General features: G+C 36.5%; 64 protein-coding genes, 1 tRNA gene and 2 pseudogenes (1 of these 67 running past the window's edge). 41 read left to right on the top strand and 26 right to left on the bottom strand.

The window, feature by feature from the left end; translation table 11 throughout:
• Window positions 1-12, bottom strand: partial view of a (Fe-S)-binding protein gene (locus SPD48_RS14715; protein ID WP_336258893.1) — the start only. The gene continues 1,332 nt to the left of window position 1, outside the view; only the first 12 of its 1,344 coding nucleotides appear in the window; the start codon lies at window positions 10-12; the stop codon falls past the left edge of the window.
• Window positions 9-1,412 carry a glycolate oxidase subunit GlcD gene (glcD, locus tag SPD48_RS14710; RefSeq protein WP_336258892.1) on the bottom strand — a complete coding sequence of 468 codons (1,404 nt, stop codon included), beginning with the start codon at window positions 1,410-1,412 and terminating at the stop codon, window positions 9-11. The genes SPD48_RS14715 and glcD overlap by 4 nt, the downstream gene beginning before the upstream one ends.
• A gap of 138 nt (window positions 1,413-1,550) precedes the next feature.
• Here glcD and SPD48_RS14705 point away from each other — a divergent pair, with 138 nt between their 5' ends.
• The 4 genes from SPD48_RS14705 (at window position 1,551) to htpX (ending at window position 4,077) form a co-directional block, all read left to right on the top strand.
• Window positions 1,551-1,721 carry a hypothetical protein gene (locus SPD48_RS14705; protein ID WP_336258891.1) on the top strand — a complete coding sequence of 57 codons (171 nt, stop codon included), beginning with the start codon at window positions 1,551-1,553 and terminating at the stop codon, window positions 1,719-1,721.
• A 202-nt stretch (window positions 1,722-1,923) separates the two neighbouring features.
• Window positions 1,924-2,538 (top strand): TetR/AcrR family transcriptional regulator, encoded by a 615-nt coding sequence (locus SPD48_RS14700; protein ID WP_336258890.1) that lies wholly within the window; start codon window positions 1,924-1,926, stop codon window positions 2,536-2,538.
• A 52-nt stretch (window positions 2,539-2,590) separates the two neighbouring features.
• Complete coding sequence (spx, locus tag SPD48_RS14695) at window positions 2,591-3,010, top strand: transcriptional regulator Spx (RefSeq protein ID WP_336258889.1); 420 nt, start codon at window positions 2,591-2,593, stop codon at window positions 3,008-3,010.
• A 185-nt stretch (window positions 3,011-3,195) separates the two neighbouring features.
• On the top strand, window positions 3,196-4,077 hold the full coding sequence (gene htpX, locus SPD48_RS14690; RefSeq protein WP_336258888.1) for a protease HtpX: 882 nt from the start codon (window positions 3,196-3,198) through the stop codon (window positions 4,075-4,077).
• 759 nt (window positions 4,078-4,836) lie between these two features.
• On the opposite strand, the gene SPD48_RS14685 is transcribed toward htpX, so the two are convergent.
• The 8 genes from SPD48_RS14685 to SPD48_RS14650 form a co-directional block, all read right to left on the bottom strand.
• Complete coding sequence (locus tag SPD48_RS14685; protein ID WP_336258887.1) at window positions 4,837-6,534, bottom strand: DUF6044 family protein; 1,698 nt, start codon at window positions 6,532-6,534, stop codon at window positions 4,837-4,839.
• Window positions 6,500-7,627, bottom strand: coding sequence for a dTDP-4-amino-4,6-dideoxygalactose transaminase (rffA, locus tag SPD48_RS14680; RefSeq protein ID WP_336258886.1), 1,128 nt, complete (start codon window positions 7,625-7,627; stop codon window positions 6,500-6,502). The genes SPD48_RS14685 and rffA overlap by 35 nt, the downstream gene beginning before the upstream one ends.
• A gap of 9 nt (window positions 7,628-7,636) precedes the next feature.
• Complete coding sequence (locus tag SPD48_RS14675) at window positions 7,637-7,993, bottom strand: EamA family transporter (protein ID WP_336259035.1); 357 nt, start codon at window positions 7,991-7,993, stop codon at window positions 7,637-7,639.
• Between the two features lie 11 nt (window positions 7,994-8,004).
• On the bottom strand, window positions 8,005-8,688 hold the full coding sequence (locus tag SPD48_RS14670) for an N-acetyltransferase (protein ID WP_336258885.1): 684 nt from the start codon (window positions 8,686-8,688) through the stop codon (window positions 8,005-8,007).
• Window positions 8,657-9,643, bottom strand: coding sequence for a glycosyltransferase family 2 protein (locus tag SPD48_RS14665; RefSeq protein WP_336258884.1), 987 nt, complete (start codon window positions 9,641-9,643; stop codon window positions 8,657-8,659). Before SPD48_RS14665 ends, SPD48_RS14670 begins: the two co-directional genes overlap by 32 nt.
• Window positions 9,622-10,644: a dTDP-glucose 4,6-dehydratase gene (rfbB, locus tag SPD48_RS14660; protein WP_336258883.1), complete on the bottom strand. Its 1,023-nt coding sequence runs from the start codon at window positions 10,642-10,644 to the stop codon at window positions 9,622-9,624. The genes SPD48_RS14665 and rfbB overlap by 22 nt, the downstream gene beginning before the upstream one ends.
• Window positions 10,637-11,569, bottom strand: a complete 933-nt coding sequence (gene rfbA, locus SPD48_RS14655) for a glucose-1-phosphate thymidylyltransferase RfbA (RefSeq protein WP_336258882.1) — start codon at window positions 11,567-11,569, stop codon at window positions 10,637-10,639. Before rfbA ends, rfbB begins: the two co-directional genes overlap by 8 nt.
• A gap of 277 nt (window positions 11,570-11,846) precedes the next feature.
• On the bottom strand, window positions 11,847-12,089 hold the full coding sequence (locus tag SPD48_RS14650; RefSeq protein WP_336258881.1) for a YkuS family protein: 243 nt from the start codon (window positions 12,087-12,089) through the stop codon (window positions 11,847-11,849).
• Window positions 12,090-12,482: 393 nt separating this feature from the next.
• Here SPD48_RS14650 and SPD48_RS14645 point away from each other — a divergent pair, with 393 nt between their 5' ends.
• The 6 genes from SPD48_RS14645 to SPD48_RS14620 all read left to right on the top strand — a co-directional run bounded on the left by SPD48_RS14645 (window position 12,483) and on the right by SPD48_RS14620 (window position 18,326).
• Entirely contained in the window at window positions 12,483-13,781 is a 1,299-nt protein-coding gene (locus tag SPD48_RS14645; protein WP_336258880.1) for an ABC transporter substrate-binding protein, read from the top strand.
• A gap of 390 nt (window positions 13,782-14,171) precedes the next feature.
• Complete coding sequence (locus tag SPD48_RS14640; protein WP_336258879.1) at window positions 14,172-15,068, top strand: carbohydrate ABC transporter permease; 897 nt, start codon at window positions 14,172-14,174, stop codon at window positions 15,066-15,068.
• 17 nt (window positions 15,069-15,085) lie between these two features.
• Entirely contained in the window at window positions 15,086-15,898 is an 813-nt protein-coding gene (locus SPD48_RS14635) for a carbohydrate ABC transporter permease (RefSeq protein WP_336258878.1), read from the top strand.
• Window positions 15,899-15,911: 13 nt separating this feature from the next.
• Window positions 15,912-16,667, top strand: a complete 756-nt coding sequence (locus SPD48_RS14630) for an MBL fold metallo-hydrolase (protein WP_336258877.1) — start codon at window positions 15,912-15,914, stop codon at window positions 16,665-16,667.
• Between the two features lie 131 nt (window positions 16,668-16,798).
• Window positions 16,799-17,572, top strand: a complete 774-nt coding sequence (locus tag SPD48_RS14625) for an HAD-IIA family hydrolase (RefSeq protein WP_336258876.1) — start codon at window positions 16,799-16,801, stop codon at window positions 17,570-17,572.
• A gap of 76 nt (window positions 17,573-17,648) precedes the next feature.
• Window positions 17,649-18,326: an MgtC/SapB family protein gene (locus tag SPD48_RS14620; protein WP_336258875.1), complete on the top strand. Its 678-nt coding sequence runs from the start codon at window positions 17,649-17,651 to the stop codon at window positions 18,324-18,326.
• Window positions 18,327-18,347: 21 nt separating this feature from the next.
• Here SPD48_RS14620 and SPD48_RS14615 read toward each other — a convergent pair whose 3' ends face one another.
• The 5 genes and pseudogenes from SPD48_RS14615 to SPD48_RS14595 all read right to left on the bottom strand — a co-directional run bounded on the left by SPD48_RS14615 (window position 18,348) and on the right by SPD48_RS14595 (window position 22,563).
• Window positions 18,348-18,917, bottom strand: coding sequence for a glycerol-3-phosphate responsive antiterminator (locus SPD48_RS14615; protein ID WP_336258874.1), 570 nt, complete (start codon window positions 18,915-18,917; stop codon window positions 18,348-18,350).
• Between the two features lie 86 nt (window positions 18,918-19,003).
• Complete coding sequence (locus SPD48_RS14610; RefSeq protein ID WP_336258873.1) at window positions 19,004-20,644, bottom strand: glycerol-3-phosphate dehydrogenase/oxidase; 1,641 nt, start codon at window positions 20,642-20,644, stop codon at window positions 19,004-19,006.
• Window positions 20,645-20,896: 252 nt separating this feature from the next.
• On the bottom strand, window positions 20,897-21,085 hold the full coding sequence (locus SPD48_RS14605) for a CsbD family protein (RefSeq protein WP_336258872.1): 189 nt from the start codon (window positions 21,083-21,085) through the stop codon (window positions 20,897-20,899).
• 107 nt (window positions 21,086-21,192) lie between these two features.
• The gene (locus SPD48_RS14600) at window positions 21,193-21,936 is read right to left on the bottom strand and encodes an SDR family NAD(P)-dependent oxidoreductase (RefSeq protein WP_336258871.1); all 744 of its coding nucleotides are present in this window, start codon (window positions 21,934-21,936) and stop codon (window positions 21,193-21,195) included.
• Window positions 21,937-22,019: 83 nt separating this feature from the next.
• Window positions 22,020-22,563: pseudogene (locus tag SPD48_RS14595) on the bottom strand (nitroreductase family protein).
• A gap of 910 nt (window positions 22,564-23,473) precedes the next feature.
• Here SPD48_RS14595 and SPD48_RS14590 point away from each other — a divergent pair.
• From SPD48_RS14590 to SPD48_RS14535, 12 genes and pseudogenes are all read left to right on the top strand, one after another.
• Window positions 23,474-29,773: pseudogene (locus SPD48_RS14590) on the top strand (isopeptide-forming domain-containing fimbrial protein); the annotation flags it as partial.
• Between the two features lie 444 nt (window positions 29,774-30,217).
• A complete protein-coding gene (locus tag SPD48_RS14585) occupies window positions 30,218-30,535 on the top strand; it encodes a PadR family transcriptional regulator (RefSeq protein WP_336258869.1) in 318 nt (105 codons plus the stop codon).
• Window positions 30,532-31,260, top strand: a complete 729-nt coding sequence (locus SPD48_RS14580; protein WP_336258868.1) for a DUF2812 domain-containing protein — start codon at window positions 30,532-30,534, stop codon at window positions 31,258-31,260. The genes SPD48_RS14585 and SPD48_RS14580 overlap by 4 nt, the downstream gene beginning before the upstream one ends.
• Before the next feature lie 143 nt (window positions 31,261-31,403).
• On the top strand, window positions 31,404-31,757 hold the full coding sequence (locus tag SPD48_RS14575) for a VOC family protein (protein WP_336258867.1): 354 nt from the start codon (window positions 31,404-31,406) through the stop codon (window positions 31,755-31,757).
• 558 nt (window positions 31,758-32,315) lie between these two features.
• Window positions 32,316-32,933 carry a hypothetical protein gene (locus SPD48_RS14570; protein ID WP_336258866.1) on the top strand — a complete coding sequence of 206 codons (618 nt, stop codon included), beginning with the start codon at window positions 32,316-32,318 and terminating at the stop codon, window positions 32,931-32,933.
• Between the two features lie 190 nt (window positions 32,934-33,123).
• Window positions 33,124-33,333, top strand: coding sequence for a helix-turn-helix transcriptional regulator (locus tag SPD48_RS14565; protein ID WP_336259034.1), 210 nt, complete (start codon window positions 33,124-33,126; stop codon window positions 33,331-33,333).
• A gap of 265 nt (window positions 33,334-33,598) precedes the next feature.
• Complete coding sequence (locus tag SPD48_RS14560) at window positions 33,599-33,778, top strand: hypothetical protein (RefSeq protein ID WP_336258865.1); 180 nt, start codon at window positions 33,599-33,601, stop codon at window positions 33,776-33,778.
• Window positions 33,760-34,878 (top strand): FtsK/SpoIIIE domain-containing protein, encoded by a 1,119-nt coding sequence (locus SPD48_RS14555; protein ID WP_336258864.1) that lies wholly within the window; start codon window positions 33,760-33,762, stop codon window positions 34,876-34,878. The genes SPD48_RS14560 and SPD48_RS14555 overlap by 19 nt, the downstream gene beginning before the upstream one ends.
• Window positions 34,871-35,503: a replication-relaxation family protein gene (locus SPD48_RS14550; RefSeq protein ID WP_336258863.1), complete on the top strand. Its 633-nt coding sequence runs from the start codon at window positions 34,871-34,873 to the stop codon at window positions 35,501-35,503. Before SPD48_RS14555 ends, SPD48_RS14550 begins: the two co-directional genes overlap by 8 nt.
• Window positions 35,504-36,276: 773 nt before the next feature.
• Entirely contained in the window at window positions 36,277-36,915 is a 639-nt protein-coding gene (locus SPD48_RS14545; RefSeq protein ID WP_336258862.1) for a recombinase family protein, read from the top strand.
• A gap of 267 nt (window positions 36,916-37,182) precedes the next feature.
• Window positions 37,183-37,590, top strand: a complete 408-nt coding sequence (locus tag SPD48_RS14540; RefSeq protein ID WP_336258861.1) for a hypothetical protein — start codon at window positions 37,183-37,185, stop codon at window positions 37,588-37,590.
• 263 nt (window positions 37,591-37,853) lie between these two features.
• Window positions 37,854-38,354, top strand: a complete 501-nt coding sequence (locus SPD48_RS14535) for a DUF3102 domain-containing protein (protein ID WP_336258860.1) — start codon at window positions 37,854-37,856, stop codon at window positions 38,352-38,354.
• A 119-nt stretch (window positions 38,355-38,473) separates the two neighbouring features.
• Here the strand turns inward: SPD48_RS14535 and SPD48_RS14530 are convergent, their stop codons facing one another.
• Complete coding sequence (locus tag SPD48_RS14530; RefSeq protein ID WP_336258859.1) at window positions 38,474-38,605, bottom strand: hypothetical protein; 132 nt, start codon at window positions 38,603-38,605, stop codon at window positions 38,474-38,476.
• A gap of 214 nt (window positions 38,606-38,819) precedes the next feature.
• On the opposite strand from SPD48_RS14530, the gene SPD48_RS14525 reads away from it, so the two are divergent.
• On the top strand, window positions 38,820-39,008 hold the full coding sequence (locus SPD48_RS14525; RefSeq protein ID WP_336258858.1) for a DUF4177 domain-containing protein: 189 nt from the start codon (window positions 38,820-38,822) through the stop codon (window positions 39,006-39,008).
• A gap of 221 nt (window positions 39,009-39,229) precedes the next feature.
• On the opposite strand, the gene SPD48_RS14520 is transcribed toward SPD48_RS14525, so the two are convergent.
• Window positions 39,230-39,988: a hypothetical protein gene (locus SPD48_RS14520; protein ID WP_336258857.1), complete on the bottom strand. Its 759-nt coding sequence runs from the start codon at window positions 39,986-39,988 to the stop codon at window positions 39,230-39,232.
• A gap of 57 nt (window positions 39,989-40,045) precedes the next feature.
• Window positions 40,046-40,258, bottom strand: coding sequence for a helix-turn-helix domain-containing protein (locus SPD48_RS14515; protein WP_336258856.1), 213 nt, complete (start codon window positions 40,256-40,258; stop codon window positions 40,046-40,048).
• Between the two features lie 568 nt (window positions 40,259-40,826).
• Here SPD48_RS14515 and SPD48_RS14510 point away from each other — a divergent pair.
• From SPD48_RS14510 to SPD48_RS14445, 14 genes are all read left to right on the top strand, one after another.
• Complete coding sequence (locus tag SPD48_RS14510) at window positions 40,827-41,141, top strand: hypothetical protein (RefSeq protein WP_336258855.1); 315 nt, start codon at window positions 40,827-40,829, stop codon at window positions 41,139-41,141.
• Between the two features lie 2 nt (window positions 41,142-41,143).
• Entirely contained in the window at window positions 41,144-41,395 is a 252-nt protein-coding gene (locus tag SPD48_RS14505) for a hypothetical protein (protein ID WP_336258854.1), read from the top strand.
• Window positions 41,392-41,757, top strand: coding sequence for a hypothetical protein (locus SPD48_RS14500; protein ID WP_336258853.1), 366 nt, complete (start codon window positions 41,392-41,394; stop codon window positions 41,755-41,757). The genes SPD48_RS14505 and SPD48_RS14500 overlap by 4 nt, the downstream gene beginning before the upstream one ends.
• A gap of 1,051 nt (window positions 41,758-42,808) precedes the next feature.
• Window positions 42,809-44,233 (top strand): TOTE conflict system archaeo-eukaryotic primase domain-containing protein, encoded by a 1,425-nt coding sequence (locus tag SPD48_RS14495; RefSeq protein WP_336258852.1) that lies wholly within the window; start codon window positions 42,809-42,811, stop codon window positions 44,231-44,233.
• An 86-nt stretch (window positions 44,234-44,319) separates the two neighbouring features.
• The gene (locus SPD48_RS14490) at window positions 44,320-44,814 is read left to right on the top strand and encodes a hypothetical protein (RefSeq protein ID WP_336258851.1); all 495 of its coding nucleotides are present in this window, start codon (window positions 44,320-44,322) and stop codon (window positions 44,812-44,814) included.
• 99 nt (window positions 44,815-44,913) lie between these two features.
• Window positions 44,914-45,150, top strand: coding sequence for a helix-turn-helix transcriptional regulator (locus SPD48_RS14485; RefSeq protein ID WP_336258850.1), 237 nt, complete (start codon window positions 44,914-44,916; stop codon window positions 45,148-45,150).
• Window positions 45,151-45,233: 83 nt separating this feature from the next.
• Window positions 45,234-45,359 (top strand): hypothetical protein, encoded by a 126-nt coding sequence (locus tag SPD48_RS14480; RefSeq protein WP_336258849.1) that lies wholly within the window; start codon window positions 45,234-45,236, stop codon window positions 45,357-45,359.
• A gap of 55 nt (window positions 45,360-45,414) precedes the next feature.
• Complete coding sequence (locus SPD48_RS14475; RefSeq protein WP_336258848.1) at window positions 45,415-45,732, top strand: hypothetical protein; 318 nt, start codon at window positions 45,415-45,417, stop codon at window positions 45,730-45,732.
• Window positions 45,733-45,750: 18 nt separating this feature from the next.
• Window positions 45,751-46,398 (top strand): HNH endonuclease, encoded by a 648-nt coding sequence (locus SPD48_RS14470; RefSeq protein WP_336258847.1) that lies wholly within the window; start codon window positions 45,751-45,753, stop codon window positions 46,396-46,398.
• Window positions 46,399-47,173: 775 nt separating this feature from the next.
• The gene (locus SPD48_RS14465; RefSeq protein ID WP_336258846.1) at window positions 47,174-47,536 is read left to right on the top strand and encodes a hypothetical protein; all 363 of its coding nucleotides are present in this window, start codon (window positions 47,174-47,176) and stop codon (window positions 47,534-47,536) included.
• Complete coding sequence (locus SPD48_RS14460) at window positions 47,529-47,840, top strand: hypothetical protein (RefSeq protein WP_336258845.1); 312 nt, start codon at window positions 47,529-47,531, stop codon at window positions 47,838-47,840. The genes SPD48_RS14465 and SPD48_RS14460 overlap by 8 nt, the downstream gene beginning before the upstream one ends.
• Window positions 47,841-47,886: 46 nt before the next feature.
• The gene (locus SPD48_RS14455) at window positions 47,887-48,660 is read left to right on the top strand and encodes a hypothetical protein (protein ID WP_336258844.1); all 774 of its coding nucleotides are present in this window, start codon (window positions 47,887-47,889) and stop codon (window positions 48,658-48,660) included.
• A gap of 77 nt (window positions 48,661-48,737) precedes the next feature.
• Complete coding sequence (locus SPD48_RS14450) at window positions 48,738-48,902, top strand: hypothetical protein (protein ID WP_336258843.1); 165 nt, start codon at window positions 48,738-48,740, stop codon at window positions 48,900-48,902.
• A gap of 125 nt (window positions 48,903-49,027) precedes the next feature.
• Window positions 49,028-49,204 (top strand): hypothetical protein, encoded by a 177-nt coding sequence (locus SPD48_RS14445; RefSeq protein ID WP_336258842.1) that lies wholly within the window; start codon window positions 49,028-49,030, stop codon window positions 49,202-49,204.
• A gap of 8 nt (window positions 49,205-49,212) precedes the next feature.
• Here the strand turns inward: SPD48_RS14445 and SPD48_RS14440 are convergent, their stop codons facing one another.
• Entirely contained in the window at window positions 49,213-49,368 is a 156-nt protein-coding gene (locus tag SPD48_RS14440) for a hypothetical protein (RefSeq protein WP_336258841.1), read from the bottom strand.
• Window positions 49,369-49,571: 203 nt separating this feature from the next.
• On the opposite strand from SPD48_RS14440, the gene SPD48_RS14435 reads away from it, so the two are divergent.
• Together SPD48_RS14435 and SPD48_RS14430 are read left to right on the top strand one after the other, a co-directional pair.
• Window positions 49,572-50,255, top strand: coding sequence for a hypothetical protein (locus SPD48_RS14435; protein WP_336258840.1), 684 nt, complete (start codon window positions 49,572-49,574; stop codon window positions 50,253-50,255).
• Entirely contained in the window at window positions 50,255-50,821 is a 567-nt protein-coding gene (locus tag SPD48_RS14430) for a hypothetical protein (protein ID WP_336258839.1), read from the top strand. The genes SPD48_RS14435 and SPD48_RS14430 overlap by 1 nt, the downstream gene beginning before the upstream one ends.
• A 29-nt stretch (window positions 50,822-50,850) precedes the next feature.
• On the opposite strand, the gene SPD48_RS14425 is transcribed toward SPD48_RS14430, so the two are convergent.
• Together SPD48_RS14425 and SPD48_RS14420 are read right to left on the bottom strand one after the other, a co-directional pair.
• Window positions 50,851-51,918, bottom strand: coding sequence for a tyrosine-type recombinase/integrase (locus SPD48_RS14425; protein WP_336258838.1), 1,068 nt, complete (start codon window positions 51,916-51,918; stop codon window positions 50,851-50,853).
• 151 nt (window positions 51,919-52,069) lie between these two features.
• Window positions 52,070-52,142 (bottom strand) — tRNA-Ala (locus SPD48_RS14420).
• Window positions 52,143-52,376: 234 nt separating this feature from the next.
• Between SPD48_RS14420 and SPD48_RS14415 the strand changes: the two genes are divergently transcribed.
• Window positions 52,377-52,973 (top strand): phosphatase PAP2 family protein, encoded by a 597-nt coding sequence (locus tag SPD48_RS14415; protein WP_336258837.1) that lies wholly within the window; start codon window positions 52,377-52,379, stop codon window positions 52,971-52,973.
• Window positions 52,974-53,096: 123 nt separating this feature from the next.
• Here SPD48_RS14415 and SPD48_RS14410 read toward each other — a convergent pair whose 3' ends face one another.
• The 4 genes from SPD48_RS14410 to SPD48_RS14395 are packed head-to-tail and all read right to left on the bottom strand — an operon-like array spanning window position 53,097 to window position 55,638.
• On the bottom strand, window positions 53,097-53,504 hold the full coding sequence (locus SPD48_RS14410) for a DUF3021 domain-containing protein (RefSeq protein WP_336258836.1): 408 nt from the start codon (window positions 53,502-53,504) through the stop codon (window positions 53,097-53,099).
• The gene (locus tag SPD48_RS14405) at window positions 53,494-53,955 is read right to left on the bottom strand and encodes a LytTR family DNA-binding domain-containing protein (RefSeq protein ID WP_336258835.1); all 462 of its coding nucleotides are present in this window, start codon (window positions 53,953-53,955) and stop codon (window positions 53,494-53,496) included. The genes SPD48_RS14410 and SPD48_RS14405 overlap by 11 nt, the downstream gene beginning before the upstream one ends.
• Window positions 53,956-53,981: 26 nt before the next feature.
• Window positions 53,982-54,728, bottom strand: coding sequence for an ABC transporter permease (locus tag SPD48_RS14400; protein ID WP_336258834.1), 747 nt, complete (start codon window positions 54,726-54,728; stop codon window positions 53,982-53,984).
• A gap of 22 nt (window positions 54,729-54,750) precedes the next feature.
• Window positions 54,751-55,638: an ABC transporter ATP-binding protein gene (locus SPD48_RS14395; protein WP_336258833.1), complete on the bottom strand. Its 888-nt coding sequence runs from the start codon at window positions 55,636-55,638 to the stop codon at window positions 54,751-54,753.
• Window positions 55,639-55,804: 166 nt separating this feature from the next.
• On the opposite strand from SPD48_RS14395, the gene SPD48_RS14390 reads away from it, so the two are divergent.
• A complete protein-coding gene (locus tag SPD48_RS14390) occupies window positions 55,805-56,701 on the top strand; it encodes a YcxB family protein (protein ID WP_336258832.1) in 897 nt (298 codons plus the stop codon).
• A 70-nt stretch (window positions 56,702-56,771) separates the two neighbouring features.
• On the opposite strand, the gene SPD48_RS14385 is transcribed toward SPD48_RS14390, so the two are convergent.
• Complete coding sequence (locus SPD48_RS14385; RefSeq protein WP_336258831.1) at window positions 56,772-57,296, bottom strand: type 1 glutamine amidotransferase domain-containing protein; 525 nt, start codon at window positions 57,294-57,296, stop codon at window positions 56,772-56,774.
• Window positions 57,297-57,671: the final 375 nt, after the last annotated feature.

Here is a 57,671-nt window from a genome sequence, read left to right as displayed (position 1 = left end):
TTCTTGTTTCAAGACAATTTCACCTCCGAGCTGCGAGTAAACATTTTGCCAGGATTCAAAATATAATTCGGATCGATCGCTTCTTTAATGTTCCGCATCACATCCACACCAGCTTCTCCGACTTTTAAATGTAAGTACGGTAATTTCATCGCTCCTACTCCATGCTCTCCGGTAATAGTGCCTCCTAATGCAACGGCTTTCTTAAAAATTTCTTCAAATGCTTTTTCAACCCGAGAAATCTCCTCTTTATTTCGTGCATCTGTTAGACAGGTAGGATGTAAATTACCATCGCCAGCGTGACCGAACGTACATATATTCACATTATATTTCTCCGCAATTTCTTCGATAGCGTTTACCATATTAGCAATCTCAGACCTTGGCACTGTTGCATCTTCTAAAATAGTCGTAGGCATCAGTCTCGATAAAGCGGACAAGGCAGCTCGACGGGCAGTCATCAGCCCCTCAGCTTCCGCTTCAGTCTTAGCAATCGATATGTCAAATGCATGATTTTTATTGCATAGTTCAGATATTTTTTTAATATCACGTTCAACGACTTCCGGAGCACCATCCTGTTCGATTAATAGAATCGCCTTCGCTTCGGTAGGAAGACCGATTTGAGCAAAATCTTCAACTACTTTTACTGTTTGTTGGTCTAAAAACTCAAGCGTAACAGGGATAATCCGATTTTCGATAATAGCAGAGACAGTTTTGGCTGCAGATTCTAAATCATGGAATAACGCTAACATCGTCTTTTTTGCTTCTGGTTTTGGAATAAGTTTTAAAATGGCCTCTGTAATAATTCCTAGAGTGCCTTCCGAACCTGTAAATAATTCAGTAAGATTGTATCCGGCGACATCCTTTGCTAGTTTTCCTCCTGTGCGAATAATTTCACCGCTAGGAAGGACGATTTCTAGACCAAGCACATAGTCATTTGTCACTCCATATTTTAATCCACGCAATCCTCCGGAATTTTCACTAATATTTCCACCAATTTGAGAAATATGCATGGATCCAGGATCAGGTGGATAAAACAAACCGACTTCATCGGCTGCTTCAAAAATTGTTTTAGTATAAACACCTGGTTGTACAGTCATTGTTAAATTTTTCTCATCTATTTCCAAAATCTCATTCATATGATTAAAAAGTAATACAATACCACCTTCTAGAGGAGTAGTTCCTGCGCATAAGTTCGTTCCTGAACCGCGTGGAACGATTGGGATTTTATTTTCATTGCATATTTTGACAATTTCAGCAACTTCTGATGTATTTCGTGGTGAAAGCACCGCTTGAGGTAATGCTTGATATTGTGCAGTAGAATCATAGGAGTAGGCAAGCAGTGTAGCTTGATCTGTTTTTGCATTGTCTTTACCGACTATTCGGTTAAACGTATTGATGATAGGTTCCGGTAACATGAAAGTCCTCCTTCATTTCTGTCTTATATGTATTATAATGGAAACAGCATATGAAATATATTGAAACAGGAAAAAAGGTAGTAATAAGGTAAATATAAGTTAATACAGATGTACGTTGAAACGCTAGGAGTGAACAAAATGAATGAAGAATATTTTGTAGGATGGGGAACATTAGCTTTAATCAATGCAGGTTTAGCTCAAGGAAAAAATCGAAGTGGACTAAACTGGTTTTTACTTTCTTTAATGCTTGGCCCAATTGCTACTTTTTCGCTCGTCTTATTTGATAAATTGCCGAATAATAAATTGTAATGAAAATAAGTGAACCGTTTTGATACAGAACGAATCTACTCGTTGATATTCCGAATAGATTCGTTTTTTTCATATCATACTAAAAATATAATTTTGACAAAATAGTGACACCTTGTCATAGAGTCGTTGACAAGTGACATGGTGTCATTTATACTAAAATTATTGAATGACACAGTGTCACTTATAGTACAGGAGGATGAAATTGCCGAGACAAACTTTTTTCAATTTGCCGGAAGAAAAAAGGCAAATATTATTATCAGCAGCAACAAAAGAGTTTTCCCGGGTCTCGTTAGGAAAGGCTTCTGTTGCAAATATTGTAAAAGATGCTGAAATACCAAGAGGAAGTTTTTATCAGTATTTTGACGATAAAGAAGATCTTTATTTTTATCTTTTAAATGAGCATGCTGCTAAAAGACAAGATGAATTTATTGCCTCCTTAAATAAAAATAATGGAGATATTTTTGAATCTATTAAAGAGATGTTTCATTCGATGTTAGTAGAGATGGACGATGAAGGAATTCGCAATTTTTATAAAAATGTATTTTTAAACATGAACTATAAAATAGAGAAAACATTTCTTAAAAGTATCAACTACAGTGGGATGAACAAGCATTATTCCGTGTATAAACAATTAATTAATCGTGATCTGTTAAACATTGAAAATGACTGTGAACTATTTCAAATGGTGCAAATCGTTTCGATGATCATGTTGGAAAACATTGTCCGAAAGTTCGCTAAGGACCTGACGAATGAAGAAGTGATCTATAATTATACGACACAAATTAATTTGTTGAAACGTGGATTTGTTAAGAAATAGTCTATTACCTTATGAAAATAAACTATATTTCTTTTGAAAGGTTGATTTAATGATGAAAATAAAAGTATATGGATCTTCGTGTGCATCTACAAGAAAATCAAGGCGATGGTTTAACGCACATAATATTCCTTATATTTACCGAGATATAATGAGGCATCCTTTATCTGTTGACGAAATTCAACATATTCTACGTTTAACAGAAGCTGGTACAGAAGAGATTATTTCGACGAGATCAAAAATATATAAAGAATTAGATTTAAACTTAGAAACTTTACCGTTAAAAAAATTGTATAAACTGATCCAGGAGTTTCCGAGATTGGTTCGTCATCCGTTAATTTTTGATGATAATAAATTACAAGTCGGATTTGATGAACATAATATTCGCCAATTTATCCCCCGTGAAGAAAGAAAAAAACTTCTATTCGAAAGTTTATTTTCTTTTAATCAAGACCCACAAATAGAAGGTATATAGATGAGAGCTCTATAAGTTGATGTACATCTGACCTATGCCAAGAGTAGGGTTTTACGTAAATTTATTGGAAATAGCTAGTTCCAATGATTCATTTCTATCGCTCACCTTATAAATCTCTTAATATAAGTTCATATTTTATGTAAGATGTTATAAAATAATTAGTATAGATAATAAGGAGGAACAAGATGGGGAAGAGGATTTTTTATTTTTTATTAACAAACGTATTAGTTTTATTGACGATTAGTATTATTTTTACAATACTTCCAATAGGTCATTATATTGATCAATACGGAAATATTAATTTTGGTTCGTTATTGATTTTTAGTGCGGTTATCGGTTTTACAGGTTCATTTATTTCACTTTTAATTTCAAGATGGACAGCTAAGAAAATGATGGGAGTAAAAGTGATTGATCCTGAGCGCCCAGAAAACGAGTATGAAGCGATGGTAGTTGAAAAGGTACATCGCTTATCGAGAGCGGCAGGTCTTGTCCATATGCCAGAAGTGGGAATTTATCATTCGCCGGAAGTAAATGCGTTTGCAACTGGACCTTCTAAGAAAAGTTCTTTAGTAGCGGTTTCTGCAGGGCTTTTAAATGAAATGGATGATGATGCAATCGAAGGAGTCATTGCACACGAGGTAGCTCATATCGCTAATGGAGATATGGTTACGATGACGCTTCTTCAAGGAGTTGTGAATACATTTGTTGTATTCTTATCACGTATTGTTGCCTATATTGCTTCTCAATTTGTACGAAGCGAAATTGCACCAATCGTTCATTTCGTCGCAATTATTGTTTTCCAACTACTATTTTCTATTCTCGGCAGTCTTGTCGTATTTGCCTACTCACGTCACCGAGAGTTTCATGCGGATAGAGGCGGCGCAGATTTAGCAGGGCGCGATAAAATGAGACATGCGCTAGAAAGTTTACGTGCATATGCTGATCGAGCAACAGTTGGCGGGGAAGATACAGCAGTTGCTACGATGAAAATTAATGGGAAAAAGAAATTTGCAACAATGTTCTCAACTCACCCAGATTTAGAGGAAAGAATTAAACGATTAGCGTAAACGCAAAGAAACTTAAATAAATTTTATAAATATAGAGTTAATCCGAACTGTACACTCTGGCTTAGAGTTTGAATCAGTTCGGATTTTTTAATTTATTGATATTATAATTGGATGTCTAAATGTAAACTATAGTTTTGTAAAAAGATAAGCTATCTTCGCCTCAACTCGAGCAATTTTTAGTGAGTTCGCTCAACTTTCGCCTTAACTCGCGCGACTTTCAGTGCATTCGCTCAACTTTCTCGTTAACTCGCGCGACTTTCAGTTCAATCGCTCAACTTTCTCCTCAACTCGCGCGACTTTTAGTGCGTTCGCTCAACTTTCGCCTTAACTCGCGCAACTTTTAGTGCGTTCGCTCAACTTTCGCATTAACTCGAGCAACTTTCAGTTCAATCGCTCAACTTTCTCCTCAACTCGCGCGACTTTCAGTTCAATCGCTCAACTTTTGCATTAATTCGAGCAACTTTTAGTGCGTTCGCTCAACTTTCGCATTAACTCGAGCAACTTTCAGTTCATTCGCTCAACTTTTGCCTCAACTCGCGCGACTTTCAGTTCAATCGCTCAACTTTCGCCTTAACTCGCGCGACTTTCAGTTCAATCGCTCAACTTTCGCATTAACTCGCGCAACTTTCAGTTCATTCGCTCAACTTTCGCCTCAACTCGCGCGACTTTCAGTTCATTCGCTCAACTTTCGGGTTAACTCGAGCAACTTTCAGCGCATCTAATCGACTGTCGCACTAACATGTTCAACTTCCATTCAAATTAAGGAACTTCATACAAATAAATTTCCCAATAGGAGTTCTCGGTTGTAAAACTCCCTTCAAAATTGACTCCCAATTCCTCTGCATTATTAATTGGTAGTCCGGATAAAATATATTTTCCTCCAAGTGATTTAAATGCTTCTAAGTTAAGGTCTAAGTTTTCAATCTTTGTCTTACTGCCTTTTTTATAAACATACTTTTTGCCAATATCATCGCTATATAGATAAAGTCGGCTACCCCAAGTATCATAATACTTCTGAAGTGTCTTGTTTTTCTCTAATTCTGGTGCAATGATGTTTCGAAACTCATGTTTATATGTAAGTGGAATGGTATTGTTGTACGTATCTAATGTGTAAAAACCATTATACTGTGCAATAGTTGGATGCAGAGCAAGGCTTGCGACACGGTAACGATCGGGCGGTTCTCCGATATATTCTTTTATTTGCCGAAATAAATCTTCATCATAAAACTCTGCAAAAGTAGGTGTTCCAACTTGACGATATTTAATCTCTTCTGTTAGTAAAAATAACTGACTCAGTTGAATAATGAGTGCAGCGGAGACGATAATGGATCCCCATTTTATGTTTTTCCAAATAATTGATAGAGCAATGGCAAACATCATATACCATAAGAATGGGCGCAATAAATGAAAACGGCCGAAGTTAAATTCATTGAAAAAAGAGAAATGGTCTTTTATTATCCGTAATCCTTCCCAGTACCAAAAGCTATAAATGACGGAGAAAAGGATATTTAAAAGGAACAGTTTGATTAAGAAATGAATAGATCTTTTTTTAAAAAGAGCAATTATAATGCTAATTAAAATAACAGGTAAAATGACCGTTTCATGAACATCAAGAGCATGGGTATGGCTATAGATAATGTTTTTTTTCAATAATTGAAATGTCTGTCCGAGATTATTATAGCCAAGATCAAGCTCTTTCCGGTGAGAGTCAGTGTCACCAGTAATAAACATGGAGTAAATAAGTAAATAATTTTTTATTAAAAAAATTGAAATCATTGTACAAATGGCTACAAAAAAACCGAGATTAAACCGTTTTTCTTTCCAAAAATCATATAAGAATAGAAGGCCAATGATTGTTAAGTAGAAAAAGAACGTTAAAATAAAGTTAGCAAAAAAAGGAATGATAAATAGGATGATCCAATGGTGTATCGGTGCTTGAAACTGTTTTTCACGAATGGAAAGAAAAAGATATGTTGCAAGTGGTAAGCCTGCAATGGATAGCATTCCAGACGGCCAAAATGGTAAAAGTGCAAAACAAACCGAAACACCGATGATAATTATATCATTCGATCTTTGATCATCAGATAGGATATAAGTCCGAAGTAAATAATACATGCCGATAAAAGCTGTAATTCGCATAATTGTTTGACTAATAGAATAAGCGACAAACGGCGGAAATACTACATAGAGCCATACTACACCATCTAAAGCAGAAGGGAGGGCACTACGGGGCAGGCCGTTTATTATATTGGGCAAAACTGCATCCGGTCCAGCAAAAATCATTCCGCTCTCAGCTAATACTTTATACCAGACTATATTTGAATCTAAATTATCATGAACCCGAATATGCGTATGTTCTCCTAAAAAATAATAAGGAGACACATACGCAAGAATAATAAGAATGGCAGTAATAAATAGCCCTTTATGAAAAAAAGGTATAGATCTGTTCTGTGACATACGTAACATCCTTCTCTGATATCCCATAAAAAAGTGGTAAACGAATTAGACGTTCACTTTCTTTTGTTGTATAGCGATCATTTCCAACGAAGATACCGAATTTTTTCCCGGCAACAGAAGTATGGAGTGGTACATAATGAGACGTCGTTTGAATTTTTTTATTTTGTAAAAAATTCATTAGCTTAGTTCTTTCATCTTTGTCTGCTGTTTTAATAAAAAACAGATGAGCATTATGGACAGAAAAGGGAGGGACAGCAGGTTTTTCAATTCTTTCTTGACCTGCTAATTCTGCCAGTTTTTCATCATATTGTACCCACGCGTTCATTCTGTTTGTATAAATTTTATCGGCATTTTCTAACTGAACGTATAGAAAGGCAGCACTTAATTCATTTAATAAATAGGAGGAGCCAATATCTCTCCACGTATATTTGTCTACTTTTCCTTCTTTAAAAGCCGTTCGATTTGTGCCTTTTTCTTGAATAATATGAGCACGTTCTACTAGACGGTCATCATTGATTAATAGTGCACCACCTTCTCCACACGTATAGTTTTTCGTATCATGAAAACTAATCGTAGCTAAATGTCCGATGGAACCGAGAGGAGAGTCCTTATACTTACTTTGTAAGGCCTGGGCCGCATCTTCAATGACCCATAAACGATAAGTAGCTGCCAGTTTCATAATTTGATCCATTTCACATGCAACACCTGCGTAATGCACGACGACGATTACTTTTGTTTTAGTTGTAATGGCATGTTCTATTGATTCAGCAGTAATATTCATAGTGTATGGATCGATATCTACATAGCGAATGCTTGCACCACGGAGCACAAAAGCATTTGCTGTTGAGACAAATGTATAAGATGGCATAATAATTTCATCGCCTTCTTCCACATCGATGAGTAAGGCGCACATTTCCAAAGCAGCTGTACAGGATGGGGTAAGTAGCGCCTCTTTACACATTGTAATTTCTTTAAGGAGTTCAATACATTTATTCGTGTATGTATTATTTCCTGACAATTTTTCTTGGTGTAATGCTTGTTCTATCATATGTATTTCCTCACCAAGAATTGCAGGTTTATTAAAAGGGATCATTTCATCACCTCATATACTTTGACTTGAAATAAAAATTCCCACTACAATAAATGCGAGTCCAACCACTTTCTGAATGGTGACAGGTTCAGCGAACAGAAAGGCAGACAAAAGAAACACAAGCGCAAAGGATAAACTCATAAATGGGTAAGCATAACTAATATCAAATTTAGTCATTGTCGCCATCCAAAAAAGAGATGCAATGAAAGCGGATAGTAATCCGGATAAAATAAATGGATCAATTAATAAAGTAATTATCGCGATCAATTTACTTACAGTTTGGTCTGGTAAATTCCCAACTTGGTCGATACGCCATTTGAGTATGAGTTGACCGTAGACAGTAAAGCCGATTGTTAAAGCTATATACATATATCCCAATCTTACACATCCTTTAATGATTCGCTGTTTAACTTATGATACACATCAACTGTTTTATGTAAGGTAAAACCAAGTTGTAGAAACAAATTTAAAGACTTTAAATTTGCTGCCGAAATTGATGTTTTTAACTGATCATATCCTTGTTGAAACTGTTTTTTTACAGCCATGCTCGTAAATGGTTTTGCCAGTTTTGCTCCTTGGTAAGCAGGATCGATACTTAATAGCAAAACAGCATCATCTTTAAACCCATAAAATCCTACTTCTTTTTCGTCATAAACAAGGGCATACATACAGTCTTCATCAATTAGGTCTTTTACCCATCGCATGTATCTCTCGTCTGCCAATTTATTTGGGATGTTAAAGTCCCTATGAAAGCGGCCATGTTCAAAAGTAGTAGCAGCGATATCTAACAATTTTTCCGGTTCATAATCATTAGTTAAAAAGACAGTATTCCGGTGAAAGAGTTGTAGATTTTCTCTATTGCACCGCGGTTCAATTAAAGAGTCTACATAATAAAAACCATGTTCATGTACAATCTGATGGTTTGTTAATGGATCAATTTTTAATGTATAATGGCCTTCTAACTCATCTGTTAACTTCAATGTATCTTCATTTATATCAATCACTTCGTACGTATCGATGTGAAACGTTCTCTTATCCCAGGGAGTCGGTTTCAACCCGTTCATGAATATCATCTCCTTCGACAAGTATGTTGCGTTCATCTTTTATTAAATATAGTGGACGGGCTTTTGTTTCGTTGAAAACTTTACCTAAATAAAGGCCGATAATGCCTAGATTGAATAAAATCAACCCGCCAAAAAAGAAAATGGAAACCATTAAACTGGTCCAACCGGGAACTTGTTTGGCTAAGAAAAAATAACGTATAAACAAGTAGACCCCATATAAAAATGAAAAAAAAGCAATGAACAAACCTGCTTGAATCGAAAAGCGAAGTGGTTTGTTGGATTGAGAAATAATTACATCGGTCGCTAAAATAATTAACTTTTTAAAGCTATAGGAAGACTTTCCAGCTCTTCGTTGTTGGTGTTTAACAGGTAGATAGGCAGTTTTGAATCCCATCCATTGGATAAATAATGGAAAAATTCGATTTTGTTCTCTCATTTTGCGAAAACCCTCTATTACTCTATGAGAGCTAATACTGAAGTTGGCAACCTGATGGTCACTTGATTGGTTTGCTAAATAGTTATAAATTTTATAAAAATATTTTGAACTCTGTTTTTTTATCAATGAATCTTGACGTTCTTCTCTTGAAGCAAAAACGACATCATAACCTTCTTGAGCTTTTTCATACAATCTCCGGATTTCTTCTGGACGATCTTGTAAATCACAGTCCATCACAACAATCCATTTACCACGGGCATAATCAAGACCAGCCGTGATGGCATGATGTTGGCCAAAATTACGTGATAAATGGATTCCTTTAATTCTTGAATCTAATTTACATAAACTCACGATAGTCGACCATGAATCATCAGGGCTTCCATCATTGATATAAATAATTTCATATGCATCTGTAATTTCCTCTAATGTTTGGGAAATTCGTTCTGTTAATTCAAGTAAACAATGATTACACCCGTATACGGGGATGACGACAGAGATTAACATATTTTTTCTTTCCATTTTCTCACATACCAGTCCACTGTTTTTTCTAACCCTTCCTCTAACATAACTTTTTGTTTCCACCCTAGATTTTTCCTTAACTTTGAATCGTCAACTGAATATCTACGGTCATGACCTAGACGATCATCTATATACGTTATTAATTGTTCATGTTTAAATCCATCTTTTTTCGTAAGCGGATGTTCATCAAGTAGAGCGCATACTTTTTTAGCAATCGTATTGTTGGTCTGTTCACAATTTCCACCAATATTATATTTATCTAAACGATTTGCATGATGAAATATTAAGTCGATTGCTCGGCAATGGTCCATCACATAAAGCCAATCACGGATATTCTCGCCATCTCCGTAAATAGGAATTTCTTCTTTCTTTATTGCTTTTGAAATAATCGTCGGAATAAACTTTTCTTTATGTTGATTCGGTCCATAATTATTAGAACAACTCGAAATGACGACATTCATTCCGTACGTATAAGCGAAACTTTTTACAATTAAATCAGCACTCGCTTTAGAGGCACTATAAGGGTTGCGTGGATCATATGGTGTATCTTCATGAAAACTTCCATTAGCTCCGAGTGAACCGTATACTTCATCAGTTGAGATTTGATGAAATCGATTAGTATGTATGTTTCCTTGTTTTTCCCAATGTGTTTTGGCACTATTTATCAAATTAAATGCACCGTATACATTGGTTGCCATAAATGTTTTTGCACAATTGATCGAACGATCTACGTGTGACTCGGCAGCAAAGTTAATGATTCCTGTAATTGTAAAGGAATTAAATAACTCATTAACGAATTTAACATCCGTAATATCACCTTGAATAAATGTATAATTTTTATTGGGTAGATTTGCGATGTAATCTACGGAACTGGCATACGTTAATTTATCGATATTAATAAGCTGTTTGTCCGGGTGTTTTTTCGTAAAATACGTAACAAAATTAGAACCGATAAACCCTGCACCACCGGTTATTAACAATGTTGGCTTAGAATTATCCATGTCTTACCGGCCTCAAGTGGGGATAATGTATGGATTCATCCCAATATTGTTGGGTATGTTTTCGTTCTGCCAGTTCCAATAAATATGTTCCGTATTCATTGTTTTCCATTCGCTTTCCGATTTCATAAAGGTCCTCTTTCGAAATAAACCCAAGATAGTATGCAATTTCTTCAAGGCAGGCAACTTTGAACCCTTGGCGGTCTTGAATACTTTTAACGAATGCTGAGGCTTCAAACAAAGCTTCATGGGTACCTGCATCCATCCAAGCAAACCCACGCCCAAGTAACTGCACCTTCAATTGTCCTTTTTCAAGATATAATTTATTTAAATCGGTTATTTCCAGTTCCCCTCGTTTAGAGAATGATAATTTCTTCACCATCTTAACTGCTTGATGATCGTAAATATATAATCCTGTTGCGGCAAAATCAGATTTAGGTTGCTCCGGTTTTTCTTCAAGTGAAATAACATTTTGCTGCTCATCGAACTCAATGACACCAAATCGTTGTGGATCCTTTACACGATAGCCGAAAATGGTAGCATGCTGATTATCGCGAATCGCTTGCCGAATGACATTTGTAAACCCTTGGCCAAAGAAGATGTTATCTGCAAGGATAAGCGTAACATCGTCTGTCCCAATAAATTTTTCTCCAATGGTTAATGCTTCAGGAATTCCATTTGGTTCCTCTTGGATTTCATATGAAAGTTGAATGCCAAATGAACTTCCATCGCCTAATAAGTCTTGGAAACGAGATTGATCTTCTTTCGTACAAATAATAAGAATATCGGTAATTCCTCCTAACATTAAAACGGAAATCGGGTAGTAAATCATCGGCTTATCATAGATAGTCAGCAAATGTTTATTTGTACTATTCGTACTCGGCAAAAGACGTGAACCTGTTCCGCCTGCTAATACAATGCCTTTCATAATCGTCACCCCTAAAGATAATTTTAGAAAAAGGTGTTTACGGTATTTCAAGATTTTACAAAATACTCTATGTAAATTTGTTTTAAGTAAAGTAAAAGAAGAAGTTAGCTTCATGTATAAAGTTACTAAATTACATCCCCCTTACTAACCATTCATAAACACCTACCAAGGAAATTAGATGTTAAGTTTTTATTACGATTGTTTTCTTCTTGAAATAATGTCTATGAATTAAAAAATCCACACCATTTAGCGGTGTGGACTTTTATATCATGTTTACTTAATGTACTCTTTTTTCAACCATTTCGCAGATTTCATCTAATGTTGATCCTTCGGCATTAATTACAGAACCTTCGATTGCAACATCGGCAATTCCCATCATATCCTTGTCTGAACCTGAGATAACAATGCTATCACAACCTGTAGCATCCTCCTCGGATTGAATTTCTACTACTTCATGTCCCATTTCCTTTAATGCTTTTTTTACATTTGAAAGTGCCGGTTCAACTCCGATTCGTGCCATTTTATTTGCCTCCTCTAACTTTTTAAACTATTCTTCTTTAGCATTTCCAAAAATAAAAACGATATTCTGTTTTACATATCTATTCCTTTTGAGAGCGATTTTAAACGAACAATATAAAAAAGTTATACGTAATTGTTCGGAGTGAAAGAACAATTGTACGAAGCTTGTAGAATCTAGAAGCGAGAATAGTTCAGATAATAAAAAATATTTAATTTCTATTTACATAAATTAAATATTTAGGTATATTGACATAATTTTTCTATTCATATAAAATGAAGGAAATAATATTATTGGGTTGGAGTAGAGAGAACCCCCATGTGTTTCATAAATTGGTGTGCAATCAATTTATTTAACCATGGGGATTTTTTACTTCCAAAAAAAGGAGTGGGGTTAATGAGGAAAGGGTTAATGCTTTTATTATCTGTCTTACTTGTCGTATTTTTAGCAGCCTGTGGCGGTGGGGATAGTGCAAGTGAGAAGAAAGAGAAAAGTGGCGATAAAACTGAAATCGATTTCTACTTCCCGGTAGCAGTTGGTGGACCAATCGCAAATTTAGTTGATGATCTAGTAGCTGATTTTGAAGAAGATAATCCGGATATTAAGGTGAACGCAAAGTTTGGTGGAAGTTATGAAGAAACGATGACACAAGTAATGGCAGCAGTACATGGTGGTAATGCACCAGAATTAGCTGTATTATTCTCGATTGACTTATTTACTTTATTAGAAAATGATGTTATTGAAGAGTTAACACCTTTATTTGATCAAGCTTATTTAGATGATTTTTATGGTGCTTTCATGGAAAACTCATCGATTGACGGTAGCGTATATAGCTTACCATTCCAAAGAAGTACAATCGTATTATATTACAATAAAGATGCATTTAAAGAAGCAGGACTCGATCCTGAAAAGCCACCTGCCAACTGGGATGAACTAGTTGAGTACGGTAAAAAATTAACCATTGATGAAGGAAAAACGCAGTGGGGCTTAGAAATTCCAAGTACTGGATACCAATATTGGATGCTTCAAGCTTTAGCACTACAGACGGAAGAAAACATCATGTCGAAAGATGGTAAAGAAGTTTATTTTGATGCTCCATATGTGAAAGAGTCGATGGAATACTGGTTAGATTTAGGAAATGAACATAAAATTATGCCTGAAGGAATCATTGAATGGGCAACCGTTCCTTCAGATTTCTTAAGTGGAAACACAGCAATGATGTTCCATACAACAGGAAACTTAACAAATGTAAAAGAAAATGCTGAATTTGACTTTGGTGTTTCTTTCTTACCAGCAAATAATCAATATGGTTCCCCTACAGGTGGAGGAAATATCTACTTATTTAAAGATATTCCAGAAGAAAATCGTGAAGCAGCAATTAAATTTATGGAATTCTTAACAGAACCAGAGACTATTGCACAGTGGTCAATTGATACTGGCTATGTTGCAACAAGAGAATCTTCTTATGAAACAGAAGCTTTAAAGGAATATACAGAAGTATTCCCTGAATCAACTGTTGCTCGTGAGCAATTAGAATACGCAGATAGTGAATTAGCAACATACCAAAACGGTGAAATTCAAAAATTATTTAATGATGCACTTCAGTCGATTCTAACAGGCAACACTTCTGTAGAAGACGGGTTAAAAAATGCCCAAGAAGAAGCTGATAAAATATTAGAACCGTTCCAAGATTAGCAGTTTAAATGAACGAAAAAAATCCTAGAGAGAAAAAGGATTTTAATGAATGAAAGAAATGTTCCTGTTATATATACGTAAGCTTTAGAACGTTCTATAGCTTACGTATAGAGATATTTCCGGTGACAACTTGCTGCAGTCTTTTAGGTATTTATTCAACTAGTTATCTTAATGATGCGGCAAGTTTTTTCTTTCAAAATATAGAAAAATGGAAGCGCTAAGCTTTATAAAAAAGCGACAATATAATAGGAGGTTGGGACAAAACAAAATAGTAGATATGAAACACGAACCGTATTTCTGTAGCGACTATTATAAACGTAATCATTCGTGTTTCAATAAACTCTTTCTAGCTTTTGTCCCAGTCTCTAATTGGAGGTATTTAGTTTTATTATGGCTCATCAGAAACCTAAAAAAGGGTTATCGGTTAGTATGAAAGAAAATTTATTTGGTTATTCTCTTTTAATTCCATCATTTATTTTCTTGTCGTTATTTACATTTTATCCTGTCATCAAGTCAATTAAATTAAGTTTTTATAGTGGTCCTTTAACTAGGTTGCAGTTTTCAGGACTTGATCAATACAAAAATGTTTTTTCAGACGAATTATTTCGTAAAGTATTACTAAACAACATTCTATTTTTAATTGGCACAGTACCAACAAGTATCTTTTTAGCAATGTATTTAGCTATTTGGGTAAATAAAAACATTAAAGGGAGTTCTTTCTTACGAACAGCTTTCTTTTATCCTACATTAATTCCTTTAATAGCTGTTGCGAATATTTGGTTATTTGTTTATACACCTAAATACGGTTTAATGGATCGCTTCTTAGACTTTTTGAGTATCCAGGGACCTAACTGGTTAGGTAGTCCAAATCTTGCTATGTTTGCAATTATATTTATGATTATTTGGAAAGATGCCGGTTTTTATATGATCTTTTATTTGGCAGGATTACAAAATCTACCTGGAGATGTTTATGAAGCTGCTTTAATCGAAGGAGCAAAACCGTTTCAAATGTTTAAAAATATAACATTTCCACTGCTTATGCCGACAACTCTCTTTGTTATGATTGTTGCAATTACAAACTCATTTAAGAATGTTGACCATTTATACATTATGACAAAGGGTGGCCCTGATAATGCTACCAATTTACTTCTTTATTACATTTATGAAGTGGCATTTACAAATTGGGACTTAGGAAAAGCTGCTGTATTAACAATTATTCTAATAGCAATATTATTGTCAGTAACAGCTTTTAATTACTTTTATCTTGATAAAAGAATTCATTATTAGGAAAGGAAGCTATTATTTTGGGGAAAATACTCAACTATTGTTTACTCATTTTCTTAGGACTATTATTTTTTATCCCACTAATATGGGTTTTTATTACATCTATTTCGCCATCAGGTGAGATTATAAGCGGATCTAATCCATTCTGGACAAAAAATCCAACCTTGAATAACTTCAAAGAGGCTTGGGAAGCAGCACCATTTTTAAAATATTATTTGAATACGTTAATCATCGTATTTGGAGTGTTAATTGTACAATTACTGACAATCACTCTTGCTGCTTATGCATTTGCGCGAGTCAATTTTAAAGGAAAAGAAATTTTATTCATAGCGTTTTTAATACAGTTAATGATTCAACCGGAAATATTATTATTTCCAAACTATCAAATTATGGCTCAGTTAGGGTTAGTTGATACGAAATTAGCTGTGATGATGCCATATTGGGCTTCTGCATTCGGAATGTTTTTAATGAGACAGACATTTAAACAAGTACCTTACGAGTTGGATGAAGCGTCCAAAATGGATGGAAGCCGTTGGTGGCAAACGCTATGGCATGTATATATTCCAGCCGCTCGACCGACGTACGTAGCCTTTGCACTTGTTTCGGTAAGTACACATTGGAGTAACTTTATGTGGCCGTTAATTATTACGGATTCCGTTGATAACCGTCCACTAACAGTTGGATTAGCTTTATTTGCGCAAGCATTTGAAACAGGGGCACAGTGGGGAGTCATTACAGCAGGAACGGTAACCGTTATTCTACCTTTATTGATAGCCTTCTTTATTTTCCAAAAGCAGTTTGTTTCAAGCTTTATGCATTCAGGAATAAAGTAGGGGGACTTTCCATATGGCAATGATTTATTTTCTTGGGACAGGGAGTGCTTTCCCAAGTTCGGAACGAGATAATACATCTTTTTTGTTTTCTTATGATGATAAAAATATTTTAGTAGATGTGAGTGGAAATCCAGTGAGAAGATTAAAAGAAATAAATAAATCTTCTCGAGAAATTGACAGTATCCTTTTAACTCATATACATATTGATCATATATATGGACTTCCTTCATTATTATGGGGAATGTGGCTTGAAGGGCGAACAGAACCGTTATTCATTTATACGGAGAAGCAAAATGAGGAACAGCTGAAGCGTTGGATGGATACGATTCAAATTGATGAGTGGGGGATTCAATTTGATATCCAGCTTATACCATTTAATGGAGAAGAACCATCTGTAATTATACAGACAGATGACATAAAAGTAGGGACATTTCCAGCAAAACATTCTATTCCTACAGTGGGGTATGAGTTTATCTATAAAGAAAAAAGAATCGTATATTCTGCAGATACTGAAATAAATGAACATCTAAATGAATATAATTATATTGATATTTTAATTCATGAAGCAACGACAGCTCAAAACATAACAAAATTTCATTCAAGTATGGAAGAAGTGTTGACAAAATATGAGTTAGAAAAAATTGAGAAAATCATTTTTGTTCACTTAAGTGATTATGAGCCTTATGATAAAGTATATAAGACGTTTGAAAAAAATAATGAAAAAAATTCTATCCTAATTGCATATGATCAAATGAAAATAACTGTATAACGATAACTGATGGGTGAGAGATGATGAGACCCCTTGTGAATAAATAGCGTTACATGGCTACTCCATGTTGCTATTTTTTACCCAAGGGGTTTTTGTATGTATTGTAAATAGAAATGGACGGTGTATAACGATTGCAAAAGATTCCAAAAGCATTTATTTTTGATTTAGACGGTACAATTTATTTAGGCGATCATCTGATTGAAGGAGCGAAAGAATCGTTACAATGGGTACGGGAGAGTAACGCAAAAGTAAGATTCGTAACGAATAATCCACGCTTTAGTAGACGTTTTTATCTGGAAAAACTTCAACGTTTGGGGATAGAGACGACGTTTGATGAAATTATTACTTCCGCTCAAATAACAGCTAGTTATTTAGCGCAGAATGAACAGTACGGCAAAATTTTTGTTATCGGGGAGGATCAACTTTTATCCGAACTTAATGAAAAGAAGATTAATGTGGTAAACGATGATACGGCAGATACTGTATTAGTCAGTTTTGATACGGATTTATACTATGAAAAATTAATGATCGCCTATCGAGCGCTCAATAATGGGGCCAACTTTATTACAACAAATCCAGATGCAGTTTGTCCCACACCGGACGGTGGTCTCATCGACTCGGGGGCAATTATTGCCGCTTTGGAAACTTCTACTTCTAGAAAGTTAGAAAAAGTAATTGGAAAGCCTTCAAAAATATTAGGAGACTTACTCATTCAACAGCTAGGTGAAGAAGCTAACGATTGTGTCGTTGTGGGGGATCGTTTAAATACAGACGTTAGGCTAGGAAAACAATCTAATATGCAAGCAATTTGGATACGTGCTTACGATGAAATAATCCCTGAGGACACAAAATATTATCCAGATTATACGATAAAATCAATCGCCCAATTACCAGATTTGTTTTAATTGAAAAGTAGTTGCTGATCTGTTTCGAACATCAATTTGGAGGTAATAAAGACTGGTAGAAATGGAGTGAGATAAGATGTCAGAGGAATTAATTAAATTACTGATTGCTGCTGTAGCTGGATTAGTATTAGGAATCGAGAGAGAGTCGAAACATAAACCCCTTGGGTTAAAAACATGTGTAGTTATTTCTGTAACGAGTTGTTTATTAACTATTATTTCGATTGAGGCATCGATGATCCAATATGATAATCCATTAATTAGATCAGATCCGATGCGTTTATCTGCTCAAATTGTTAGTGGGGTTGGTTTTCTAGGTGCAGGTGTTATTTTAAGAAGAAACAATGATGTCATATCAGGCTTAACAACGGCAGCAATTGTCTGGACGGCATCTGGGATGGGGATTGCAACAGGAGCTGGGTACTTTAAAGAAGTAACATTTGGAATTGTAATCTTAGTTTTAAGTGTTCGTTTTTTGCCCTATATTGTGGCGAAAATTGGCCCGAAAACTCTACGAGAAACGGAAATTAATTTGACAGTCTATATCGAAGACGATGAAAATATCACAGGGTATATTTTTAATGAGATTAGTAAAATTGTCGGCGATTTGAGAAACGTAAAAATCAGTGGAAGAGAAGAACAATTAAAAGTTGAATTACGCTGTACACTAGATGAGCGAAATGGTGGAATAATGAAGTATTACTATAAAATTAAAGCAATCGAAGGAGTCAAAGGAATAGAAGTAGAAGGGAGATAACAACTGTTATCTCCCTTTTTATTACTCTTTATTCCATAAACCTAGAGAACTGCTTGAAACACCTTGTGCTCCATTTTGTAAAATATGTTGAATCTCATCTTCAGAATGAATTAGTCCGGCTGCAATAATAGTCTGGTCAGATAAAGATTTAAGATAATTTTGAATGTGGGGGACAACGACCCCTGGTAAAATCTCGACGGCATCAGGCTTCGAACTATTAATTGATTTGATTCCTTGTTTGATTGATGCGGTATCAAGAATAAAAACGCGTTGAATCGTTAAAAGATTATATTGTTTAGCTACTTGAATTAAATTTGTATGCGTAGTAATTATTCCATCGACTCCAACAAACTCGGATAAAAACTTAACTCCAGAAGCGTCTCTTTTTAAACCTTTCGTTAAGTCTAAATGTACAAAGATAAGCTTATCCGTCTCTCTAATTCTATCGACAATCTCTTTTAGCGTACCAATATCTGATTGTATTAATATAATAATATTACAATCAGAATCGAGAACCTTATCCAAATCGTTTGTATCCGTTAACGAAGCGATTAGTGGGTTTCTTTTCAATGCGTAAGATATAACACTCATGTAATAGATTCTCCTTAAAGTTTGATGAAATCATCTTGTGTTTATCTTAATAATATACTACTAACATTGGAACATTCAATTCTTTTTTAACTAAAATTGCTTGCAGTGTGTATATATTTCTCTAAGAATTCTGTTTGTTGTACTTTTTCTTCATCAGACCAATCGAATTTATTGGCCATCGTTTGGATTACTTCGTCCTTCCATTTACGAACTTCTTCGATATTAAATAACAATTCACCTGTTCTTCTATAAAAGAAATCAACCGGATTTAAAACCATTTCATAATATAGCGAGTACATTAACTTACCGAAAATAGCGTCAGGAAGCTGTGAGTCATTTTCATTTAAATAGGGGATGACTTGTTGAATATTGGAACCAAAAAGATGAATTAAATTAAGTGCTTCTGTTTCACTTACCCCTTTGGTTTTTAATGTATTGAGCCATTCTTCTTTGAAGACGCTCCAACCTTTAGAACCGCCAACATTTCCACCAGATATCGGAAGGTTTTTCGTCTGGCAAGTCGGATGGGTGAACTTTTCGTGTGAAATGTATTTTTTATAGAGTAAATCAACAATTGTTTCAGCCATTTTACGATATCCAGTTAATTTACCACCAGCTATTGTAATGAGATTGGATTCAGATTCCCAAATTTCATCTTTTCTTGATATTTCTGAAGGATCTTTTCCTTCCTGATGAATAAGTGGACGAACCCCAGCCCAGCTTGATTCCACATCTTTTTCCGATAATTGAATCGAAGGGAACATATCTTTGATCGCTTTTAATAAGTAATCAACTTCCTCTTCAAGGACATGCATATCACCAGGATCCCCATCGTAAAAGTCATCTGTCGTTCCAACGTAAGTTTTCCCGTCCCGAGGAATTGCGAATACCATTCGTTTATCATGGGTGTCAAAATATACCGCCTGTTCTAAAGGAAACTTAGAGGCATCAAAAACAATATGAACACCCTTTGAGAGCTTCAAATGTTTATTATTTCGTGTATAGTCCAGCTTGCGTAACGAATCAACCCATGGACCACTAGCATTAATGACAACTTGAGATCGTACATCAATTGTTTTATTACTTACCTTATCTTTAACCTGTAATCCACTGATTTTTTTATTTTTATCATATAAAAAGTCTGTAACCTCTGCATAATTAAGAATAGATGCACCTTTTTCATGTGCAGCTTTCATTACTTCAAGGGTAAGACGCGCATCATCTGTCCGATACTCTACATAGACGCCTCCACCTTTTAAACCTTGAGACTTAATAAAAGGAACTTTTTCGATTACTTCTTCTCTTGAAATCATTACCCGACGTTCGCTCTTCTTCACTTGTGCTAAAAAGTCATACATTGTAAGTCCAAGTGAGGTCATTGTTTTACCAAATGTTCCCCCTTGATGAAAAGGAAGCAACATGCGTTCAGGAATTGTTACATGTGGTCCGTTTTCATATACGACAGCTCTTTCTCTCCCTAGTTCGGCAACTTCTTTAAATTCAAATTGCTTTAAATATCTGAGCCCTCCGTGAACTAATTTAGTAGAGCGGCTTGACGTTCCGCTTGCAAAGTCATTCATCTCAAAAAGGCCGACTTTTAAACCACGCGTAGCTGCATCAAGGGCAATTCCAGCACCGGTAATTCCACCACCAATAATTAATACGTCAAAATCATTTGTTTCCAGTTTTTTGGTGATTACGTTTCTATTCAGGTTAGAAAAATACATATTTCATTCCCTCCATCTCTATAAAAAAGGATAAAAAAAGAGACCACAAGAAATACAGCCGCTATATGCAACAATATTATCGTGGTCTCTCATTTATTCTCAAACCAAAATATTAAGTTAGATAAATTATACCATAAGTAGTCTAATTTATCTACATTGAATGAATTGATATACGGTGAATTTCTACAGAGCGTACAGTCTTAATCGCTTTTTAAAGAAAGAGTAGCCAAACGTTAATGCTTCACTATGTGATTAGTGATCATTATTTTTATTGAGATCTTTTTTGAAATCTCCAATTTTATCTTTTGCTTCACCTTTTGCTCTGTCAAACTTACCTTCTATTACTTTTCCTTTATCGTCCGTCATATCTCCATATTTTTCTTTTATTTTTCCTTTAGTCTTGTCCATTTTACCTTCGATTTTATCTTCATAACCATCCATCTGAATCATCCTCTCAAGGGTTTAATAAAGATATTCCCTAGAGGAAGAATGATTAAACGGGGAGGAATGAAACTTTTATGAGATGTGTCACGATTTTATTCATAATATTAAACAGCAGTATAGCCGCCATCAATTGGTAAAATCGCACCAGATATGAATGAAGCATCTTCACTTGCAAGGAATAGAACGGTTTTTGCGACTTCTACAGGTTTACCTAAGCGACCCATTGGATGAAGATCGACTAAACCATCAATTACATCTTGTGATAATGTATTCATCAGTGGTGTTTCAATATATCCTGGAGCGATGGCATTCGCGCGAATTCCCTCTTTGCTATATCTAGACGCTACTTGCTGAGTAAGCATTTTCACTCCACCTTTTGAAGCTGAGTAAGCTGCGAGACCGTCTCTGGCAACAAGACTATGAATGGAACCAGTATTTATAATTACACCGCCATTGCCTTGTTTTAAGAATTGTTCAATCGCATATTTATCTGAAAGATATACACTTGTTAAATTTACATCAATGACTTTTTGCCATTTATCAAAATCTAATTCATGAAGATCGGCTTCAATATTAATACCGGCATTAGCGACCATGACATCTAATTTACCATATTTTTCAACTGTCTTAGATAGTAAATTTTTAATATCATCTTCATTAGCCACATTTGTTTGTACAAAAATCGTATTATAACCTTGTTCGTTTAATTCATCAGAATAAGCTTGTCCTTTTTCAGATAAATCCGCAATAACTACTTTTGCTCCTTCTTTGACAAACTCCAGTGCTGTAGCTTCTCCTAGTCCGCTAGCTCCACCTGTTACGATTACAACTTTGTCTTGAAATCTCAACGATGTCATCTCCTTATTATTTTTCACTATATTATCTATAGTTAGGATACTAATTTTAGAAAATATATATACATAACAGTTAATTACTTGTAAAATTTCACTCGATCTTCAAGTGGTTGGAATTCTTTTTCACCTGGTGTAGTAGTTGGATTACCAAATGGCATTTGTGCAATAAGTTTCCAATTGTCAGGGATATTCCACTCTTTTTTTACTTCATCATCAATTAATGGATTGTAGTGTTGTAAAGATGCTCCTAATCCCTCTGCTTCCAATGCAGCCCATACAACTAATTGATGCATACCTGATGATTGGTTTGACCAGATTGGAAAGTTTTCAGCATATAGTTCAAATTGTTCTTGAAATGTTTTAACTATCGCTTCATCTTCAAAGAATAATACTGTTCCATACCCTGCGCTAAAGGAATCCATTTTTTGTTGAGAGCCAGAAAAATCTCCATCACCCACTACTTTTCTTAATGTTTCAGTTGTAATGTCCCATAAATTATTATGTGCTTCTCCTGTTAATACAACTAAACGTGCAGTTTGAGAATTGAAAGCTGACGGGGTGTACATTAATTCCATCGAAAGAACGTCTTTCTCTTAGTGTAGTGTAGAAATTTTTTTTCATAATATTTCCCTCCTTAGCAAATGGAAGTGCTGTATAGTTCGGCACTATTTTATCCATGCTGTATTAATGTATCCAAAGTGGTTCTTGGGCATTCAATTGAATATTATCTCGAATTAAAACATAATTAATTCAAGGTAATTATATTAAATTAAATTATTATAGCCAACGAGAAGGCTCAAATTGCATTTATAATCATAAAATTAAACAAAAAGCCTTGATAGGTGAGTACCAATCAAGGTTAATTTGTTTAATTTAACGATTTTTAACGTTATCAAGGCTTGGAATCCAGTTGCATTGACAGCAACTTATTGTTTAACTTCTTTCATATATGTAAGCCACTGAGCTTTACTCTCATTATCTCCATTTACGATTTACTTTGAATTAATTCCTTAAATAAACTAATGCTCAAAACCCTCTATAGGATTATTATTTTCCAATCAAATTTTACTGCACTATTAAATTCGCTAATAAAAATACTATATTGAATGTTTTTAAACATTTTTTATAAAATCTCACTGATAAAAACAAATTTTTGCGGCTAATGTAACTAATGTGAATTCTTAAAAGTTAGGAGCTTACTAGTTTTAAAAGTCCTCCAAAAACAGAAGTATTTAGGGTTGATCGGAAGAAAGTGTGATGTTTTTTTGGTTGCTGGCCTTCAACACAACAACATATTTCATACCTAAAAAATAGTATAAGATCAACGATAGTAAAAAGTATTAGTAATAAAGACTCTAAAACTATGTTTTAAAGATAGTATTTAATAATCATTTAGTAAAAATCAACTAGTTTTTGTCGAAATATAGTATATAATTTGATTATTAATATTTATTGAAATTTATCATTTTAATAAGTAGGTGATATCAGTAAAGTTACAATCTAGAAAAATCTATATTTGGGGGTGGGAAAAATGAATCCTATTAATCTAATGTCGAACAGATTAAAATTGAGATTCAACAAAATCATCATTTTTCTAGCGATCATTTTAGTAACATTTAACGGAATGATCCCGGCATCATTGCCAGTCCAAGCAGTGGAAAAAACTGGAGTGGAGGCTCTGGAACAGCCAAACGTCTCAAAAGACGTTGATGGAGAAGAAAACAAAGAAATCCAAAAGAAAAAAGACTATCACTACAATGTAAACGTTGTACTTCCTAAAAATATATCAGGCTATGAAACAGTGACAATTTTAGATGCCCTAGATAAACGTTTAGCTGTCCAGAAAACAGCTGTCCTGATAAATGGAGAAGTAGACGATCGTTTTCAAGTAGAAGTAGTAGATAGTCAAATAGTTTCCCTTGAGTTGACGCAAGAACAACTAAAGGGTCTTGCAGGAAATGATATCAAATTGCAAATCACAACGCAAGTAAAGGAAGATACAATTTTTGGAAAGAAAATTGAGAATATTGCAGAAATTGTGATTAACGACGATGTTGTGATAGAAACGAATCCAGCAGTTGTCACGCCGATTGATTTGGAAGAAAAGGATCAGGCGGAGCCATTTACTTCAAAAGAAAAAGAAGATGGTAAGGACAAAAAGTCTAACGACGCTTCTCCTGTTAAAGAAAGCGATGATCAGGACGTTAAGGAAAATGACGATTCTGCTGCTGCGGAAAAATCTAATGTATCATTAAGTCAAGTTCAAACATCAGCAGCCTTTGAGATTAATGATACTGATTCTTACGGAAATACATGGGAAACGCCTAGTATCATTTATCAATTTGATGGCAACAACCCTTCAGCTACACCAAAGGCTAGCCTAACAGTTAGAGGTGTTGCCGCAGATAAATTATTAAATGGACTTGCCTTATCGAAATATAATAATCGGTTTTATGCTGCCACGGGGAGTGAATTATATCTTATTGACTCTGAAGGAGCTTCACTTAAAGTAACGAATTTATTAGGTCCAACAGGCAATGGGGTTATGTCTGAAGATGGAACAAAGTATTACTATAGTTATGGACAGGGTGGAAAAGTATTTTTTGCCTCGTTTGATTTAATTTTACGACAACATGATTCGATTGAAGTGAAAGGTTTGGCTAGCAATGTTAGCAGTTTAGGTGGGGATCTTTTAGTTGATGCCGATGGGCTTGTGTGGTTTACACAAGGGAATCGATTAATTCAGTTTGATCCAACAGATGGTAACGTTATCCTTAATACCGAGTTGCCAACTGATGATCCTGAAGCAGCCGGCAGAGGACTAAGCTTTTTACCAGACGGTAGAATGCTTTTAGCCGGTGGACTAACTAACGATAGTGCCCCAAAATTATTTGTGTATGATCCACAACTTCATGAGATTACTAACTTAGGAAGTATGACGAAAGGTCCGGTCATAGTTGATTTAGCTTCTGTTATTACACCAAGTTTTAAGCCACCTGTACCTGGTGAGTTGAAAATTATTAAAGAAGATGAAGAAGATGGAACAAGATTAGAAGGAGCAACATTTGAATTAAAAGATGTAGACGATAATAAGGTAGGTAAACTTGTAACGAATGAAAACGGAGAAGCTGTTTTACAGGATTTGGAATCTGGGAATTACAATCTTGTTGAAACGATAGCGCCAGAAGGTTACGAATTAAATAATGAAGCAATTGAAGTAACGATTGAGAATGATAAACCGACAGTTATTTCGATTAAAAACACAAAAATGGAAGAACCAGTCGATCCTCCAGATGCTTGTGCAGCACCAGTCGCGCTGATTAATGGTAGTTTCGAGGAACCACTATTTTCACCTGATGACCCGCGACTAACAAAGCAGAGAGGCTGGTTTGATGCCCCTCAAGGTGCTGTTCCTGGGTGGGAAACTACTGACAGATCAGGTTTATTCGAAATCATGAATAAATCATTGGGCGATGAAATTCCACCTGGTGATCCATATGAATCTTTGAAAGTTACCCCAGCACATGGGCAACAGTTCGCGGAATTGAACAGCCGAGAAGCGGCACAGCTTTATCAAGATGTAGATACGACACCAGGACAAACAATTTATTGGCGTTTGGCCCACAAAGGTCGTGTTGGCCAAGATACAATGGCATTAAAGATAGATTCAGCCACTGTTGATCCGAAAAACCTGAAAACGATCGAAACAATGACAAGTGGTAAAGATACATGGCAATATTTTTCTGGTTCATATGTTGTTCCAGCAGGCCAAACGAAAACTCGCTTTGGTTTTGAAGCTATTTCCAGTGCAAATGGGTCAAACGCAGCAGGAAATTACCTAGATGATATCTTCTTAGGTACCGAACCGTGTGTGACCGCTGAAAAAACGGTTAGCCCTGAAGGTGGTGTATTTGCAGGTGACGAATTAACGTATGAAATGACCGTCAAAAATTCCGGTGGAGACATTGCCGCAAATACGGTAATCGAAGATGCAATTCCAGAAGGTACAGAATATGTCCCAGGATCAATGAAAATTTTAAACGGTCCAAAAGCGGGAGATTTAACGGATGTGGAAGATAATGATGCAGGTCATTTTAACGATGAAAAAGTCATCTTTAAATTAGGAGACTTACCGAATACTACTACATTACCTGACGGAATAACCGTTGAATTTAAAGTAAAAGCTTTGTCAAGTCATGCAGGAAAAACTGTAGAAAACAAAGGACAAATAAAATTTAAAGATTTGTTAAAAGATGAAGATAAAGAAATTGAAACAAATGAAGTGACAACTCCAGTTACTTACAAAACTCCAGTCCTTGAATCTGAAAAAACAGCAGAGATCGAACAAAAATTAACTGGAAACACCGATGAAGAAAATCCAGAAGTTGGTGATATGCTTCTTTATACGATTAAAACTCGAAATACGATAGAGAATAGTATAGTAGAAGAATTATCTATTTCAGATCTGATCCCAGAAGGCTTAGAATATGTTGAGGGTAGTCTGAAAGTGGATGCTGAATCTGTCACCGACGCCGAGGATGATGATAATGGTCATGTAGTGGATGGCAATATCGTAGGTCTGTTTGGAGACATCAAAGATACGGAGTGGCATACGCTTGAATTTTTGGTTACCGTAAAAGCTGGTCAAGCGGGAGCAGATATTAAAAATGTTGCAACAGTAGATGGTGACAATATTGACGAACCGGATAAGCCTGAAGAAGAAGTTAAAGTTTATCCAAGAGATCCAGTTCTTGAATCCGAGAAATCAGCAAAAAATTTAGAAATAGGTAAGGACAAATTTGAAGTTGGAGATATACTTGTTTATACGATTCAAACAAGAAATAAAGTAAGTGATGGAATCGTGGAAGATTTAACAATCTCAGATGAACTCCCAGAAGGCCTTGAATATGTTGTAGGTAGTTTAGAAGTCGATGGTGAATCCGTTACCGACGCTGAAGATAGTGATAACGGGCATTTTGTAGGCGGAAAAGTAACTTCTCAATTTGGTGATATTACCGACACCGATTGGCATACGATCACATTCCATGCAAAAGTGAAGCCAGGACAATCTGAAAAGACAATTAAAAATATTGCAACAGTAGATGGTGGCAACATAGACGAGCCAGACAAACCGGAAGAAGAGATTACTGTAGATCCAAAAGATCCAGCTCTTGAATCCGAGAAGTCAGCGCAGCTAGAAGAAAAGCTAGCTGGAAATAAAGATGAGGACAACCCTGAAGTAGGCGATACAATTCGCTATACGATTAAAACACGTAATAAAATAGAAGATAGTATAATTGAGAATCTAATTATTTCTGATACTATCCCAGAAGGCTTAGAATATGTTGAGGGTAGTCTAGAAGTCGATGGAGAATCTGTCACCGACGCTGAGGACGATGATAAAGGTTATGTAGTGGATGGCAAAATCTCAGGTCAGTTTGGGGATATTAGGGATACTGACTGGCATACGCTTGAATTTCTAGTAACCGTAAAAGTTGGTCAAGCAGGAACAGATATTAAAAACGTTGCAACTGTAGATGGTGACAATATTGACGAACCAGATAAGCCAGAAGAAGAAGTGAAAATTTATCCAAGAGACCCAGTACTTGAATCCGATAAATCAGCAAAGAATTTAGAAACAGGTAAGGATAAATTTGAAGTTGGAGATATAATTGTTTATACGATTCAAACACGAAATAAAGTAAGTGATGGAATCGTGGAAGATTTAACAATCTTAGATGAGCTCCCAGAAGGCCTTGAATATGTTGCAGGTAGTTTAGAAGTCGACGGTGAATCTGTCACTGACGCTGAAGACAGTGATAACGGGCATTTTGTAGATGTGAAAGTAACTGCTCAATTCGGAGATATTACCGACACTAATTGGCATACACTTACATTTCATGCAAAAGTGAAGCCAGGGCAATCCGAAAAAACAATTAAAAACGTTGCAACAGTTGATGGTAGTAATATTGATGAACCGGATAAACCGGAAGAAGAGCTTACTGTAGATCCAAAAGATCCAGATCTTGAATCTGAGAAATCATCGAAGATAGAAGAAAAGCTAGCTGGAAATACAGATGTAGACAACCCTGAAGTAGGCGACACGATTCGTTATACTATCACGACAAAGAATACAATCGAAGATAGCTTGGTAGAAAACTTAGTCATTAAGGATACCATTCCAGAAGGTTTAACGTATGTGCCAGGCAGTCTTGAAGTAGATGGCGAAAAGGTAACAGATGCCGAAGACGATGATGCAGGCCATATCGTCAAAGGTGAGGTCACAGGTACCTTTGGTCATGTGACAGATACCGACGAACATACGATAAGCTTCTTAGTAACAGTAGACAAAGGACAATCTGGTAAAGATATTAAAAACATCGCTGAAGTCGGTGGAGATAATACCGGAGAGCCAGATGAGCCTGAAGAAGAAGTCGAGATCTATCCAAGAGAACCAAAACTAGAATCGAAAAAGTCATCAAAACTGGAAGAGAAGGCAGCAGGCAATAAAGATGCGGACCATCCAGAAGTAGGTGACGCAATTCGTTACACCATCACGACAAAGAATACGATCGAAGATAGTTTGGTAGAAAACCTAGTTATTACGGATACGATTCCAAAAGGTTTAACGTATGTGCCAGGCAGTCTTGAAGTAGATGGCGAAAAGGTAACGGATGCCGAAGATGATGATGCCGGTCATGTGGTAGACGGTAAGGTCACAGGTACCTTTGGTCATGTGACAGATATAAACGATCATACGGTAAGTTTCTTAGTTACTGTAGACAAAGGACAGGCTGGTGCTGATATTACCAACATTGCCACTGTTGGTGGTGATAATATTGACAAGCCAGACAAGCCAGAAGAAGAAGTGGAAATTTATCCACGTCACTCGGTGTTTGAGTCTGAGAAATTAGCGGCAAACTTGGAAAAAGACAAAGAGAAATTCGAGGTTGGAGATACGATTGTTTACACGATTAAAGCGCGTAACAAAGTATCGGACAGTTTAGTTAAAAACATGTCAATTGCGGATACACTTCCAGAAGGCCTTGAATATGTCGAAGACAGTTTGAAAATCAGCCATGAAGGCAAAGGCGAGTTCAAAGATGGCAAAATTACGGTGAACTTTGGTGATGTAACGGATACGGAATGGCGCACTGTTACATTCCAAGTGAAAATCAAGTCAGGCCAGTCAGGCAAAGAAATTGAAAATATCGCCACGGTTGATGGGGATAATGTCGATGAATCAGATAAGCCAAAAGAGAAAGTGAACGTTGATCCAAAAACGCCGAAGCTTGAATCAGAAAAGTTAGCCAAAAATGCTGAAAAAGATAAAGTGAACTACGAAGTTGGCGACACAGTAGTCTATACCATTAAAGCTCGTAACACAGTATCTGATAGTGTTGTTAAAAACTTGACGATTATGGATGAACTTCCAGAAGGTTTGGAATATGTAGAAGATAGCTTAACAGTGAATCACGAAGGTAAAGGCGAGTTCAAAGATGGCAAGATCACGGCAACCTTCGGTGATGTAAATGATACCGAATGGCGTACCGTCACATTTAAAGCAAAAATTAAGTCTGGTCAAGAAATTAAAAATATTGCTACGGTTGATGGAGAAAACATCAATGAGCCATATAAACCAGAGGAAACAATTAAGGTAGAGAAAGAGAGAGAGAAAGAAATCATAAATGAACCACTTAAACCAAAAGAGGATTCTAAGAATACTACACCTGAGAAAGGGAGCAAGTTACCTAAGACAGCTACCGATATATTTAATTTCATTATGATTGGTCTAGGATTACTAGTAATTGGTCTAGTGGTACTGTACTTCAGAAGAAAAAAGAGTGTATAATTTAATGTAAGAAACAATAAAAGCTTTTACGTGTAAATACGTAAAAGCTTTTTTCTTTAATAAATCTTGTTATAAAATAAAGAAAAGATGATATGAAAAAGTCATTTAATGTTAGTAACGAACCCGATATACAAATAATCATTAAACTTTTACTTATTCCTTTATAAATGATTTTGTACCTATTTTAATTAAGGTGTCATTATCGACTTATGTTCAATATATGAGCATGCATTCTCTTGAATAATAGTGAACAAGAATATCCTGTATATTTAGATACAATTCCATAGAAGAACTGGAACTAAAATAAAAAATAATATATCAATTTATGATATAACTGTGGACATATGTATCGTAAAATGATATATTGTTTTTAGATATATATATCGTTTTATGATACAACTTAAAAAGAAAGAAGGTAGTTAATTGAAGGAAGTTGAGCAATTAACAGATTCAATGTTTTATATTATGGCTGCTTTAACTAAACCAAGACATGGTTACGCAATTATGAGCTTAATTGAAGAAACAACAAAAGGGGCTGTTGCTATAGGTCCTGCTTCAATGTACACGATTATTAAAAAGTTATTAAAACAAGAGTGGATCTATTTGCATGATAAATCAGATTCAAGACGTAAAACTTATTTGCTTACTAAAAAGGGCAAAAAAGTATTAGAAGAAGATTTAAAGATAAGAAAACTGATGATTCAATTAGCGGAAAATGGATTAGAGGAGGTTGAAGAATGAGTCAAACAAAGTATATTATGTCAGGTGGACTAGCTTTTGCAGAGAATAAGGATATGGAAAAATTACGCCGATATTCTTTGCAAGGCTGGCATGCCAGTGACTTTAAGTTTATGGGGTATACGCTTGAAAAAGGAGAAAGTACAGATTATACCTACAGTATAGATTATCGTTTATTAAAAGACGATGAAGAGGGGGAATACTTTGACTTTTTTTCATCTGCAGGATGGTCACACGTTGTCTCAGAAGGAAATATTCATTTATTCAGAGCGTATCCTGGTACAAAACCGATTTATACAGACCAAGACACTACAGTTGAAAAGTATAAAAATTCAAGTGACTCCATGAAAAACTTGGCAATTCCGTTTGTTTTACTAACAGTACTCGTATGGGTTGGAGCTATGATAAGCTCGGGTATTTTTGAATCAATACTTTTCGGAGTAGCTGTTATTCTCAGTATAATTGCCCTCCCGACAGCTTGGACGATCATTACAACATACAGTAACAAATGGAAAGCAGAAGGGAAAAAGGGATTAGTCAACATAGTAAAAATCATACCATTCCTTGTCTTATTCATTGTCGTAATTCTTTTGTTAATTATCGGTAGTATAGACAAAGACCCCGCAATTAGCCTCCTGACATATATGGTAGCTGGTGCGATCGCACTTCCAACAGCTATTTGGATGATCATGTCCTTTTATCATAAAGTTAGGGAGAAATTAAATTAAAATCTTGTTTGAGTTAATGTTTTTGAAAACCTCCGGCATAGCCATTTTAGAAGTTATATTGTTTTCTGTCATTTTAAAGCAGGTTTTTATAATTAATATGTGGAATATTTACTATGCTCAATAATTTTAAGGAGTGTTTTTTGATGGATAATCCTATCTTAAATAAAATTGGAACAGTATTTATCCCAGTAAGTAATATAGAGAAAGCGAGAGATTGGTACTGCGATATTTTAGGACTAAAGGCAAGTGGCGAAGTACAATTTGGTCATCTTTATGTCATAACTATGGATGGCACGGGGATCGTTTTAGACAGCAAGATTTATTCAGAGGATAAAGTGTTTAAAACTCCTGTATTTCACTTCAATACAAATAATATTGAAAAAGCGTATCACTATATGAAGAACAAAGATGTTAATTTGATTACAGAAATTGAATATAATCATTATTTTAATTTCAAAGATCCTGATGGAAATATTTTAATGATTTGTGAATGTTAAAATTAAACTAACGGGTGGGTGCTCACAGTCTATAAAGGGAACTTTTCTACACTATTTTCCGATTACCCCATTATTTTAAAACAAAATAATAATAAACAAAAAATATGCATCAAATAGTATTATCGTAACTTTTACAAAAAATAAAAACGCTTATACAATTTAATGTATAAGCGATTTTCGTGATGGAGCATATCGGGCTTGAACCGATGACCTCCTGCATGCCATGCGTTCGTTTACCTTTACGGAATATTAAACGGTAGCTTGTACGTTGATATAAGGCGATAGGATTGCGTTTATTGTCCGAAGCAATCACGTGTTGACCAAATTATATCATGTAGGTGCGGTCTTGCGCAAATATGAAGAGCGGTTGCTTACTGTTTATGACGTCATGATAAAGAAGCCCTCGGCGATTAATTTCGCTAAGGGCTTTATTTAAATGGTTGGCGTATGTATATATATATATATGAATTATCCGCATCATAATAACTATTAAACTAACATTATTTTACAAAACATGATAATCTAGTCATATAATATAAAAAATTGGGGGAAATATATATGAAGAGAATATCGATATTGTATTTGGGGTTATTGTTATCGTTATTTCTAGTTGCTTGCGGAGGTGTAGATAAGATTGAATCCGAAAAAGCTGACGCTAAAGTGGGCGAGGATGCTACTCCGTTAAGTAATGACGAGGAAGATAAGGAAGCAGACGAAACCGACGAAGTTGATCCTGATGATATTTGGACGTATTACAATGATGCAACTTGGGAAGGTGATTTTAACGGCCTTCGAACGGAAATACAGAAAGTAGTTGTTACGGAAAAGGCGCCTACGCTCGAAGATGAGGACGCAGAAGTCTCGGCTGTTGGCGTAAAATTCTTAGTCGAAAATACAACGGATGGCAAATTCACTACATATCCGGATCAAGCTACCTTAGTAACGAGCACCGGCGAGCAAGTAGATGCAGACCTATTGTTATCGGATAATTTAGGTGGAGATATACATGAGGGCGTAATAAAGGAAGGCGATGTTATTTTCTACTTGGAGCGCGGTGAGGCGGAGTCTATTGAGTGGATTAAGCTAGAATGGACATCTACCGATATAGGTTTAGAAGAGGACGGAGATTATGATAATGCTTATCAAACCGAAGAGGTTAAGCTAGAACTAAAATGATATACTTGAACGAATTCCCGCGGGATTAATTTCTTGCGGGTTTTTCTATCTAATAAGTAACTACATATAGATATTAAAATTCATAAAAATCTACACATAGTTATAGATGTTGACTTATTACTCGGGTTGACGATGGTATAAAGGGGATCGGTCAAGCTATGTCGAATATTAACGATGAGGTGATCCGTTGATGAACGTTAAAAATCGACTGAAAAGCTATCGGCATAAATTCGAGAAAAATCAAAAAGAATTTGCCGACTTTCTCGGGATTCAATCCGATCAATATAATCGATACGAGAATAATCGAAGGCAGCCCGCACTTGGAATTGCGATTAAGATTAGCGAGCGTTTAGGCGAGCCAGTTAACAATATATTTTATTTAATGGATTCGGACAAGTAGACTGCTACTTAGTAAGTTTTTATGTAGGTACAGGCATTTTTGAATAAGTAATTACATAAGTTGTTACTAAAGCATTTACTCAAGTACCCTACCTAAGTAATACGTTTATAAACGTTGATGTTACGGTATTCAAAAATTACGTATGCCGAGAATAAGACGAAATGGAACGCGGGAACTAGGTGAGGTGAGAATGCCGAGAATAAGACGAAATGGAACGCGGGAACTAGGTGAGGTGAGACGAGAAAATTTTCGAGGAGGAAATTTTATGTTTATTGGCTTAGTAACAGCCGGTGTAATTACTGTTTCGATTGTAGTTACTCTATCTCACTTGTCTGAAAATTACGGCTATAATCGTTTAGGCTTGCTTGTCCGTGCATTAATTCCGCTAACCACTATTGGAGCGATAGCGTATATAATCTATGCGTTATGGGGGTTGTTTCTATGAGTATATTCGAACGTCTAGCCTTACGTAAGAAGCTAGTTAAAGCTATTAAACTTGCAGTCGATACCGCTCCGAAAATATATCACGTGGAGCCAACGAGGATAATATTCGCGATCCCACACGGCATTAATCCGTCTGTATTGCATGAAAAAACATACGTATTCCGGCAGATATTCGGCGAAAATACCGAGCTAGAGGGAGATTTAAAGCGATTTATACTCACGATACCTAATAAGCCTATGCCGACGAAAGTTCCGTATAAATTGGACGAATGGAAGTTCGCGCTCGACCGCTACCAAGTGCCGATTATATGCGGAGTAGACTCGCTGGGCAATCAAATAGTATTCGACATGGCAGAACGACCGCACATGCTTATATCCGGCGAAACAGGTTCGGGCAAATCCTCACTGCTTCGGGCGATAATTACCTCGCTTATTACGACGCAAGACTCGAAGCGAATACGCTTTATACTCGGTGACTTAAAGCGAAGTGAGTTCGGCTTATTCCGTAGATTGCCGCACGTCGAAAGCGTTAGTGTCGATATTACTAGTTTAGAGGACGTCCTCGAAAACGTGGAGACTGAAATGCAGCATAGGGGCGACCTGCTAGACCGTGCCGAGGTAACGCATATCAACGCATTAAGCGAGCCTTTACCTTATTTAATTATTGCTATCGACGAGGTGGGATTGCTCCGTAATGAAAAGCGCATAATGGAGATCATCGAAAATATATCATCAATCGGAAGAAGTTTAGGCGTCTTATTAATGCTTTCCATGCAGAGACCGGACGCTAAAGTCTTAGACGGTAGACTAAAGAATAATTTAACCGTTCGAATATCCGGCAGGCAATCTAATAAAATAAACGCTAATGTCGCAGGGTTGCCAGGAGCAGAAACGATAGGACAGACGCAGTTTGGCCGTATGTTAATCGATTTAGACGGTATCAAGCGAGTTCAAACGCCGTGGATTGATGAAAGCCAAGTAAAAAAGACGCTAGAGCCTTTAAAGATTCGAGAGGTTAAGAAGTCAACGCCGAAAGAAGAAGAGGCTTCGACGGAATCCGTTGTATTCGGCCTATTATTAGGAGGGAAATACAATGACTAAACGTGATAGAGCAATTATTGCAGATTTAGAACGATTCGGAGTAATGAGCCGCGACCATCTAATCAAATTACACTTCAAAGGACTTCGGAATCAAGTATCTAATGCAAACGCAGTTATGCTTCGGTTATTCCGTCAAGGCCGTGTAAATAGGAACGCAGATTACAGCCAGTTTATCTATTTCCCAATAGGCGGAGGCATAAGGAAGGACAGCGGGAAGCTGCGGCATTATTTAGCGATAGTCGATACTTATATAGAAATGCAGAAGCTGGGCGAGGTTAGTAGTTTTATATCCGAACCCAAATACGGAAAAGGATTCGCGGAGCCGGACGCATTTACGATATGGAAAGGATCTCCCTTTTTCATCGAGGTACAACTTTCGAGAATAAGTCAGCGAGAAGTAGCGCAAAAGGTAAAGCGGTATGAAGCGTTAGCAAGTTCGGGAATAATCGCGCGTGAGCCGTGGCAGCCTGCAGGCAAACCGATATTTCCGTCCGTGCTATTTTTATCGGAAACGAGATACGCTATCGAAAATTCAACTATAAAGTTTATTCAAATACGAAAGATTAGTAACTTATTTGAAAGTAACAAGATAAAAAGTAGCGGAATACGTCTAAGGTTAGCGTGACAATATCAGCGATGTTCTTTTATTATTGATACGTAAATAATGAACGAATTTACTGTCTTTGTTGCATCGACATAACACCGCGAACTAGCATCCGAAAATAGGAAGATGTCCGACCACATCGGAAGTCGAGAAAAAGGCGTTTACTAACATTTTGAAAACGGGAAAGATAAAGCGGGTGTAAAGCGTTTTTACTTGACAGAAAGAAGGAGGACGGATTTCAGTCAAAAACGAACTTGCGATTTCATTATATTTCGACTTTAGTACACGTTAGTATTTGCGATAATTTTATTGCCGAAAATTTCGGATATTATCGGACATTTGGGCGCTAGTAGATGCGAGTATTTAACGTTATATTATGTTGTCATTCCGCAACAAATACCAGCCGCAGGGCCGTTGGCTTATGGCCTCTTAAACGTTTTGGAATCGCCGTATTTACTAGCCTCGGCGTTCACCGCGGACGGCCTTATGAAATCTCGGGGGTTCGATATTCCGATTAGTTCCCGTCTATGAACGTTAATCAAGGCTTGTAGACCGTCTATATATTCATTCTCTATATAAATAAGTTATTAGTACCGAAAACGTACAATGCCCTATCAGTCGATTTGAGGCGTATCTAAGCGTCTTTAAAGTATACCTATACGAACGCCCTTATCGGTAGCCTTATACGTGTATAAATGTTATGGTATCTATTATATAAACGTCTATAAATTGTTATTGACTTTTACAGACGCTAAGTTTATAATCGGATATAACAACGATAAGGAGCGGATAATATGAAACGTATATATGGTTACATTCGAGTGAGCAGTGTAGATCAAAACGAGGATAGACAGCGTGACGCAATGCAAGCTAAGGGCGTAGAGGATCGGTTCTTATATGTCGATAAGGTGAGCGGGAAGGACTTCGAGCGGCCGGACTATCAGCAACTACGCAGGGCTATTCGGCAGGGCGATCTCGTATATATGGATGCGCTCGACCGTCTAGGGCGGAATTATGACGAGGTAATAAAGGAATGGAAATACATCACGCGAGAGGTAGGAGCGGATATTGTTCTTCTCGAAAACGAGGAGCTATTCGACAGCCGAAAGTTTAGAGAGATGGGCGATGTTGGTCGGTTAATGGAAGATCAGTTCTTATCGCTATTATCGTATGTAGCCGATCAAGAGCGTAAGAAGATAAGGCGCAGGCAAGCGGAAGGCATAGCGTCAGCCAAGCGCAGGGGCAAGCATATCGGACGCCCACGCATTGCCTATGATACATTAGATGAAGGACAACGAGCGTCGTTCTTGCGTGAGTATAAGCGTTGGAAAGCAGACGAACAGACGGCAGTACAATCGTTTAATAATGCAGGATTTACTAAGTCGACGTGGTATAAGATCGTAAAGGAGTATGAAGAAGTAAACAAGATATAACTTTGATAACGAGAGAGAGAAGATTAATTCCGTAGAAATAATTGTCTTAATAATTATTTTCATTCGAGATTTTCAAGGATAAATAAAAGTATAATAATTAAAGTGAGAGAGATTGTTCTTTAAATAGAATAAATAACTTTAGCAAAAAGCAGGCGGAAAATAATAATTCGCTTGTCTTTTTTATTTTCGGAGATGCCCCCCGCGGCCCTATTAGTGCGGCCGTTTTACCAAGCGCCGGAATGTTTCTTATAAAATTTTAAAACCGAGGTGTCGAATAGATGGGCGGGGCTATCCGTTCCTACAATTTCGATTCATCGCCGTCTTACAACCGGACAGCGGGAAAACACTTCGAAATTACAGCGAGACGATTTAAATAACTGGCAGAAAGCGGCGTTAGCAATGCGATTTCATTATAACGAGGAAAAGGAAAATGGAAAACGCAATCAGGGAAATAGAACGGATTTAACTTCTTCACCAATCGGAGAAAAGGTCGATACCCACGATAGGATAGCGAAAATGGCTGGTGTAGGAAAAGGTTCTATCGGAAGACTACTTCCAGTCTACCGCAACCGTCCCGACTTATTCGAGAAAGTATTTAGCGGCGATTATTCGATCAACAAGGCATATACGCAGATGAAAGCCGACGAGGAGCCGGAGGACATCGTTCGTAAATAGAGCCACCCATGCAACCTACGTCCATGTCACGGTAAGCCGACATGGATAGGTGTAGCACTAACTATAACCATCTTTTAACTATAACCATTACTTAACAAGATAAAAGATACCGAGTCGAGATAAATCTCTCCTCGGACGAACTTTACATTAAAGATAATATTCGAAATAAAAGAATAACCGAAAGGGGTATAGTTCGGAAAGGATTAAAAGAAAGTACACTTTCAAAATTAATAATAAAAGATTTCAGAAAGGGCGCGGCGAAATTGAGCGAATTAACACCTAATCAAACGACTAATGAATTATCGACAGACATCCATATAATAACGGCAGAGATAAACGCATACCAGCGAGTAGCAGGCGAAGCAATATTCGAAATCGGACGGAGGTTGAATCACGTTAAGGAGAGCGATTTAGCGCATGGGGAGTTCGGTAAGTGGCTTGAAGATGTCGGAATTAACGATAGAATGGCGCGTAAATTTATGACAGTCGCAAGAGAGTTCGAAGGAAAACGGACGACGTCGTCCGAAATAGGACTCGAAGCACTCTACCAAATCGCAACTCTTCCGCCCGAACATCGAGAATCCGAACATACCACGTCAACAGGTGAAACGAAAACGCCCGATGAAATGACCGTTAGGGAATTGAGAGAACTCAAACGGAAACTTAAAGAAACGGAGAAACAAGCGGAAGCCGAGCGAAAAGAGCGGGAGAGGCTCGAAAAAGAGAATGAAGCACTGCTTATAAGAGCCCGGCAACCCATATAAGAACCGGACTCCGTGATGCAAGAATAAGGTTTAGTAAATATAACTCTTAAATTTCAATAATAAAACATTAAATAGTTTCAGTATCTAGTTGGCAACCACATTTCGTACATTTAGTTATTTCACCAATAATAAGCTTTTACTTTGTTACCACACTCCGGGCAGTCATGAAAAAATTCAAGACCTTTACCGGACGGATCAAGCTTTTTACTTATTGTTTTATCCAGCCCAGTAGCCTTATTTTTGAATTTCAAGTACAACACCCCCTTTTCGGGATATTATAACATAATGTGTATTATCGGGAAATTAATGGGAAAATGTGAAATAGCAGAATCATCGCCGAAAAATGCGAGACAAGGCGGAGGTCTTTTGGAGTGAAATAAAACTAACTCTTAACTTTTGGAAAATTCAACCATATCGAATATCATAAGAATATAATGATAATTTATTGACTAGGGGGATATACGAATGAAGAAATATGAATATAAAACCATTAAATTTGTTCGAAAGGGAGTTTTTAAATCTAAATTTAACCCGGATGAAGAGCTAAATAAATTAGGTTCAGAAGGTTGGAGGGTAATAACAACATACACGGCGGGCGCCGGAGTAAGTAGTTCTGATGAGTTGTTTTTTACATTGATGCGTGAAATTATATAAAAATAAAGGCGCTCTTATAGAACAAGGGGCGCCTGTTTACCGCTATTTAGACGAACAAATATCCGCTTTAATCCGAATGCATTCCTCGCAAGTTAGAACGCTTAGAAACCGCCTAAAAACAACGATTAGAAGGTGTTTAAAGGCGTTTTTACTTTTTTAATCCTCTGCGGATTTGATATTGATGTCATTGTTTTATTTTATGTTACTTAACCGATAGATTTTTAAATATTTCTTTTCGCAATTTTAATACCAGCAAATTTATGTGACTCCAATCCTATAACAGGTTCGAATATACCATATGTATTTACATCTATAATCTCTGGAATATTTTCTATTCTAATTACCTCAATTGAAGACGAGATGAGGTTAATAAGAATTAAATAATCAATTTTGTCTTTGAATTTATATATCCAATTTAATAATTCTTTGTCAGCGCTTATTCTATAAGAATCAAATACTTTTGAAGGTTCATTTTCTACACAGATTGCGGTATGAATATTATTATCTGTATATTCAAGTAGAAAAATACTATGTTTAGATTGGAAATTACTTTTCTCGTAGTTTTTTATATGCTTTTCCCAGTTTCTTTTGATAGATTTTACAATATTAGAATGACTGTGTTGTTCAAACGGACGAGCAAATGATTTACTAACTAATGTATCTTCCTCACAACTATCAAGATTTTTTATAAAATTAGCTTCACTTTTACTTTTGAATTGCATAGATTCCTTCTTCTGCTTTGCCCCTTTTTTCCCCTCGAAGGAAGAAGTGACTGCAAAATGTTCAATAAAGCCATCATTAAAAATAAAATCCGGGAATTTATTACTATTTTCATTAGGTTTAGCATCTTTTAGCCAATTTTGTATTTCAATAAATTGTTGTTTCGACATACCATAGCAATTATTCTCCTGGATGTTGTTTTTAGTGAAATATAAGCATGTTTGTTCATTATTATTTTGGTGTGCTTGATTATTATTCATTTTGCATATCCTTTCTAACTTATATTTTAGAAATTCACCCTAGTCATTTTATACCTACTAATTATTTTCATCTTCTTCAAATTCAATTATATCCTGTACATTACATTCTAAAGCCTTACAAAGCTTATTAAGAGTATCGAATTCAATCCCGCTATTTTTGTTGTTAAGAATTTTTGATATGCCATTTCTATGCATGTCTGCTTTTTCCGCAAGAGTTCCGATATTGTATCCCTTTTTCTTCATTGTTTCTTTTAATTTAATAATAATCATTATTTTCCCTCCTGTTTTATAGTATGTACTAATTATAACTAATAACCACTATAGTGTGTTAACTTTTTTAAAAATAACTGTTGACAATGCACACTAAGGTGTTTATAATTAAAATCAAATAAATGAACACTAAGGTGGTTAAAAGTAATTTGAAGGGGATATGATGGACATCGTTATTAGTTATCGAAGAACAGTAATAGGTTGGACATCGCCGAAGGTAATTAATGCACCGGTGCATATTTTCCGAGAGGAGGTTTGAGATGCCAAACAATATTAAAAATGCGTTCGAAGAATACGACAGTTTACTAAAAGATGGTTGCCGAGAATAAAATGCCCCTAGCGTTTATCACTGCGAATGAATAACGACGCCGGGGCAGATATGAGAGGATGAATCCTTATGAGTATTGTATCAAATATCTTTCGAAAACTAAACAATCAATTTCTACACGACCCGGACGAATCAGCGCCGGCCAGCGATTATATTACTTTTTACGGGTTTAACGGAGGCTGCGTAGGTTTATCGATATTTATGTTATTTAAAATACTAACTTTCTAGGAGGAAATAAAAATGAACGCTTATATTATTGAGGGCTTTAAGTTAGAGGATCATTTGAGAGATTGCGAGATTGTTTCGGAGGTTTTTAAAGACTTAGACGGATACATTACGTTAAAGCATAAGAAATTAAAGTTAGGTGAAGAATTGTCGCTTTACCTTTATGATAGCGGGCAGGCGACATTTGAATATCGTGATCGTGAGGTTGAAACGTTTATGTGGAATGAGGATGCTGCAGAACTATTTGAACACTTTTATTCGCTCCGTATTACCGACTTATTTGAATTTATGTATCAACGCCGATGGATTGGCGCTATGGAGGTTGAATGATAATGAGAAACGTAATCAAGTTTAAAAAGACAATCGTAGGATGGTATAACTTTACAGTAGCAGGCGCTATGAGGTACAACGTTGATCCGAAAGTATTCCGAGAAATTACAGGCATTAGCGTGCGGGCAACGTTAGGCACTTGCGAGGTTTCGGCGGAAGAATTATCGGCATTAAAATCGGAGGCTACATATATTGGACTAGCGGACGGTTGGGAAATCGTTCCTAGCGATGAACAGGAGGTCGTGGCGCTATGAAATTATACGAAAATCCTTATAAGCAAATGCGGAAAAACTACGAAACTATTAAACAAAATTATTACCGACTTAGAGACGAGCTTTCGCGGGTGGACAAGCAGATTAGCGCGCTTTATCATGACTTGGAAAAGACAGACTTATCCGAAGAAATGGGTTATCAGTATGCGGTGGCTCTTCAAAATATGTTACGGAAGCGTCGAATCATCAAAGATGAACTGATCTCATTGGAGATATTGCGGAATACATTCCGGAGTAGTTTCGAGCAGGCGAATAAAAGATTATCGGGGAATCGTACTAAAAGCGAGGAGATACGTAAATCGTTGAATGTTTGTATCAAAATTGATGAAGTTGTAAAAATATAAGAAAAAGCCTAAACATTCCGTTTAAGCCTGCCGATATTAATATAGAGGACTGCATTTTTCGCATAATAATCCTATTATATTTTGATTCTATTTAATTATAGCACGGATTGAGGCGTTGTCAAGCTATAATGCAGTTAATTGTGACGAAAGTGTGAACGTTCATATACAAATATATGCGCTTCTGAAAAGAGTTGCGAAATATACCCCCTTTTTTAGGCTCTTGGCCGTATATAACAATAGGGAAGGGCTTTTCGAATATTCCCCGCTATCAATGCCGTTTTAACGCTAGGAGGGTTGAAGGGAAAAGGGGGCGCAAAAGATTGAGTTAGGGTTACATAAAATTCATATCTAAGGCGATTTACGGTCGTTATAATGAAATATACCTTTAGAGTATTGCGGAAAAGGTGTTTAGTTCTTATATCTTATATGAGGAGAGGGATTAATTTTCCGCTAACGTTATCTAAGACCGAAAAATATGCCGGTAATTCGTGCATAAATTTAACGAATAGTCGCTTATATCGAAGTGAGGAGAAATTTAACCTTAGGCAATTTATACGGTTAGTCGTATTTAACAATAAGAGAGTATTTTTCGCGGCGGCAGGCTTACGAGCTTGTCGCTTATAATTTTATTTTAATGTGAGAAAACGATAGGAAAAGAAAGGGAGAGACGTCGATTTGATATTTTTAATTACGGGAGGAGTTGAGATCGTGGTTAAACATTAAGAGATACCGCTTCGGGGCAAGCTCTCGCGGAGCAATCTATCATTCTAGCACTCTATTATTCGGTACTTACATTCATGCCTTTATATAAATAAGCTATTAGTACCGAAAACGTACATTCAAACTAAAAGGGAGGAGTTAAAACTTGGATAAATACAAATGCATTTTAAGTTTAAGAGTCGCAAATGATTTGGTGGCAAAGGATTTTTCACTACTCCATATCGAGCCATCACATAAGCGGCCGGGAAAACTCGTATTCGTATTTAAGAATAGCAAGGAGTTAGAGAACGAGCTAGCAAAATATCGCCGAAAAGAAAGGAGCGGTTAATTAATGGAACAGCCAACAAAAAGCGTTATCGATAAGATAAATACGCTTTACATTCAAACGCGCAGTAAGTATCTTGTTCAATTCCCGGAAGGCAAGTATATTACGTTAACTTATTCTGCAGACAATAAAGTAACGAAGTTCAACGACAGTATGCTGTCCACGCATTTACAGGGCGGTCTAACCTACGGGACATTTTCGGGTGGTTATTTCAGTAAGTTTATGACATTCGATGTAGATTGTGAAAACGAGTCGATGTCGCGCTGGATAACCTTGCGCCTTGTTTACGTATTAGTCGAAGAATTTGAACTTAATCGAAGTGATATACACGTCAATATGAGTGGAGGTAAAGGTTATCACGTTGATTTATTTTTCTCGGAACAGGTAAAAGTCGAGGAATTACGTAAGTTTTATCAATCCGTATTAATCAGCGTCGGGGAATTGTCGGAAGGGCAGATCGAATTTCGTCCGTCTTGGACGCAGGGCGTAAAGTTACCGCTCGGCATTCATCAGCGAACGGGTAATCGCTGCTGGTTTGTCGATAATGAAACGCTAGAGCCGATCGAATCATATGAGTACATTCTTGGTATAGAGCCGATGCCCTCCGAAGCTATTACCGATTCTAATATCGACTTGACCGAGGAGCAAAAAGCGGAGTTCGAGCGCGTAGCATCCAGTACGGATATTTCCGTTAATGCAATCGACTTATCGGGGGCGCTACAAAACGCGGCTATGATTATCGAAACAGGCAGACTAACCGCGAGCGGTACGAGGCATAAGACGACATATACTCTTGCTTGCTTTGGCAATTCGCAAGGCTGGGAGCGAGAGGAAGCTGTCGATGTGATTATGGACGTATTACAGAATACTCCCCGCGAATATTTCAGTGAGGGAAGTACGCCGGAGTATTGGCTAAAAGAGACGAATCGTCTCGTTGATTATGTATACGACAATGATAAAACGATCATGGGGACGGATAGAGATTTAACGATTTACAAGTCAGAGATATTAGCGGTACTTAATGCGGGAACATTTCGTCAGAAGCAGCTTGCTTATGCGATGCTAGTTACTTCGAAAAGGTTCGGCAATATCTTTTATTTGACGATTAGAACAGCGATGAAGATGATCGGAACTAATTCGCGGCAGACAGTTCAAAACGCTATTAAACAACTAATCGATAACGGCTTTATTAAATATCATCGCAAATCGGAAATAGACAAGGCGCGTAGTCGCGAGGTTGGTCACATATATTATAAACCTAGTAAATTCAGATTAGCGTTTGAGGAGCCGGATGAGGGCGAGGAATCGGTTACGGTCTCAAAAGATAAAGATATGATCGAAGTCGCGCTTATGTTATGTGACGAACAAGAAATTAGGAAATACGTCAAGCGCCGAGAGTTTGATAACCGTTGGAGGGATCATGTTAGCTAGACGTTCTCTTAGTTCATAAAATATATAAATAAGCTATTAGTACCGAAAATATACATCCTATAAAACAACCAAAAGGGGATAAAGAAATGAAAACTACTGATAAGAGGATTAAAGAATGTACTTATTGCGAAGAAACATTCAGAGATAACACACGTCCTAATAACAAGAAAACTTGTTCATCGAGGTGTGCGAATGAAGTTAAGAAGGTAAGACAAAGGAAAGAATATCGTATAGACAATCCGAAAAAGCCGACGCAAAGAGAGATTTACTATTACGATCATCTTGAATATCCTTTTTGGCTAGATGAACGAATCGGCGACAATCAAGAATGGAAAATAGCTGTACCACATAGACCGAATAAAGTAGACTATATCATCGGAGTTCGGCAGGTTGAGGAGCTAAACGGCGGAAGGAAGCGCAGACAAGAAACATTAACTTATAACGGTGACGAAGTAGGGAGTAGTAGAACGCAAGTTCATTTCGTGGAGCATAACCGAGAGCCGGGCGAGGTAACTTCATACAAAATGACGCCGGAAGAGTTAAAAGAATATTTAGCGAGTAAGAAAGTCGATAAAGTTTAGCTTGCAGAAAATCGTATATATGAAGGAATAACCGCACGGTTAAGCCTATTTTTTTAGGCTTGATGGTAAGAAAACTAATAGATAAGGAGGTAATTAGATATGAAAGGTAATTTGGTGCGCACGATAAGACATTATAAAGGTATGACGCAACCGCAATTTAGTAAGTGGTTAGGGGTTGCGGAATCGACAATCGCACAAGTTGAGGCTGGACACCGAAATGTTTCCGAAAATTTAGCGAGTAAGATCGCTTTAAAATTCGACGTTACGAACGCCAATTTTATCGCTTATCGGGAACGTAGAGAACAGACAAGCAATTATTTTTTAAATGTTAACTAAAATTATCAGTAACTATCCATTATCATTATAAGTAAAGCCCTCGGAAATGTCAAGGGCTAAAAAATATTAAGGGGAATCAGACAATGACAAGACAGGACAACGAAAAATTAAAGGAACAAATAAGTAAGACAGTAACCTCATTCGACCGGGCAATTGAATCAATTAATTTATTCGAAAAGATGCTCGCAAGAATGGAGGTAGCAAAATGATATTAATATTAACTACGATGATTATCTTATTTTCGACGGCAGGAGGTTTATGTAAATGGAATCTACTTTTATTACACAAACACTAGAACAAAAGGATGATAGGGATTATCAAGTAAAAATGACGGTGGATAAAGGGGACAACGTAGAGGTTATTGAGTTTGATTATTACGATACTAACGGTATATTCCCCTTATACAACGCCTTAATAAATACCATTCGAGGCATAGAGGACAAGCATATCCAATTAGAAACATGCAATCCGGTATTTGCTCGCGAGGTCAATGGTACAGCAGGGAAAAATAGTAGATTGCTAGAAATTTTAAAAGAAACACAAAAAATACAAGGCGTCACTATCGACGCTTATACAAAATAAAAAGGGGATAAACGAGAAATGACGACATCGACAATGACAAAGAAGAAAACCGAAACGAGAGTATGTAGATTGTGCGGAGATAAAAAAGAAATTGAATTATTCGAAATTGATTCAAGAGTTAAAGGAGGTAGGACATCGCGCTGCAAGGCTTGTAAATCGTCCTTAAACGACAGATCACGTACATTATATGCTGGACTTAAATACCGTGCCGAGCAAGCCGGACAACCGCTCGAAGTTACTCGGAAAGAATTACAGGCGCTATTTGCTACATTTGATGGAAAATGTATCTATTGTGGTATTTCGGAGGAAGAAACAGGCGAAAGTCATCACGTCGATCATGTAATACCGGTTAGTGAAGGCGGGCGACATCACCGGTCAAATTTAGTGCTGGCATGCGCTTCCTGCAATGCATCAAAAAATAACGCGCCTTTTATTGAGTTTTATATGCGTAAGAAAGACAAGATCAGCGATGAGAACTTTAACACGATAGTATATTTCATATCGCTCATGAGCGGGCAGCCTGTTGATGAAGTACTTATGAGTTTTATCGTAGATTACAAAATGAAATTATATAGTCATTTAAGCGACTTCATAAGCAAGGAAGAAGCCCGCGAACTATTTGAAGAAGTAGTTACCGAAAAATTTAAAGAGGAAAGAGCGAGTTAATATGGCCTATTATTTGCGAGAAGAACAAGAAACGATATACAACTATGATCCTATCGACGGGAATTGGCGTATTTACTCTACTTACCCGCCTCACATTAGACAATTACTAGAGCGAGCGGATATTCAAGAGAAGGAAACAGATAAGGACGGTAGGGTAATTAGCGTCAAGGGCTATGTAGATAAGAATCAGATAAGGCTATTCAAACCTAGGTAAACAAGGCTTATAAGCCTATTTTTTATGTTTAATAGTCGTTTGATACCCAACATATTCGTGATTAATCAAGGTCTTAAAAAAGACGGTTATACCCGCAATAAATTAGCGTCAAATAGGCGTTATCAGTTTACTGAAAGAGGGGGAGCTTGTTTGTATTGCGTTTTTAATGAAACATTAATCGGACAAAGCTACGTTCAGCACATTCGACAGCTAAAAGAAACTCGCGAAGGTAGACGTTACCCATTGCTAAAAGACGGGCGGGCAATCATCCGAGTTAAAGACGGCCTATATTTCGGCGAGATAAACAACGGCGAGACGATCGCAATATCTAACGACATAGACGAAGTTGAAAAAAGATTAAAGCACGCGGACAGCTCGGTCAATATAACGGTCAGATACGATGGCCGGAATTTCAACGTCGAGGACTACAAACTTACTAAACTACCGAGAATCTTTCGCGTTGCTTATTCGGAGGCAGGCGATCATGGCTTAATAATTACGATCGATGATTACAAGAACGGTCATTATTCGGAAATACGGTTATTTTACGACGTAGACAAAGTGATAAAGTATATTCGACGCAGGGGCGGTAAAGACGGTAATTTTTACGTTTACGGCAGACAGCCAGCCGAAGATTTTCGCGAGCGGGTAGGCGGAATAAAAGCACTGGACGTACCGAAGCAGTTACGAAATATTAAGCATTTACAGCACGTTATAATACGAAGGCAAAGCGCGGGAAGTCACGAAGCATTTATCGAACAACAGAGGAAAGAGCGTCGCGACGATAAAATAATTTCAATTTATGGCAATTTGGGCTCTATCGGAAGCGAACAAGACGATGAATACGAGATCGAGGATCATGGGCGATATGAGACAGAATCAAGAGAAGAATACGGCTATTTAATCGGAGATTATTATGATTAAATATTCGGGCGATTATTGTATCGAGAGAGACGAGCAGGGACGTCTATACAAGCGGACAAGGAAAGGCAAAAGGTTCGATATGTTCCCAATGAATACCGCAGTAATAGCTTATGATAGTCATTCTAATTTCGTAATTTATACGCTTATGTATGAGCCTCTTATTCGAGGGAAGAGAAGTGAGTTTGATGCGATTAAAGAGGCGAAAGCAATGCAGCCGGACGTAAAAATCGAATGGGAGCGAGTTAGGTATATTACGCGGTGTGGAGTAGTAGTCGCCGGGAGACCGGGCGTATATAGGATATGAACAAGCAAAGGAAGAATAATAATTAATAAAAATAGGGGGATTTTACATGTATAACGAAGAGGTAAAGTATATCGAGGTATTTGTATTGGAAGATTTTAATGACAGGGGTAATTCTATGTCCAAGGGGCTAATTTATGAAATAGAGAAGAGCTACGCTGAAATGTACATTAATGAAGGAAAGGTAATCGAAGTTAAAAATACTAAATTAGATAGAATCAAAAAAGACGTAGAAGATTTGTATTATAAACTGCAAAGTGACATAAAATCCATTAAAGAAAATCCACGATTATCAGAACAAGCAAAGGAAGAAGATATTGAGGCGTTAGAATTAGTGTTCCAAGCTGAATCCGAAAGCCTTCAAGAACTTTATACCAAGCAAATAGAAAATTTAATTCAAGATTTGGAAAGAGAAATTAACGAATTACCTAGTAACATTGGCGATATACATTCCGCAAGAACGCAAGCAGGTATTATAACGGCTTCACTAGTTGTTGAAAATGAATTTTTATCTGCAGTTGATTCACTTAAACAGCAAATTAGAGTAATTGACAACCTAGTTGCGCGGGAATTATTGGCGAATTTCTTAAATATAAAAACAGAGTTAGACACTAAGATGAAGGGGGATTCTATAACTGAAAAAACTAGAGAAGGATTAGAAATAAGAGAAATTTACGATATGTTGTTAGATAAATCTTACACAGAAGAGCAGAAACGAAAGAAGGTCGAATTAGATTTGTTGTACGCTATTCAAAGGCATAGTAGTAACATATTAGATACTAGCTTCCGTATACGTGAAATAGTTAAAGGCGTAATCAATTAACGAATTCTAAATAATCCGGAAGCTATTTAACGCTTTGATAATTAAATTAACACTGAATCAAGGGGGGATTAATAAATATGATTGATAAACATTTTTATAGAAAATCGCAAGAAGTTACAACAGATGAGTTGAAAGAGCTAGAGCATTTCCTCGCTACAAAAGGAGGAAGAATCATCGGTGTAGGACAAGCTAAAGACGGTAAGGGGACGCTAGTCCGTTATAGTTTACCGGTCGGGAGGTAAATAAATTTAGATAACGATTATAAATACTGGATGAATTACAAAGGACGGGCCTAACAGCTCGTCTTTTTATTTTATACAAAAAATTGAATACAGTGAAAGTCAAACTTTAAAGGAGGAAATTTAAAATGGAAGATAACAACGAAAAAGTAGTAAATGTAAAGGCAAAAGTCGATAATACAGAGATTAAGAAAGCAATCAAATTATTGCAGAAGTTAGAGGAAACATATAAAAAAGTCCAAACACTTCGGAAAGAGTTGGACTCAATGGGAGACATAGAAGTAAATGTCACTTCCGAAACATAAGACAAGAATCACGTCCTTAACATAAACTCATCGCACTTTTTACAAAACATTTTGTTATCTCTTAAATAAAGGTCGGAAGAACAATCAGGGCATTTCGCATTTCCAAGATTTTCAAATTTCTTCATTACATTATCTAACCCGTTTAATTCGCCTTTAAATTTCACTTACAAGCACCCCCTTTAACAGGGCATTGTATCATAAAATGGAATTTTTTGAAATATAAGGAGGATTGACATTGCCAAATGAAATAGCAGCAATTCAAATGGGAGGGAGTTAACAGAGGCAGGTAACAATTAAATGGCATTTGCATATTGTCCTTAATTGATAGCAAGTTTAGCGTGAGATTAGGTAAAAGAAAGGAGATCATATGACTTATATATTATATTCGAGAGCAACAAAAGGCGGAGGCGCGGTCGTCAAATCTACGTTTGCAGGCGGTGGAGTCGTTAAATCTACGAGTTCGGGCGGAGGGACTACGGCAACAAGTTCGAGCGGAGGGGGTACGAGTACATCTACGCAGAGCGGTGGAGGAAGCACGCAGTCAAGTAGTGTGAAATCATTTCCTGATTCAATTTTTATATCGAGCGCTCCTTCTGCAGGGGGATATGACAATCATACTCATACGACTTTATTTAATGCGGATAACATGAGTCATTCACATACCGTAAATATACCGTCTCATAATCATAATTTTTCAACACCTAACCACACACATACGGTAAATATTCCGAATCACTCGCATTCGATGGATATTCCAAATCACTCACACGAAATAAATATACCGGATCACGCACACGAAATTGAACACGGTATTTTTAAATTGGATCGTATGCCGACTAAAGTAACGATAAAAGTCGATGGAAAGCCTATTCCTCATACAGATTTATCGGGCGATAGTATCGATTTAATACCTTATTTAAGCCGCGACAGTGAGGAAAGAGTTCAACGCGGTTGGCATACCGTAGAGATAACGCCTAATGATTTAGGGAGAATAAACGCCCAACTAATGACTCAATTCTTTATGCAATCTAGAGGGGGAGTGGACGCATAATGTCAATGGTTAACGCTTTTATTACAGAGAATTTCATTGTTATGTCGGGTGATCACAGGAGAGTTTATATAGAAGATAACGACGTATATTTTGACGACGCTCCGAAACTATTCCAAATTAACGATCGCGTTTTAATCGGCTATACGGGAGATTATGACATCCGGTTAAAATTACACGCCTACCTTACTAAACGAGATTTAAAGACGGTAAGTCCTAACGAAGTAGCGCGAATTTGCAGGCGATGGCTAGAACGTAGAGCAAAAGTCGATACGCAGCAACGGATATTAATCGGAGGATTAGACGATAAAAGAAAGCCCGTTATTATCGAAATAACACATGATAACGATTATGAGCCGACTTATATTACGGTAGAGCCGGGACATATTAACTGGCGTCTTATATACGCAAATGAAAATCCCGAGCCGTTTATCGAAGAAGAACTCGCGAAGATAGAAGAACTAAATCCGCAGGCTTGCGCGGAGCTTGCAAGAACGGTCAATAAACAAGTAGCAGAGAAGGATAGTTTTGTAAGTCCGAGTTGCGATGTCGGTAGATTAATAGTATAAGCGAGGAAGCCGAAGCCTCCTCGCTTTTTTTATCTTTTTATCTTGCGTGGTTTCTCTAATTTCCCCTCCAAGTCGTTCATAATCGTATATCTCCCATGCTGGCGAGCTAGAGATGGATTCGAGAGATGGGTATAACGTTGCACCATGCGCAAGTCAGCATGTCCTAAAATCATTTGTAAATGACGAATATCCCCTCCATTCTGTAAAAAACTTGTTGCAGCAGTATGCCTTAATAAATGTGGATATACGTTCTTTTTAATGCTTGTCTGCTTAACAAACTCTTTCAACCTTGTCCGGAATCTTTCGGAATCAATCGGCTCACCATAATTAGTCAAGAATATATATTCGCTATCGAAGTCTGTTTCGTTCTCCTCTATTAATTCCTTAATAAGTCGCAGCGTCTTGTCTGATAGAGGGACTATGCGAAAGTTTTTATTCTTAGCCACATGAGCGGGTACAGTAACGCTCCTGCCCCCAAAGTCAAAATCCGATTTAATTAGTTGAACAGCTTCTCCTATACGAATCATACTATCGAGTAGGAAGTGTATTATTACATAATCTCGGAATCCGGCATAGCTGCGTCGATCAGGAATACGGAGCAACTCTCGTATTTCTTTGGGAGTTAATATTTCTATTCTCTCAACGGGTTGTCTAAGGTTCTTAATATTCTTAAAGATGTTACCTTCCCATGCTCCGCTAGTTTCAAGCCTATTAAACAACGTTCTTAGTGATTTTATGCGTGTGTTAATCGTACTTACGGACAACCCCTTTTCCTTATCTTTATCAGTCTTAAAAGGATGTCCCTCGAACTTAACTGTTTCTTCCTGCATGTGTACAATGTAATCACGAATTACATCTTCTGTCACATTCCTTATATCGTGTTCCTCACCAACCAAGTCGAGGTATTTAAGCAAGTACTTAAAACTGTATTCGTAATCCTCTACAGCTCTATCTCCGACTCCCTCTGCCTTTCTATCTCGTATAAAAGTACTGAAAATTACCTCTAAACGAGTATCGAATGCTCTTTGTCGCACTGATGTTCGTTCACTTTTTGTAGAAACCCCTTGTCTTTTTCGTTTAGCACGTTTCCCTTTCACATTAATATCTCCTTTTCAAATTTTACACGCGCTTGCCAGACATCGAGTACAGCGCCTGCTTGTACGCTGATATAACCGTTTAGGATTCCGTTAACTTACCGCATAAAAATAGCGATAAACGCCGTAATACCAACGTCTATCGCCTTCTTAATGGAGCATATCGGGCTTGAACCGATGACCTCCTGCATGCCATGCAGGCACTCTCCCAACTGAGCTAATGCCCCGAATCAATATGAACACTATTTTATATTATATAGCGTTTTTGTTTTATTTCAACCATTAACAATACAATCAGATTACATTTTGCTAGATTGATTGTATTGCTAAATCGAATCCTGTAAAATAAAGTAGAAAGTTTTTGGTTAAAGAAAGAGTGGTGGCTTAAAATTAGATCAAGAAACAAAGTATTTTTAATTATTTCTGTTGTATTTTTATTTTTATTTATGATTGTGGCCTTCATGACATCGGGTACGCAAGGATTTTTAATTGATGAAACTGTTGCTTACTGGGCGGATCAGAATTCAAATGCATTTATATTAAAACTTATGAATATAGCATCGTTTATTGGTTCGAGTGAAGTAGTATTACTGATTACTGTACTTATCGGGCTTATCCTGTTACTGAAAAGAAGTTGGAGAAATCTATTTTTCTTCTTCACTTTATCGGTAGGAGGAGTCATTCTAAATTTGTTATTAAAAATGCTCATTCAGCGTGCAAGACCTGGGGACGAAGTGAGTTATATAGAAGTCTTTAATATCAATTTAGAGATTCAATCATATAGTTTTCCAAGTGGTCACACAATGAGAGCAACTATATTATTTTTATTTTTGATTTATTTAACGTTTATGTATGTTAAAAATACAGCAACCAAACTTATTTCTTATATTGTTTATATCGGACTGATCTTCGCGGTTGCATTGAGCAGAATTATGTTAGATGCACATTACGTCACCGATATTGCAGGTGCAATTTTAATCTCAATTTCATGGTTTTTTATCGGTCTATTTTTATTTTACAAACCAAAAGAAGCTAGCTTTCTAACGTTTAGTCGTTAAAAAGGCTAGCTCCTTTTTTATTAGTAGCAAAATTGACTCATAGTAATCGAATAGTGGCGTACCTCCGGAAATTAGCTCGCAATTTATAACGTTCGTTAGAACTAAAAACCAGATTCGTTTGCACTACTTCTTTTGCAAAGAGTCATTAAGGGATTCTTCAATTTTTTTATAATATAATGTGTAACCAGACCAAAAAACGATATAGAATAATAAGAAACTCACTGACGACATAATAATAGCGAGAGGTGTAAGGGGTACCCAGCCGATCGGAAATGCTATTGAAAAGTAAACAGTAATTGAAAGAGAGAAATGGATCACTGTTTTTTTCAACGGACTCCATGAATCAATGATAAAAATAAATGCCGCGAGTCCAAAGTAAATCCCCATGACAAAACTTGCTAGCATATAAAGCCAGATCGTGGAAATGTCAGGGTTAATGTCGTTGATCATTAAAACAGTTAAAGAGAAAAAGGTTACGAGGCCTCCCCATGCTATGCCGGTAAATATTCTTTTAACCACTTCAAATATCATCGCTTTTCCCTCCCGTCATCAGCTTGTTCTTAACTTTTGTAACGTATTTTCTAGTGATATATTCTTTATTTCCTGATTGAAAATAAACACATAGATTCCCATTGAAAGATAGCTCAAAACGAGTTATTCGATCAATATTTCCGATTACAGACTTAGAAAAACGCATAAAATGATGTTGAGACAACATTTCTTCTACTTCATACAACTTCAATCTTATTTCCAAATGACGGTTATCTATTGCAGCATACACTTTACGGTTTTCAGAATAAATAAAGTCTATTTTCTCTGGATCAAGTAAAATAGTTTGTTCTCCTTCAATTCCGAATAACCGCTTAGGTGTTTCGCTTTTAATAAATGCTAACAATCGCTCAAGCTCTTCAGTCCATTCATTCGTCTGTATCGTTATCGAAGTTTCTTCGTATTGATCATCAATATCGACCTGTATCTTCATGGAAATCCCCCAATATTTTACATCTATTAATTTTTAGCTCGCTTAAGAAAATTTGGATATGAAACCCATGCGATCAAAAAACCTATCCCTCCAAATCCTAATAGGATTAGGGAGCTTGCTAGAAAGCTAGTGAAACTCAGTGTACCTGTCATCGATTGCATAAAGGCATCATGTGCCCAAAATTGGGGAGTGAGTTTACCGATTTTTTGAATATTATTTGGCATCAACTCAAGGGGCACCCATAACCCACCGATTATTGCACCGCCAAATGTAACAACTTGCGTTATTGCTATTCCCATATTTTGCGTGCGAACTATTAATGATAAAGCAAGGCCCATTCCAGTTATAGAAATCGTTAATATAATAGAAAGTAAACTTAAGAAAAAAGGTTGTTCTAAAGGGATATTATAAACGACTTTACCAAAAATGAACAACACGAGAATTTGGATCATTACAATAATCATAAAAGATAACCATTTACCAATTAAATAGGATGAGGAAGGGAGGGGTGTACTCGCTAAGCGTGCGATCATCCCATTGTTTTTATCCTTATTGAATGAAAAGCACATGGATATCATGATAAAGAAGACAAACATCACTGTATATCCTGGAACGATGGAAAGGATCACTTCATCCTTTTGGTCTGCCATTGTTCCAGAAGAGAAAATGGAGATAAATAAGACCATAAATATAATTGGTAGTAAAAATGTCCAAAAATAAAGACCTCGATCTTGTGCATTGTTCATCAGTTCCATTTTAAAAATTGCTGACATTTTAGACGACCTCCTACATTCTTTAAGCACGTAATTCTGTGCCAGTTATTTTGAAAAAAACATCTTCTAATCTTGGTTGCATAAGTTCAAAATGCTCAAAAATCACCTTTTTTTCCTTACTGATTTGTAACATATTTTCCATAGTTAGCATCGGATTTTTTGTGGAGAGCATATAGCCATTTTTATATGCTTCTACATCTCCAAATGTATGGATATCTAATTGTTTCTCATAAGGTTCTTGTAATTTAAAATAAATAGATGGGATAGCATGATTTCGTAAAAGATCTTCTATTGAGTCTTGTTGTACAATTTCCCCTTTATCAATAAAAGCGACCTCATCACATACCTTTTCAGCTTCTTCAATATAATGCGTCGAATAAATAATCGTTCGGTTTTCTTTTTTCATTTGCTCTACCATCTTCAATATAAATTGCCTTGACTGCGGGTCAATCCCGACAGTCGGTTCATCCATAATAATTAATCGGGGATTGTTCATCAGGGCACAACCGATGTTTAACCGGCGTTTCATTCCACCAGAAAATGTTTTGACTTTATCTTTTTTTCGTTCGGTAAGTCCGACAGAATCAAGAACCTCTTCTGCACGTTTTTTTAAGGCTGTACCTTTTAAGTGATAAAGCTTTCCAAAAAACAATAAATTCTGCAGGGCAGATACATTTTCTTCTAAACATAATTCTTGAGGCACATATCCAATCTCTTTTTTAGTATGTTTGGATTTGATTATGCCCTCATCCCGTTCGATAATTCCAACTAAAATTTTCATCAAAGTAGACTTCCCGGCACCGTTAGGACCGATTAAACCAAAACAACTTCCTTCATTAAAATCGATTGAAATATTTTTTAAAGCATTCGTCGCACCATACGATTTTCTAAGATGTTTAATCGATAACATTAGTAACACCACCCTTATTTGTTGAATGTATCATAAAATATACGGATGTCATTTTGTTCGACGATTGATTAACATTACTTTTTCATTGTTTAACATGATTAATAAAGTGTCTGAAAATAGTTCCTTTAGTTGATGGTAAGGCAACTTTTTCTTGATATGATTAACTATGAAGCAATTAGATGGATTGAAGAAGATGTATATAAAAGGGGTACTAGCAAAGGAAAATATAGAGGCATTACTGAAAAATGTCTTTATAACAACAGGAAAATTTAAAAATCAGCTGACGAATTTATCGATCTTAGCAGGTGCTATAATTTTTATCGTTTTATTTATGGTGAAACCGAGCTTCCAGCCAGTACAGTTAAGTATTTATGTAATCTTGGCGATATTCGTAGCAATGTCGGTGTCAACCATTATTCAGAAAGTACTTATCCGTAAATTGAATATGGAAGATTTTCCAAATGAATCTGAATCCTTTATCTTGCATATAACGGAAAATGGAATCCATGAGAAAAAAGAAAAGGGCAATATGTTGTTAGAGTGGGCAGATATCGAAAGGGTCTCTTCTGATGAAAAGAACTTTTTCCTATATTTTAATAAAGGACCAATCATTATCATCCCCAAAGATACGACTATACCTAAAGCTAAAGTAACAGAAATGCTGTCCACTTATGTCGATCCGGAAAAAATGGAGTCTGCTCCTAAAGCGGAGAAGAAAAGACTAAAGAAAAGGGTGATTAGTCTTGGTCTTTTATTAGTGTTCGTTTTGTTATGTGTCATTCAATTTCTATTTATTGGGTCACAAGATATTATTAAAACGGCAAAAGATGAGGTCAATGCTCTGTTTGTTGAAGAAGATGCAGCTGAAAATTGGAATGTAAATGAAGAAGAAGCATATACAATAAAAGATTCTGTAGATTGGCAACAGGTAAAGCGAGCAGAGAAAGCAGTAAATGCCATCGACACAGTAGACATCACGGATGAAAATTACTTGTTGATTTTTGCGTTACAAATGTTGGTTCTCGAAGCGGAAGGACAATTAGAGGAAAGAGAAGGAGAGTAGAAACAGTAAAAACCATCCACAAAGTAATAATGGATGGTTTTTTAAAGACATTTCTTTGGATTGCTAATGATTAATTTTCTGCTAATTTATCTGCAAAAGCTTTCATGTAAGGCGGAAGATCTGGTGGACGGCGGCTAGAAATGATATGGCCGTCAACAACAACTGCCTCATCTACCCATGTTGCTCCTGCATTTGTCATATCGTCTTTTATTCCAGGAGTACTCGTTACCTTTTTACCACGTAAAATATCTGCGGAAATGAGCACCCATCCAGCGTGACAAATTTGTCCGATCGGCTTTTTCGCTTCGTCCATGACTTTTAAAAATTCCAGCACTTCCGGATAGCGGCGAAGACTGTCAGGTGCCCAGCCTCCTGGTACAAGAATGGCATCATACTCATTCGCATTAATCTCTGTAAATGCAAAGTCTGTTTTGGCAGGAACCCCGTATTTACCTATGTATGTCGTATTTGCTTCAGGACCTACTAAGTCGACTTGTGCTCCTTCCTCACGTAAGCGATAAACAGGATACCAATGCTCTAAATCTTCAAACTCATGATCAACAAGTGCGATGACTTTTTTATCTTTCAAACGCATTTTATCCATCCTTTCATTCACATGCTACTATAAGTGTAGCAGATAAAGAATAAAACTTGAAAGGAAGGGTTATTTATTAACAGGCATATTTCGATAAATCGGATTATCATGTGGGGAATTCATTTTTCACATTGACTTATTTTAAAGAAAATAATAATATAAAGGTACATTTTACATTTAGGAGGATTATTAAAAAATAATGCATTATGTAAGACTTCGTTTCCCAACTTTGAACCGGTAATTAAATACGTTCAAAGGCTCTGTTTTGTGTTCGCAGAGTAAACGGGATAAGTCTGTCCTTTTTTAATAATCTTCATGTCATATAAAAATATATGTAATGTAGAGAAAGGCGGATTGTTCTGCCTTTCTTTATTT

Origin of the sequence: Pseudogracilibacillus sp. SE30717A, from assembly GCF_037071985.1 — a bacterium.
Classification (GTDB): domain Bacteria; phylum Bacillota; class Bacilli; order Bacillales; family Amphibacillaceae; genus Pseudogracilibacillus.
Note: the sequence above shows the minus strand (reverse complement) of the source record. Positions and strands in the feature narration are given on the sequence as shown.

Coding starts and splice junctions, on each gene's coding strand:
- SPD48_RS14385 (WP_336258831.1), bottom strand. CDS start 57,296: ATGCGTTTGAAAGATAAAAAAGTCATCGCACTTGTTGATCATGAGTTT.
- SPD48_RS14570 (WP_336258866.1), top strand. CDS start 32,316: ATGAAGAGAATATCGATATTGTATTTGGGGTTATTGTTATCGTTATTT.
- SPD48_RS14490 (WP_336258851.1), top strand. CDS start 44,320: ATGAAAACTACTGATAAGAGGATTAAAGAATGTACTTATTGCGAAGAA.
- htpX (WP_336258888.1), top strand. CDS start 3,196: ATGGGGAAGAGGATTTTTTATTTTTTATTAACAAACGTATTAGTTTTA.
- SPD48_RS14430 (WP_336258839.1), top strand. CDS start 50,255: ATGTCAATGGTTAACGCTTTTATTACAGAGAATTTCATTGTTATGTCG.
- SPD48_RS14670 (WP_336258885.1), bottom strand. CDS start 8,688: ATGAACGGGTTGAAACCGACTCCCTGGGATAAGAGAACGTTTCACATC.
- SPD48_RS14675 (WP_336259035.1), bottom strand. CDS start 7,993: ATGTATATAGCTTTAACAATCGGCTTTACTGTCTACGGTCAACTCATA.
- SPD48_RS14605 (WP_336258872.1), bottom strand. CDS start 21,085: ATGGATGGTTATGAAGATAAAATCGAAGGTAAAATGGACAAGACTAAA.
- SPD48_RS14520 (WP_336258857.1), bottom strand. CDS start 39,988: ATGAATAATAATCAAGCACACCAAAATAATAATGAACAAACATGCTTA.
- SPD48_RS14665 (WP_336258884.1), bottom strand. CDS start 9,643: ATGGAAAGAAAAAATATGTTAATCTCTGTCGTCATCCCCGTATACGGG.
- SPD48_RS14575 (WP_336258867.1), top strand. CDS start 31,404: ATGGATAATCCTATCTTAAATAAAATTGGAACAGTATTTATCCCAGTA.
- SPD48_RS14565 (WP_336259034.1), top strand. CDS start 33,124: ATGAACGTTAAAAATCGACTGAAAAGCTATCGGCATAAATTCGAGAAA.
- SPD48_RS14395 (WP_336258833.1), bottom strand. CDS start 55,638: ATGTTATCGATTAAACATCTTAGAAAATCGTATGGTGCGACGAATGCT.
- SPD48_RS14705 (WP_336258891.1), top strand. CDS start 1,551: ATGAATGAAGAATATTTTGTAGGATGGGGAACATTAGCTTTAATCAAT.
- SPD48_RS14610 (WP_336258873.1), bottom strand. CDS start 20,644: ATGTATTTTTCTAACCTGAATAGAAACGTAATCACCAAAAAACTGGAA.
- SPD48_RS14435 (WP_336258840.1), top strand. CDS start 49,572: ATGACTTATATATTATATTCGAGAGCAACAAAAGGCGGAGGCGCGGTC.
- SPD48_RS14500 (WP_336258853.1), top strand. CDS start 41,392: ATGAAATTATACGAAAATCCTTATAAGCAAATGCGGAAAAACTACGAA.
- SPD48_RS14480 (WP_336258849.1), top strand. CDS start 45,234: ATGACAAGACAGGACAACGAAAAATTAAAGGAACAAATAAGTAAGACA.
- SPD48_RS14390 (WP_336258832.1), top strand. CDS start 55,805: ATGAAGCAATTAGATGGATTGAAGAAGATGTATATAAAAGGGGTACTA.
- SPD48_RS14400 (WP_336258834.1), bottom strand. CDS start 54,728: ATGTCAGCAATTTTTAAAATGGAACTGATGAACAATGCACAAGATCGA.
- SPD48_RS14640 (WP_336258879.1), top strand. CDS start 14,172: ATGGCTCATCAGAAACCTAAAAAAGGGTTATCGGTTAGTATGAAAGAA.
- SPD48_RS14645 (WP_336258880.1), top strand. CDS start 12,483: ATGAGGAAAGGGTTAATGCTTTTATTATCTGTCTTACTTGTCGTATTT.
- SPD48_RS14510 (WP_336258855.1), top strand. CDS start 40,827: ATGAACGCTTATATTATTGAGGGCTTTAAGTTAGAGGATCATTTGAGA.
- SPD48_RS14505 (WP_336258854.1), top strand. CDS start 41,144: ATGAGAAACGTAATCAAGTTTAAAAAGACAATCGTAGGATGGTATAAC.
- SPD48_RS14495 (WP_336258852.1), top strand. CDS start 42,809: ATGGAACAGCCAACAAAAAGCGTTATCGATAAGATAAATACGCTTTAC.
- SPD48_RS14580 (WP_336258868.1), top strand. CDS start 30,532: ATGAGTCAAACAAAGTATATTATGTCAGGTGGACTAGCTTTTGCAGAG.
- SPD48_RS14415 (WP_336258837.1), top strand. CDS start 52,377: ATGACATCGGGTACGCAAGGATTTTTAATTGATGAAACTGTTGCTTAC.
- SPD48_RS14485 (WP_336258850.1), top strand. CDS start 44,914: ATGAAAGGTAATTTGGTGCGCACGATAAGACATTATAAAGGTATGACG.
- SPD48_RS14630 (WP_336258877.1), top strand. CDS start 15,912: ATGGCAATGATTTATTTTCTTGGGACAGGGAGTGCTTTCCCAAGTTCG.
- SPD48_RS14615 (WP_336258874.1), bottom strand. CDS start 18,917: ATGAGTGTTATATCTTACGCATTGAAAAGAAACCCACTAATCGCTTCG.
- SPD48_RS14555 (WP_336258864.1), top strand. CDS start 33,760: ATGGGGGTTGTTTCTATGAGTATATTCGAACGTCTAGCCTTACGTAAG.
- SPD48_RS14525 (WP_336258858.1), top strand. CDS start 38,820: ATGAAGAAATATGAATATAAAACCATTAAATTTGTTCGAAAGGGAGTT.
- SPD48_RS14515 (WP_336258856.1), bottom strand. CDS start 40,258: ATGATTATTATTAAATTAAAAGAAACAATGAAGAAAAAGGGATACAAT.
- SPD48_RS14470 (WP_336258847.1), top strand. CDS start 45,751: ATGACGACATCGACAATGACAAAGAAGAAAACCGAAACGAGAGTATGT.
- SPD48_RS14550 (WP_336258863.1), top strand. CDS start 34,871: ATGACTAAACGTGATAGAGCAATTATTGCAGATTTAGAACGATTCGGA.
- SPD48_RS14410 (WP_336258836.1), bottom strand. CDS start 53,504: ATGATATTTGAAGTGGTTAAAAGAATATTTACCGGCATAGCATGGGGA.
- spx (WP_336258889.1), top strand. CDS start 2,591: ATGAAAATAAAAGTATATGGATCTTCGTGTGCATCTACAAGAAAATCA.
- SPD48_RS14460 (WP_336258845.1), top strand. CDS start 47,529: ATGATTAAATATTCGGGCGATTATTGTATCGAGAGAGACGAGCAGGGA.
- SPD48_RS14475 (WP_336258848.1), top strand. CDS start 45,415: ATGGAATCTACTTTTATTACACAAACACTAGAACAAAAGGATGATAGG.
- SPD48_RS14545 (WP_336258862.1), top strand. CDS start 36,277: ATGAAACGTATATATGGTTACATTCGAGTGAGCAGTGTAGATCAAAAC.
- SPD48_RS14405 (WP_336258835.1), bottom strand. CDS start 53,955: ATGAAGATACAGGTCGATATTGATGATCAATACGAAGAAACTTCGATA.
- SPD48_RS14650 (WP_336258881.1), bottom strand. CDS start 12,089: ATGGCACGAATCGGAGTTGAACCGGCACTTTCAAATGTAAAAAAAGCA.
- SPD48_RS14685 (WP_336258887.1), bottom strand. CDS start 6,534: ATGTCACAGAACAGATCTATACCTTTTTTTCATAAAGGGCTATTTATT.
- SPD48_RS14455 (WP_336258844.1), top strand. CDS start 47,887: ATGTATAACGAAGAGGTAAAGTATATCGAGGTATTTGTATTGGAAGAT.
- rfbB (WP_336258883.1), bottom strand. CDS start 10,644: ATGGATAATTCTAAGCCAACATTGTTAATAACCGGTGGTGCAGGGTTT.
- rffA (WP_336258886.1), bottom strand. CDS start 7,627: ATGATCCCTTTTAATAAACCTGCAATTCTTGGTGAGGAAATACATATG.
- SPD48_RS14445 (WP_336258842.1), top strand. CDS start 49,028: ATGGAAGATAACAACGAAAAAGTAGTAAATGTAAAGGCAAAAGTCGAT.
- SPD48_RS14560 (WP_336258865.1), top strand. CDS start 33,599: ATGTTTATTGGCTTAGTAACAGCCGGTGTAATTACTGTTTCGATTGTA.
- SPD48_RS14450 (WP_336258843.1), top strand. CDS start 48,738: ATGATTGATAAACATTTTTATAGAAAATCGCAAGAAGTTACAACAGAT.
- glcD (WP_336258892.1), bottom strand. CDS start 1,412: ATGTTACCGGAACCTATCATCAATACGTTTAACCGAATAGTCGGTAAA.
- SPD48_RS14620 (WP_336258875.1), top strand. CDS start 17,649: ATGTCAGAGGAATTAATTAAATTACTGATTGCTGCTGTAGCTGGATTA.
- rfbA (WP_336258882.1), bottom strand. CDS start 11,569: ATGAAAGGCATTGTATTAGCAGGCGGAACAGGTTCACGTCTTTTGCCG.